The organism is Cupriavidus sp. 01L45 (assembly GCF_056399885.1).
Genome location: NZ_JBFTSG010000060.1, coordinates 1 through 55,096, shown reverse-complemented (window position 1 = coordinate 55,096; position 55,096 = coordinate 1). Strand labels below are relative to the sequence as shown.

At 65.1% G+C, this 55,096-nt stretch carries 57 protein-coding genes (1 of these 57 cut by a window edge); 35 read left to right on the top strand and 22 right to left on the bottom strand.

The window, feature by feature from the left end:
• Together AC1DT6_RS32645 and AC1DT6_RS32640 are read right to left on the bottom strand one after the other, a co-directional pair.
• Positions 1-152, bottom strand: partial view of a hypothetical protein gene (locus AC1DT6_RS32645; protein WP_441629388.1) — the 5' portion only. The gene continues 97 nt to the left of window position 1, outside the view; only the first 152 of its 249 coding nucleotides appear in the window; its start codon is at positions 150-152; its stop codon lies off the left edge, out of view.
• Positions 153-218: 66 nt separating this feature from the next.
• Positions 219-629 (bottom strand): hypothetical protein, encoded by a 411-nt coding sequence (locus AC1DT6_RS32640; RefSeq protein ID WP_441629387.1) that lies wholly within the window; start codon positions 627-629, stop codon positions 219-221.
• A 246-nt stretch (positions 630-875) separates the two neighbouring features.
• Between AC1DT6_RS32640 and AC1DT6_RS32635 the strand changes: the two genes are divergently transcribed.
• From AC1DT6_RS32635 to AC1DT6_RS32620, 4 genes are all read left to right on the top strand, one after another.
• Positions 876-1,040 carry an FmdB family zinc ribbon protein gene (locus AC1DT6_RS32635; protein ID WP_035810592.1) on the top strand — a complete coding sequence of 55 codons (165 nt, stop codon included), beginning with the start codon at positions 876-878 and terminating at the stop codon, positions 1,038-1,040.
• 298 nt (positions 1,041-1,338) lie between these two features.
• The gene (locus tag AC1DT6_RS32630; RefSeq protein WP_441629386.1) at positions 1,339-1,551 is read left to right on the top strand and encodes a DUF2905 family protein; all 213 of its coding nucleotides are present in this window, start codon (positions 1,339-1,341) and stop codon (positions 1,549-1,551) included.
• Positions 1,552-1,627: 76 nt separating this feature from the next.
• Positions 1,628-2,854, top strand: coding sequence for a polyhydroxyalkanoate depolymerase (gene phaZ, locus AC1DT6_RS32625; RefSeq protein ID WP_441629385.1), 1,227 nt, complete (start codon positions 1,628-1,630; stop codon positions 2,852-2,854).
• Positions 2,855-3,020: 166 nt separating this feature from the next.
• A complete protein-coding gene (locus AC1DT6_RS32620) occupies positions 3,021-3,674 on the top strand; it encodes a peroxiredoxin (RefSeq protein ID WP_035862536.1) in 654 nt (217 codons plus the stop codon).
• Positions 3,675-3,764: 90 nt separating this feature from the next.
• On the opposite strand, the gene AC1DT6_RS32615 is transcribed toward AC1DT6_RS32620, so the two are convergent.
• Entirely contained in the window at positions 3,765-4,982 is a 1,218-nt protein-coding gene (locus AC1DT6_RS32615) for a CaiB/BaiF CoA transferase family protein (RefSeq protein WP_441629384.1), read from the bottom strand.
• A gap of 81 nt (positions 4,983-5,063) precedes the next feature.
• Positions 5,064-6,020 carry a patatin-like phospholipase family protein gene (locus AC1DT6_RS32610; protein WP_441629383.1) on the bottom strand — a complete coding sequence of 319 codons (957 nt, stop codon included), beginning with the start codon at positions 6,018-6,020 and terminating at the stop codon, positions 5,064-5,066.
• A gap of 176 nt (positions 6,021-6,196) precedes the next feature.
• Between AC1DT6_RS32610 and poxR the strand changes: the two genes are divergently transcribed.
• The 15 genes from poxR (at position 6,197) to dmpG (ending at position 20,669) form a co-directional block, all read left to right on the top strand.
• The gene (gene poxR, locus AC1DT6_RS32605) at positions 6,197-7,909 is read left to right on the top strand and encodes a phenol degradation transcriptional regulator PoxR (protein WP_441629382.1); all 1,713 of its coding nucleotides are present in this window, start codon (positions 6,197-6,199) and stop codon (positions 7,907-7,909) included.
• 1,208 nt (positions 7,910-9,117) lie between these two features.
• On the top strand, positions 9,118-9,336 hold the full coding sequence (locus tag AC1DT6_RS32600) for a phenol hydroxylase subunit (protein WP_045239875.1): 219 nt from the start codon (positions 9,118-9,120) through the stop codon (positions 9,334-9,336).
• A gap of 66 nt (positions 9,337-9,402) precedes the next feature.
• A complete protein-coding gene (locus AC1DT6_RS32595; RefSeq protein ID WP_441629381.1) occupies positions 9,403-10,398 on the top strand; it encodes an aromatic/alkene monooxygenase hydroxylase subunit beta in 996 nt (331 codons plus the stop codon).
• Positions 10,399-10,408: 10 nt separating this feature from the next.
• Positions 10,409-10,681 (top strand): MmoB/DmpM family protein, encoded by a 273-nt coding sequence (locus tag AC1DT6_RS32590; RefSeq protein WP_035866715.1) that lies wholly within the window; start codon positions 10,409-10,411, stop codon positions 10,679-10,681.
• A gap of 41 nt (positions 10,682-10,722) precedes the next feature.
• A complete protein-coding gene (locus tag AC1DT6_RS32585) occupies positions 10,723-12,237 on the top strand; it encodes an aromatic/alkene/methane monooxygenase hydroxylase/oxygenase subunit alpha (protein WP_477115251.1) in 1,515 nt (504 codons plus the stop codon).
• 39 nt (positions 12,238-12,276) lie between these two features.
• A complete protein-coding gene (locus tag AC1DT6_RS32580) occupies positions 12,277-12,636 on the top strand; it encodes a phenol hydroxylase subunit P4 (protein WP_035866711.1) in 360 nt (119 codons plus the stop codon).
• A gap of 56 nt (positions 12,637-12,692) precedes the next feature.
• A complete protein-coding gene (locus AC1DT6_RS32575; protein ID WP_441629380.1) occupies positions 12,693-13,760 on the top strand; it encodes an NADH:ubiquinone reductase (Na(+)-transporting) subunit F in 1,068 nt (355 codons plus the stop codon).
• Positions 13,761-13,773: 13 nt separating this feature from the next.
• Positions 13,774-14,115 (top strand): 2Fe-2S iron-sulfur cluster binding domain-containing protein, encoded by a 342-nt coding sequence (locus AC1DT6_RS32570; protein ID WP_441629379.1) that lies wholly within the window; start codon positions 13,774-13,776, stop codon positions 14,113-14,115.
• A gap of 66 nt (positions 14,116-14,181) precedes the next feature.
• A complete protein-coding gene (locus AC1DT6_RS32565) occupies positions 14,182-15,114 on the top strand; it encodes a catechol 2,3-dioxygenase (protein WP_441629378.1) in 933 nt (310 codons plus the stop codon).
• 121 nt (positions 15,115-15,235) lie between these two features.
• Entirely contained in the window at positions 15,236-16,690 is a 1,455-nt protein-coding gene (locus AC1DT6_RS32560; protein WP_441629377.1) for a 2-hydroxymuconic semialdehyde dehydrogenase, read from the top strand.
• 8 nt (positions 16,691-16,698) lie between these two features.
• Entirely contained in the window at positions 16,699-17,481 is a 783-nt protein-coding gene (gene dmpE, locus AC1DT6_RS32555; protein WP_441629376.1) for a 2-oxopent-4-enoate hydratase, read from the top strand.
• A gap of 39 nt (positions 17,482-17,520) precedes the next feature.
• Positions 17,521-18,309 carry a 2-oxo-3-hexenedioate decarboxylase gene (gene dmpH / locus AC1DT6_RS32550; RefSeq protein ID WP_441629375.1) on the top strand — a complete coding sequence of 263 codons (789 nt, stop codon included), beginning with the start codon at positions 17,521-17,523 and terminating at the stop codon, positions 18,307-18,309.
• Positions 18,251-18,571: a 2-hydroxymuconate tautomerase gene (locus tag AC1DT6_RS32545; RefSeq protein ID WP_441629374.1), complete on the top strand. Its 321-nt coding sequence runs from the start codon at positions 18,251-18,253 to the stop codon at positions 18,569-18,571. The genes dmpH and AC1DT6_RS32545 overlap by 59 nt, the downstream gene beginning before the upstream one ends.
• Before the next feature lie 55 nt (positions 18,572-18,626).
• On the top strand, positions 18,627-19,592 hold the full coding sequence (locus tag AC1DT6_RS32540) for an acetaldehyde dehydrogenase (acetylating) (protein WP_441629373.1): 966 nt from the start codon (positions 18,627-18,629) through the stop codon (positions 19,590-19,592).
• Positions 19,593-19,616: 24 nt separating this feature from the next.
• Complete coding sequence (dmpG, locus tag AC1DT6_RS32535; protein ID WP_441629372.1) at positions 19,617-20,669, top strand: 4-hydroxy-2-oxovalerate aldolase; 1,053 nt, start codon at positions 19,617-19,619, stop codon at positions 20,667-20,669.
• Positions 20,670-20,706: 37 nt separating this feature from the next.
• On the opposite strand, the gene AC1DT6_RS32530 is transcribed toward dmpG, so the two are convergent.
• Entirely contained in the window at positions 20,707-21,660 is a 954-nt protein-coding gene (locus tag AC1DT6_RS32530; RefSeq protein ID WP_441629371.1) for a GlxA family transcriptional regulator, read from the bottom strand.
• A 120-nt stretch (positions 21,661-21,780) separates the two neighbouring features.
• On the opposite strand from AC1DT6_RS32530, the gene AC1DT6_RS32525 reads away from it, so the two are divergent.
• Entirely contained in the window at positions 21,781-22,638 is an 858-nt protein-coding gene (locus AC1DT6_RS32525; protein WP_441629370.1) for an SDR family NAD(P)-dependent oxidoreductase, read from the top strand.
• Between the two features lie 49 nt (positions 22,639-22,687).
• Here AC1DT6_RS32525 and AC1DT6_RS32520 read toward each other — a convergent pair whose 3' ends face one another.
• Positions 22,688-23,686 (bottom strand): aliphatic sulfonate ABC transporter substrate-binding protein, encoded by a 999-nt coding sequence (locus tag AC1DT6_RS32520; RefSeq protein WP_441629369.1) that lies wholly within the window; start codon positions 23,684-23,686, stop codon positions 22,688-22,690.
• Between the two features lie 258 nt (positions 23,687-23,944).
• Between AC1DT6_RS32520 and AC1DT6_RS32515 the strand changes: the two genes are divergently transcribed.
• Positions 23,945-24,361 (top strand): NUDIX hydrolase, encoded by a 417-nt coding sequence (locus AC1DT6_RS32515; protein ID WP_477115250.1) that lies wholly within the window; start codon positions 23,945-23,947, stop codon positions 24,359-24,361.
• Between the two features lie 130 nt (positions 24,362-24,491).
• Here the strand turns inward: AC1DT6_RS32515 and AC1DT6_RS32510 are convergent, their stop codons facing one another.
• The 3 genes from AC1DT6_RS32510 to AC1DT6_RS32500 form a co-directional block, all read right to left on the bottom strand.
• On the bottom strand, positions 24,492-25,304 hold the full coding sequence (locus AC1DT6_RS32510; protein WP_441629367.1) for a MetQ/NlpA family ABC transporter substrate-binding protein: 813 nt from the start codon (positions 25,302-25,304) through the stop codon (positions 24,492-24,494).
• Between the two features lie 505 nt (positions 25,305-25,809).
• Positions 25,810-27,084, bottom strand: a complete 1,275-nt coding sequence (locus AC1DT6_RS32505) for an O-acetylhomoserine aminocarboxypropyltransferase/cysteine synthase family protein (protein WP_276288202.1) — start codon at positions 27,082-27,084, stop codon at positions 25,810-25,812.
• 111 nt (positions 27,085-27,195) lie between these two features.
• A complete protein-coding gene (locus AC1DT6_RS32500) occupies positions 27,196-28,164 on the bottom strand; it encodes an aliphatic sulfonate ABC transporter substrate-binding protein (protein ID WP_441629366.1) in 969 nt (322 codons plus the stop codon).
• A 637-nt stretch (positions 28,165-28,801) separates the two neighbouring features.
• Here AC1DT6_RS32500 and cyoA point away from each other — a divergent pair.
• The 5 genes from cyoA (at position 28,802) to AC1DT6_RS32475 (ending at position 34,059) form a co-directional block, all read left to right on the top strand.
• The gene (cyoA, locus tag AC1DT6_RS32495) at positions 28,802-29,767 is read left to right on the top strand and encodes a ubiquinol oxidase subunit II (RefSeq protein WP_276288204.1); all 966 of its coding nucleotides are present in this window, start codon (positions 28,802-28,804) and stop codon (positions 29,765-29,767) included.
• Positions 29,768-29,775: 8 nt separating this feature from the next.
• Positions 29,776-31,752 carry a cytochrome o ubiquinol oxidase subunit I gene (cyoB, locus tag AC1DT6_RS32490; RefSeq protein ID WP_441629365.1) on the top strand — a complete coding sequence of 659 codons (1,977 nt, stop codon included), beginning with the start codon at positions 29,776-29,778 and terminating at the stop codon, positions 31,750-31,752.
• Between the two features lie 8 nt (positions 31,753-31,760).
• Positions 31,761-32,399: a cytochrome o ubiquinol oxidase subunit III gene (cyoC, locus tag AC1DT6_RS32485; RefSeq protein ID WP_035866678.1), complete on the top strand. Its 639-nt coding sequence runs from the start codon at positions 31,761-31,763 to the stop codon at positions 32,397-32,399.
• Complete coding sequence (locus AC1DT6_RS32480) at positions 32,399-32,764, top strand: cytochrome o ubiquinol oxidase subunit IV (RefSeq protein ID WP_035866677.1); 366 nt, start codon at positions 32,399-32,401, stop codon at positions 32,762-32,764. Before cyoC ends, AC1DT6_RS32480 begins: the two co-directional genes overlap by 1 nt.
• A 182-nt stretch (positions 32,765-32,946) precedes the next feature.
• The gene (locus AC1DT6_RS32475) at positions 32,947-34,059 is read left to right on the top strand and encodes a substrate-binding protein (protein WP_441629364.1); all 1,113 of its coding nucleotides are present in this window, start codon (positions 32,947-32,949) and stop codon (positions 34,057-34,059) included.
• A 55-nt stretch (positions 34,060-34,114) separates the two neighbouring features.
• On the opposite strand, the gene AC1DT6_RS32470 is transcribed toward AC1DT6_RS32475, so the two are convergent.
• From AC1DT6_RS32470 to AC1DT6_RS32450, 5 genes are all read right to left on the bottom strand, one after another.
• Positions 34,115-35,065, bottom strand: a complete 951-nt coding sequence (locus AC1DT6_RS32470; RefSeq protein WP_441629363.1) for a TauD/TfdA dioxygenase family protein — start codon at positions 35,063-35,065, stop codon at positions 34,115-34,117.
• Positions 35,066-35,126: 61 nt separating this feature from the next.
• A complete protein-coding gene (locus tag AC1DT6_RS32465; protein WP_441629362.1) occupies positions 35,127-35,969 on the bottom strand; it encodes an ABC transporter ATP-binding protein in 843 nt (280 codons plus the stop codon).
• Between the two features lie 40 nt (positions 35,970-36,009).
• Positions 36,010-36,831, bottom strand: coding sequence for an ABC transporter permease (locus tag AC1DT6_RS32460; RefSeq protein ID WP_441629361.1), 822 nt, complete (start codon positions 36,829-36,831; stop codon positions 36,010-36,012).
• Positions 36,832-36,855: 24 nt separating this feature from the next.
• A complete protein-coding gene (locus AC1DT6_RS32455) occupies positions 36,856-37,710 on the bottom strand; it encodes an ABC transporter permease (protein ID WP_441629360.1) in 855 nt (284 codons plus the stop codon).
• A gap of 4 nt (positions 37,711-37,714) precedes the next feature.
• The gene (locus tag AC1DT6_RS32450; RefSeq protein WP_441629359.1) at positions 37,715-38,812 is read right to left on the bottom strand and encodes an ABC transporter substrate-binding protein; all 1,098 of its coding nucleotides are present in this window, start codon (positions 38,810-38,812) and stop codon (positions 37,715-37,717) included.
• 235 nt (positions 38,813-39,047) lie between these two features.
• Between AC1DT6_RS32450 and soxC the strand changes: the two genes are divergently transcribed.
• The 6 genes from soxC (at position 39,048) to AC1DT6_RS32420 (ending at position 44,909) form a co-directional block, all read left to right on the top strand.
• The gene (gene soxC / locus AC1DT6_RS32445; RefSeq protein WP_477102190.1) at positions 39,048-40,328 is read left to right on the top strand and encodes a sulfite dehydrogenase; all 1,281 of its coding nucleotides are present in this window, start codon (positions 39,048-39,050) and stop codon (positions 40,326-40,328) included.
• Positions 40,315-40,911, top strand: coding sequence for a c-type cytochrome (locus AC1DT6_RS32440; protein WP_441629357.1), 597 nt, complete (start codon positions 40,315-40,317; stop codon positions 40,909-40,911). The genes soxC and AC1DT6_RS32440 overlap by 14 nt, the downstream gene beginning before the upstream one ends.
• A 209-nt stretch (positions 40,912-41,120) precedes the next feature.
• The gene (locus AC1DT6_RS32435) at positions 41,121-42,047 is read left to right on the top strand and encodes a TauD/TfdA dioxygenase family protein (RefSeq protein WP_441629356.1); all 927 of its coding nucleotides are present in this window, start codon (positions 41,121-41,123) and stop codon (positions 42,045-42,047) included.
• A 68-nt stretch (positions 42,048-42,115) separates the two neighbouring features.
• Entirely contained in the window at positions 42,116-43,150 is a 1,035-nt protein-coding gene (locus tag AC1DT6_RS32430; RefSeq protein WP_477115249.1) for an ABC transporter substrate-binding protein, read from the top strand.
• A gap of 1 nt (position 43,151) precedes the next feature.
• Complete coding sequence (locus AC1DT6_RS32425) at positions 43,152-44,003, top strand: ABC transporter ATP-binding protein (RefSeq protein WP_441629354.1); 852 nt, start codon at positions 43,152-43,154, stop codon at positions 44,001-44,003.
• Positions 44,004-44,021: 18 nt separating this feature from the next.
• A complete protein-coding gene (locus AC1DT6_RS32420; protein ID WP_441629353.1) occupies positions 44,022-44,909 on the top strand; it encodes an ABC transporter permease in 888 nt (295 codons plus the stop codon).
• Positions 44,910-44,967: 58 nt separating this feature from the next.
• On the opposite strand, the gene pdxR is transcribed toward AC1DT6_RS32420, so the two are convergent.
• A complete protein-coding gene (pdxR, locus tag AC1DT6_RS32415) occupies positions 44,968-46,461 on the bottom strand; it encodes a MocR-like pyridoxine biosynthesis transcription factor PdxR (protein ID WP_441629352.1) in 1,494 nt (497 codons plus the stop codon).
• Positions 46,462-46,593: 132 nt separating this feature from the next.
• Between pdxR and AC1DT6_RS32410 the strand changes: the two genes are divergently transcribed.
• Positions 46,594-47,817 (top strand): benzoate/H(+) symporter BenE family transporter, encoded by a 1,224-nt coding sequence (locus AC1DT6_RS32410; RefSeq protein WP_441629350.1) that lies wholly within the window; start codon positions 46,594-46,596, stop codon positions 47,815-47,817.
• A 48-nt stretch (positions 47,818-47,865) separates the two neighbouring features.
• Here the strand turns inward: AC1DT6_RS32410 and AC1DT6_RS32405 are convergent, their stop codons facing one another.
• The 3 genes from AC1DT6_RS32405 to AC1DT6_RS32395 all read right to left on the bottom strand — a co-directional run bounded on the left by AC1DT6_RS32405 (position 47,866) and on the right by AC1DT6_RS32395 (position 51,271).
• On the bottom strand, positions 47,866-48,414 hold the full coding sequence (locus AC1DT6_RS32405; RefSeq protein ID WP_441629348.1) for a shikimate kinase: 549 nt from the start codon (positions 48,412-48,414) through the stop codon (positions 47,866-47,868).
• Positions 48,415-48,532: 118 nt separating this feature from the next.
• Positions 48,533-49,354, bottom strand: a complete 822-nt coding sequence (locus AC1DT6_RS32400; RefSeq protein WP_441629346.1) for a 3-oxoadipate:acetyl-CoA acetyltransferase — start codon at positions 49,352-49,354, stop codon at positions 48,533-48,535.
• 33 nt (positions 49,355-49,387) lie between these two features.
• Positions 49,388-51,271, bottom strand: coding sequence for a bifunctional sugar phosphate isomerase/epimerase/4-hydroxyphenylpyruvate dioxygenase family protein (locus AC1DT6_RS32395; protein ID WP_441629344.1), 1,884 nt, complete (start codon positions 51,269-51,271; stop codon positions 49,388-49,390).
• 131 nt (positions 51,272-51,402) lie between these two features.
• Between AC1DT6_RS32395 and AC1DT6_RS32390 the strand changes: the two genes are divergently transcribed.
• Both AC1DT6_RS32390 and AC1DT6_RS32385 read left to right on the top strand, forming a co-directional pair.
• Positions 51,403-52,170, top strand: coding sequence for an IclR family transcriptional regulator domain-containing protein (locus AC1DT6_RS32390; protein WP_441629342.1), 768 nt, complete (start codon positions 51,403-51,405; stop codon positions 52,168-52,170).
• A 68-nt stretch (positions 52,171-52,238) separates the two neighbouring features.
• Positions 52,239-52,586, top strand: coding sequence for a HigA family addiction module antitoxin (locus AC1DT6_RS32385; RefSeq protein WP_441629340.1), 348 nt, complete (start codon positions 52,239-52,241; stop codon positions 52,584-52,586).
• A gap of 350 nt (positions 52,587-52,936) precedes the next feature.
• Here the strand turns inward: AC1DT6_RS32385 and AC1DT6_RS32380 are convergent, their stop codons facing one another.
• The 4 genes from AC1DT6_RS32380 to AC1DT6_RS32365 form a co-directional block, all read right to left on the bottom strand.
• Entirely contained in the window at positions 52,937-53,209 is a 273-nt protein-coding gene (locus AC1DT6_RS32380; protein WP_441629338.1) for a hypothetical protein, read from the bottom strand.
• A gap of 48 nt (positions 53,210-53,257) precedes the next feature.
• On the bottom strand, positions 53,258-53,536 hold the full coding sequence (locus AC1DT6_RS32375) for a PAAR domain-containing protein (RefSeq protein ID WP_441629336.1): 279 nt from the start codon (positions 53,534-53,536) through the stop codon (positions 53,258-53,260).
• A gap of 86 nt (positions 53,537-53,622) precedes the next feature.
• Positions 53,623-54,855 carry a type IVB secretion system protein IcmH/DotU gene (gene icmH, locus AC1DT6_RS32370; protein ID WP_441629334.1) on the bottom strand — a complete coding sequence of 411 codons (1,233 nt, stop codon included), beginning with the start codon at positions 54,853-54,855 and terminating at the stop codon, positions 53,623-53,625.
• 14 nt (positions 54,856-54,869) lie between these two features.
• On the bottom strand, positions 54,870-55,096 hold a 227-nt coding region (locus tag AC1DT6_RS32365; protein WP_477115248.1), incomplete at its 5' end, for a hypothetical protein.

The following is a 55,096-nucleotide window of genomic DNA, read 5'->3' as shown; positions in this document are numbered from 1 at the left end:
CGAACGATGGTGACATGGCCCTGCAGCGGATAGACCTCGTCAACGACATCCGACGTGCCGGCTTCCTGAAGCAGGAAGTCTGCTTCGTCAAGCCGGTGGCGGTGCAGGATGGCGACGAATTCCGCCTTTTCGTCCGGTGCGATTACTGACATCTTGCGTTCCTCCAATCATGAACGCAGCACTTTTCCAAGATAGCACAAGCGTCAACGCCGTGGCCCTCAGCGCTTGCGCGGCTTGCCGACGTGCGGCGCATCCTCGGCCGGATCGGGAATCAGGTCCTTGTCAAGCACGTCATCAATGCTGGGCGGCGCAGGCGGGTGCTCTTCGCGCTGCGCGCTATGGTCCGCGCGGTCCGCGGGGGTGTCCGCGGGAATACTCTCGGCGGCGCGAGTGATCTCGTCCATGCCTTCTTCCGGTGCGTCATCCTCGTCCGGTTCGTGGCCATGGCGGAAATCGATCGGTTCTGCCGTCTGCCCGGCGAATGCGTCAATGGTCTCGTCGATGTTCTCCCACAAGTCTTCGGCTCCGGCGGAATCCGGCATGCCGGGAAGACGGCGCTCCGGTCGCGGACGATCGGGGAATCCGGTTCGCCGCGTCTTGCCGGAATCGACCTTGTGTGGCTTTTTCATGGTCTGCTCCTGAGCGACGATCGAGCGACGATCGTGGTCATGCCGCAAGCAAGCATGCGCATGTTTCCATAATAAGCACGCAAGGAGCGCGATGTGAAGCCGGGGTGCCTGATGCGGTACCGGTCATGCGAAACGACAGGCCGTGTTTTGCCCAGCACGGTGTCCTAGAATGAAATCCCAGGTTGCCGGAAGTCGCTGGCAGACCAGCGGCAGCGAGTCCGGCACCATACAGGTTGGAGGCGCGTCATGCCCACCTATCAGTATCGTTGCGAGAAGTGCGGTCAGGTTTTCGACCACGCGGAACATCTCGCGGAACACGCGACGGCCCATCCGCCTTGCCCTAAGTGCGGCAGCGAAACGGTCCAGCACATGCCGACACCGTTCGTTGCGAAGACGGCGAGGAAGAGTTGAGGCCTGCCTGACCCTGATAGCGAGGAAGAGCGCGTGGCCCTGTCGGATGCCGGGCAGGACGCCGGGCGAATTGCGTCACCGTGTGCTGTTTGCTTCTCTGCGGCAGCCTCGTTGCCTCGGGCCGCCCCTTGCCCGCGGCGCAAGGATGACCGGCCGCACCGTCCTCTTCCCGGAACGGCCAGTGTTTCGCCTGCGGGTCCTTTGCCTGCCACCGCGCCTTCTCCTCCCATCAGCGGCACCGTCCCACGATACGCCAGCCAGCACCGATAGCGTGCACCAACCATTGCGGAGGCCAGTCATGCCGCGCAAGCTGATTCTCATCGTCCTGATCCTGTTGGCAGCCGGACTCCTCTGGCCACGGTTTTACGGGCTCGGGATCGGCCTTGGCCTCGGCCATTTGCCGGGGGATATCGTCATCCATCGTCATCACTTTCACCTTGTCCTTCCGATTGCGACGTCTCTGCTCGTCAGTGCCGCCGCATCATTCATCCTCTGGCTGATGGGCCGGTGAAGCGCGCGGTTGGTGTCCCGCGCCGGTCCGGCATATATTGAAAGCCTTTCCAGCGCATTCTTCCTGACAGCCCCCTATGCTGTACAAGTTCATCGAGTACCAGCGTTCGCTGATCGAGCCGTGGACAGCGTGGGCGGCGCAGGCCACGAACGCATTCACTGACCCCGGCAGCCCGTTCGCCCATGTCCCTGGGGCGTCTTGCTTTGCTGCGGGCTATGAGTATCTCTACCGGCTGGGCAAGACCTATGGGAAGCCCGCCTTCGGCGTCACCGCGTACGACGCGGATGGCCGCGTCGCGGCAGTGGACGAGCAGGTCGTGCTGGAACGGCCATTTTGCCGGCTGCTGCGTTTTGCCCACGAGGCAGCCGCCGCGCCGGAGCGCCGGCCGGCGGTGCTGGTGTGCGCGCCGCTGGCCGGCCATCACGCCGTGCTGCTGCGAGAAGTCGTTGAAATGCTGCTGCCCGCTCATGAAGTCTATGTGACGGACTGGCGCGATGCGCGTCACGTGCCCGCGGCCGAGGGGCCGTTCCGCCTGGACGACTGCGTCGGCGAGATACAGGCGTTCATCCGGCATATCGGCGGGCAGCGCCTGCACGTGCTTGCCGTCTGCCAGGCAACCGTGCCGGCACTGGCGGCGACATCGCTGCTGGCCAGCGCAGGCGAGCCGGTGCCAAGAAGCCTGGTGCTGATGGGCGGCCCGATCGACGCCCGCCGCAACCCGACCGCCGTGGACCGCCTGGCAGCCCGCCAGCCGCTGGCGTGGTTCGAGAGCAACCTGATCTGCACGGTGCCGGCCCGCTATGCTGGTGCGGGCCGCAAGGTGTACCCCAGCTTCCTGCAGCATGCCGGCCTGGTGATGGCACATCCGGCGCGCATGGTCGGTGCGCAATGGGACTACTACCTTGACCTGGTGCACCGCGATGCCGAGCACGCGCCGGCGCACCGGCGCATTTGCGATGAGTACAACTCGGTGCTCGACATAGCGGCGGAGTTCTACCTGGATACCATCCGCATCGTGTTCCAGGAGTTCCGGCTAGCCCGCGGCAACTGGAGCGTGCAGGGCCACGCCGTGCGTCCCCGGGACATGCGCGATATCGGCCTGCTCACCGTGGAGGGCGGGCGGGACGACATCTCCGGCCGCGGCCAGACCCACGCGGCGCAAGACTTGTGCAGCGGCATCGCGCCGCGCCACAGGCGGCAGCTCACGGCGGCGCAGTGCGGCCACTATGAGCTGTTCTCCGGGCAATTGTGGCGGACCGAGGTGTATCCCGTGGTCCGCGACCTGATCCGGGAGTACGCCTAGCGTCCTTGTGCCGGAGCAGCGTTTGCGCCGCTTGTTTCCATACTTGTTCTCGTCACGGCCCACTATACTGGGCTAGACGCCTGCAACGCTCAGCGTAGCGTCGGGATGCAGCCGCTATCGTCGGCCTTCCGCAGATTTGCACCCACCCATCACATGGAGACTGAATATGTCGATTCGCATCGGTGACGAAGCCCCCGATTTCACGGCAGATACCACGGAAGGCAAGATAAATTTCCACGAATGGATCGGGGACAAATGGGCAATCCTGTTCTCCCATCCCAAGGACTTTACGCCGGTCTGTACTACCGAACTGGGTTATATGGCCGGCCTCAAGCCGGAATTCGACCGGCGCAATACCAAGATCATCGGGCTCAGCGTGGACCCCGTCAGTGACCACCAGAACTGGGTCAAGGACATCGCGGAAACGCAGGGCCACGCTGTCAACTATCCCATGATCGGCGACGTCGACCTCACGGTCGCCAAGCTCTACGACATGATTCACCCGAACGCAAGTGGTGGCCCGCGCACTGCCGTGGACAACGCCACGGTGCGCTCGGTCTTCCTCATCGGGCCCGACAAGAAGGTCAAGGCAATGCTGGTTTACCCGATGAGCGCGGGCCGCAATTTCGACGAAGTGCTGCGCCTGCTGGATTCCCTGCAGCTCAACGCAAAACACACGGTAGCCACGCCGGTCAACTGGAAGCCGGGCGACGATGTGATCATCCCCACCTCCGTATCCGACGAAGACGCAAAGAAGAAGTACCCGCAAGGATTCAAGACGCTCAAACCGTACCTGCGGGTAGTGGCGCAGCCGAAGTAAGGCTAGGCACCCGCCACGTGGGCGGGTAGGCCCGCCAGGGCCTCCCCGCCCACGTGATGCGAAGCGGGCCGTCAGGGTGTACCAGTCTCTCTACAAAATCCCCCTTTCCCTCAACCCTCCCAACTCAGCCTCGCCGAGCCCCAACTCAGCGCGAAGGGCCCCCTCCGTATGTTCCCCCAGCATAGGCGGGCACCGCATTTCCACCGGCGTGGCCGAAAACCGCAGCGGACTGCGCAAGCTGGGCGCATCTACCCCCCGCCCATGCGGCAACCGCACCAGCAACCCGCGATGCCTGACCTGCGCATCTTCGAACACCTCGTCGAGCTCATTGATGGGCCCGCCAGGCACGCCGGCACGCTCGAGCGTATCCAGCAATTCAGCCGAACCCCGCCCGGCAACACGCGCGGCAATCGCTTCGCGCAAGGTCTCCCGGTTGGCGACCCGGTCGACGTTCTGCGCGAAGCGCGGATCGGCGGCGAGTTCCGGACAGCCAAGCAGCTTGCACAGCGCGGCAAACTGCCCGTTGTTGCCGGAGGCGATGATCAGGTGCCCGTCGCGGCACGCGAACACTTCGGAGGGCGCGGCCACCGGGTTGGTGTTGCCGGCGCGCCGGGGCAGCTTGCCGGTCATCTGGTAGCCCAGCGCCAGGTGGCCATTGACCGCCACCGAGGCATCGAGCATGGCGGCGTCAATGTACTGGCCTTCGCCGGTGGCCTGGCGGTGATAGAGCGCGCCCATCAGGGCGACGGTGGCGTAGAGGCCGGTGAGGATGTCGGTGATGGGGATGGCGGTGCGCATCGGCTCGCCGCCGGGGGTGCCGTCCGGCTGGCCGCAGGTGCTCATCAGTCCGGCCATGCCCTGCAGGATGAAGTCGTAGGCCGGGCGGGCGGCGTAGGGGCCGTCGGGGCCGAAGCCGGTGACTGAGCAATAGATCACATCGGGGCGCAGCGCGCGGATGGACTCATAGTCGAGCCCGTATTTCTTCAGGCTGCCGGCCTTGTAATTCTCCACCACCACATCGCAGCGCGCGGCCAGTTGCCGTACCAGTTCGGCGCCTTCGGGCCTGGAGATATCGATGGTGAGCGATTGCTTGCCGCGGTTGCAGGCGAGGTAGAAGGCGGAGTCGTTGGTGGCCGCGCCTTGCGCGTCGGTGAGGAACGGGCCCATCTTGCGGGTGTCGTCGCCGTCGCCGGGTTTCTCGATCTTGTAGACGGTGGCGCCCATGTCGGCCAGGTTCTGCGTGGCCCATGGGCCCGCCACCACGCGCGTCAGGTCGAGTACCTTGATGCCTTCGAGAATTGCGCTCATGTGCCTGCCATCCGGGAAGTAGAGATCCCGCATCATTCGCGGGATTTGCCGTGCACGCAATTTGCCAATGCGGAAGCCGGCTTACGGCGAGGCGGAAGCGTGGGTGTGGCCGGCGTGGGACTTGTGCTGGCCGTGCTCGTGCTGCGCCGCCTGGTTCGGATCGAAGTCGCAACTCGGGTTGGCTTCGTCGTGCGAATGCGGGTGCAGCGCGCCGGGGATATGCCGGCTGCTGAGCCCGTCGGCGTTGAGCCATGCCAGCGTGGCGGCGGCCGCGCGGTCGATGAGCGTGCCGCACTGCGTGTAGTCGTACGGAGAGACGTCGAGCGGGCACAAGGGCGGGACGACCGAGATATGCGCGTGGTCCGCCCAGCGCTCCAGGTCCTGTACCAGCTGGCGCGCGACCAGCAGCGACAGCGCATTGAAGGCATGGTCGATGGGGCCGCGCGGTTCGCGCCGCGCCGCGCAGGCAAAGCCCGCGGGCAGCACCACCACGCGCGTGGCGCCCAGGCGGATGGCGGTGGAGACCGGCGTGTTATTGGCCACGCCGCCGTCGATCAGTTGCCGCCCGCCCAGTGCCACCGGCGGGAACACCCCGGGGATGGCGGCGCTGGCCAGCACCGACTGGACCAGGCTGCCGGAGGACAGCACTACCTCCGCGCCGGTCTGCATGTCGGTGGCGACTACATATAGCGGCAGTTCGGCGCGCTCCAGCGGCATGTCGCCGAAATGGCGGGACAGCAGGCGCTTCAGGGCGGCGGAGTCGACCAGATGGGCGCGCTGCCCGCGCAACATGCCGAACAGGCTGCGCCACGACCACGGCATGACCTCGGCGCGGCGCAAGCCGCGCCAGAGCGTTTCCAGCTGGGTAGTGCCGGCCACGTGCGGGTTGCAGGCATAGTAGGCGCCGTTGATGGCGCCAGCGGAGGCACCGACGACGAAGTCGGGCTTGATGCCCCACGCCACCAGCTCGCGCAGCATGCCGGCCTCGACGGCGCCGAGGCTGCCGCCGCCGGCGAAGACAAATGCGGTTTTTTCCATGGTCTGTGGTGCAGTGCGAAAGCGCAGGGGAATCCTGTAAAGGAAGCATAGGCGACATTTCGCCTGCGCGACAGGCGTCTGCCGCGGGCGGAGGGCGCCGATGGCACATAATGTGCATACAGTGCCAGAAAAAGCACGCGCGCGCCAAGATTTCGAGGCCGCCAAGAGAGGAGACAATGAGCAGTTCAACCGACAAGTTTTCGGCCACCATGCGCGATGGCCTGGCCAATCTCGCGCGGCGCCTGCGCTTTGCCATGGAGGAGGGCTCCATCTGGCTGGACGAGCAGCGCATGATCCTGATCCACACCGGCGCGCTGGGCGCGTTGCGCAAGGAATTGGTGGATACCATGGGCATGGAGCGCGCGCGGGGCTTGTTCATGCGCATGGGCTTCCATTCCGGCATGCGCGACGCGGAACTGGCGAAGAAGCTGCGCCCCGGCGACAGCGACTTCGGCCTGCTGGAGATCGGGCCCTGCCTGCACACCATCGAAGGCGTGGTGCGCGTGACCCCGGTGAAGGTGGATATCGACATCGCCGCCGGCATCTACGACGGCGAATTCCTGTGGGAAGACTCCTTCGAAGGCGATGTCCACCGCCAGTTGTTCGGCATCGTCGATGAGCCGGCCTGCTGGATGCAGATCGGCTACGCCACGGGCTATACCTCGGCCCTGATGGGCCGCACCATCCTCTACCGCGAGGTGGAGTGCATCGCCTGCGGCCACGATCACTGCCGCATCGTCGGCAAGCCGCTGGAAGCGTGGGAGGACGGTGCCGAGGTGCTAAAGCTCTACCAGCCCGACCCGGTGATCGAGACCATCCTGGAGCTGCAAAGCGAGGTCGAGCACCTGCGCGCCCTGCAGCGCAACAACGGCAAGCCCGCCGATCTGGTGGGCAGCGCGCCCGGGTTCCGCGCTGCCTGGGGCCTGTTGCAGCGCGCCGCCGCAAGCCATGTCACGGTGCTGCTGCTGGGCGAGACCGGCGTCGGCAAAGAGCGCTTCGCGCAAGCGCTGCACGCGGTCAGCGCGCGGGCCGACAAGCCTTTCATCGCCGTCAATTGCGCGGCGATCCCCGATGAACTGATCGAAGCCGAGCTGTTCGGCGTGGAGAAGGGCGCCTTCACCGGCGCCCACCAGTCGCGCCCCGGCCGCTTCGAGCGGGCGCATGGCGGCACGCTGTTCCTGGACGAACTGGGCGAGTTGTCGGCGTCGGCGCAGTCCAAGCTGCTGCGGGTGCTGCAGGAAGGCGAGGTGGAGCGGGTGGGCGGCGCCGAGCCGCGCAAGGTGGACGTACGGCTGGTGGCCGCCACCAACGTAGACCTGGCCGAAGCCGTGAAGCAGGGGACTTTCCGCAAGGACCTGTACTACCGGCTCAACGTCTATCCCGTCACCATCCCGCCGCTGCGCGAGCGCCTCGACGATATCCGCCTGCTGGTAGAGCGCTTCATTGCCCGCTACGGCGCGCGCCACGGCAAGAAGATCGTCGGCATCACCGACCGCGCGTTGGCGGAACTCAGGCGCTACGACTGGCCGGGCAACGTCCGCGAACTGGAAAACGTGATCGAGCGCGGCGTGATCCTGGCCAGCAATGGCGGGCAGATTTCCGCGGACCACCTGTTCCTGCCCAGCAGCGCGCCGCAGGCGATGGACACCGCGCCGCGCCTGGGCGTCAGGGGCACGCTGCCGGAACTGCGCGAAGCGGCGGTGCACGGGCTGCTTGACCATATGGCCGAGCAGCAGCTCGCGCTGGGCGATGTCGAGACCGTGTTGATGGAAGCGGCGATGCAGCGCGCCAACGGTAATATGAGTCAGGCGGCGCGGTTGTTGGGGATTACGCGGCCGCAGTTGGCGTATCGGTGGAAGACGAGGGGGATTCGGGGGGAGGGGGGGTGATTTGGTTGGGTTGGTCGGTGTTTGTTTGAGCGGCGATGGCTATTGCACCCAAGTGCGTACGACATCCCCCTGCGGGGGACGCCGGTCACTCTTCTTTGCTTCGGCAAAGAAGACTAACGAGAAGAAAGCCGACCCTGCCGGGAGCAGAGCAATCGCGGGGGCGAGGGGCGCTGGTTTCGTCGTACGGCCGCAGTTTTGCTGGCATCTGCCGTTACCAGCTTGTAGGGCATCGCAATGGCATGATCCATGGGTTTCGTGGTGATGCCCTTGACCTCGTGTGTGGTGACCATTCCCACATCTGCCGTTACCGGCACGGACCACCACGACACACCACATGCCAATGGTTTCGTGGTGGGGCGGGCGCGGTGGTGAAGGCCTGGGGCATATCACCCGGTGCCACCGCGCCCACGACGGAACCGGACCGCCTGAAACTTCGTGGCCGGCCACTACGCGAGCGACAGACGGCTTGAAGCAAGTGATGTCTGCTACCGGGGGCCTCACCACGAATCCCGGAAGCTGGCAGGATCGTGGCCAGTCAAGCCGGTACCGGCAGAAGCCCGCCGGCACTCTGGGCTGTACGACGAAATCATCGATATTCGAGAGCCTGATGGCTCTGCCCCCGGCAGGGTCGGCTTTCTTCTCGTTAGTCTTCTTTGCCGAAGCAAAGAAGAGTGACCGGCGTCCCCCGCAGGGGGATGTCGTACGCACTTGGGTGCAATAACCATCGCCGCTCAAACAAACACCGACCACCCTCGCAGGGGGATGTCGTATAGCTGTTGGGTGCAAAAACCAACGCCGCTCAAACAAACCGCGCCACCCACCACCCAAAAGCCATTTAATCATTTGATGCAGTCAGCAATCCACACCCCAAGCAAGTGACCAATCCGGTTGTTGCGCCGCATGCGCCCGCAATCCCTTCCCCCTCCTACCTCTAACCTCCCCCCGCCCCCATCACTGTTGCAGCGCCGCAGCCTTACCGCGATTCCGCCGACTCCCCGCAAACCACCGCCCGGCGCGACATTTGATCAATTGATCAAATGTCGCCGCCATCTTCATCAATTGATAGAGCTATGGCGCGGGCATCGCTTCGGGTAAACGCGCAAGCCGGTCCGGCAAGATTCCCAGGATCCCTTGTGCCGTCGTGATTTGCATCCGCTGGCACGCTCTTCGCAATAGAGGCCATACAAGCCAAGCGAAGGAGCAGCGCCATGATCAACCAGTCGGTCCCCTTGTTTGAAGCCACGCCCCGCTACGTCCGCGTCGGCGGTCGCACGCCGGAAGGCTTCGTGCAGTTTGCCTTCAGCGTGTCCGACCCGGAGCTCAACGTCGAGCTGATCATGCCCGAGCCGATGTTCGAGGCTTTTTGCAGCGTCAACCACGTGCGCTTCCTGCCCCCGGAAACTCCGGTGGCCGGCCAGGACGACTGAGCACGCCAAGCCCCGCGCACCCGTTCCCCCCACATAAAAAACAGCAAGACCCAGGAGACCAAAGCGATGCAAGTCGACATTAAGACCCAGCAGATCCAGCCGCTGCGCCAGACCTACGGCCACGTGGCCCGCCGCTTCGGCGACAAGCCCGCCTCGCGCTACCAGGAGGCAACCTACGACGTGCAGTCGGAGGTCAATTTCCACTACCGCCCGACCTGGGATCCGCAGCACGAGATCTACGACAAGCGCCGCACCGCCATCGTGATGAAAGACTGGTACGCGCTCAAGGACCCGCGCCAGTACTTCTACGGCGCTTACGTGACGGCGCGCGGCCGCCAGCAGGACGCCACCGAGAAGAGCTTCGCCTTCGTGGAGAAGCGCGGCTTGCTGCAGGCGCTGCCCGCCGAATGGCAGGACCGCCTGGCCGACGGCCTGCTGCCGCTGCGCCATGTGGAGTGGGGCGCCAACATGAACAACTTCTATTGCGCCGACTACGGCTGGGGCACGGCCATCACGCAGGCCTGCACCTACTGCGCGATGGACCGTCTCGGCATTGCCCAGTACCTGACGCGCATCGGCATGCTGCTCGACGGCAATACCGGCGTGGCGCTGGAGCGCGCCAAGGTGGCCTGGATGGAGAGCGCCGCGTGGCAGCCGATGCGCCGGCTGGTCGAGCGCAGCTTCGTGATCGAGGACTGGTTCGAGACCTTCGTTACCCAGAACCTGGTGCTCGACGGCCTGCTTTACCCGATGGTGTACCAGCACGCCGACGCCGCCATCGTCCGCGGCTGCGGCACGGGGCTGGCGGTGCTGACCGAGTTCATGAACGACTGGCGTGAAGAGCATGCGCGCTGGGTCGACTCGGTGGTGCAAACCGCCGCTGCCGAATCCGACGCCAACCGCGTGCTGCTGTCCGGCTGGGCCCGCGCCGCGCGCACGCAGGTGGCCGAGGCGCTGGTGCCGGTGGCCGACACCTTGCTGGGCGAGGGTGGCGAGCAGGTGATCGCGCTGTGCCTGGAGCAGTTCGACGTACGCCTGAACAAGCTTGGCCTTGCCGCCTGAGGAGCCCGCCATGACCGCCAACGTCTATATCGCGCTGCAAAGCAACGACGACACCCGTCCCATCATCGAAGCCATCACCGAGGCCAACCCGCACGCCGTGGTGTCGCAGTTTCCCGCCATGGTGAAGATCGATGCGCCGGGCCACCTGACCATCGTGCGCGAACTGGTGTCGGAAAAGCTCGGCCGCGAGTGGGACCTGCAGGAGATCCACCTGAACCTGATTTCGCTGTCGGGAAACATCGACGAAGACGACGACGCCTTCACCCTGCACTGGAACGCCTGAGACGGCCCGCCCACCGCAAAGAAAAACGGAGACAGAACACCATGGACGCACGCAAGAAGCTGAACCTGCGGGAAAAATACGCGACGATGACCCGCGACCTCGGCTGGGAAACCACCTACGAGCCGATGGACAAGGTCTTTCCCTACGACAAGTACGAGGGCATCAAGATCCACGACTKGGACAAGTGGGAAGACCCGTTCCGCATGACCATGGACGCCTACTGGAAATACCAGTCGGAGAAGGAGCGCAAGCTGTACGCCATCATCGACTCCTTCGTGCAGAACAATGGCCACCTCAACGTCTCGGACCCGCGCTATCTGAATGCGCTGCGCCTGTTCCTGACCGGCGTGACCCCGCTGGAATACGCGGCGCACCGCGGCTACGCCCATCTCGGGCGGCACTTCCGCGGCGCCGGTGCGCGGGTCGCGGCGCAGATGCAGTCGATCGACGAGCTGCGCCATGCCCAGACCCAGATGCACACGCTGTCGGTCTACAACAAGTACTTCAACGGCTTCGGCGAGTGGCAGCACATGCACGACCGGGTCTGGTACCTGTCCGTGCCCAAGTCCTATTTCGAGGACGCCATGAGCGCGGGGCCGTTCGAGTTCATCACCGCGATCTCGTTCTCCTTCGAATATGTGCTGACCAACCTGCTGTTCATGCCCTTCATGTCGGGCGCGGCCTACAACGGCGATATGGCTACGGTGACGTTCGGCTTCTCCGCGCAGTCCGACGAATCGCGCCATATGACGCTGGGCCTTGAGGTGGTGAAGTTCCTGTGCCAGCAGGACCCGGACAATATCCCGATCCTGCAGAAGTGGCTGGACAAATGGTTCTGGCGCGGTTTCCGCCTGCTCACGCTGGTCGGCATGATGATGGACTACATGCTGCCCAAGCGCGTGATGTCGTGGGCCGAAGCCTGGGAGATGTACTTCGAGCAGGCCGGCGGCGCGCTGTTCAAGGACCTGGAGCGCTACGGCCTGCGCATGCCCAAGTACCACGAGGTGGCCACCAAGACCAAGGACCGCATCACCCACGAGGCCTGGGGCACCTTCTACAACTACGCCGCCGCGGCCGGCTTCCATACCTGGGTGCCCAAGCAGGACGAAATGGCCTGGCTGACGGAGAAGTATCCCGACACCTTCGCGCGCTACTACAAGCCGCGTCTCGACTACTGGCTGGAACGCCAGCAGGAAGGCGAGCGCTTCTATAACGGAACGCTGCCCATGCTGTGCCAGACCTGCCAGATCCCGATGGTGTTCTCGGAGCCTGACGATCCCACCCAGACCTGCTACCGCGAGAGCACCTACCACGGCATGCAGTTTCACTTCTGCTCGGACGGCTGCAAGGACATCTTCGACGGCGAGCCGCAGAAGTACGCCCAGGCCTGGCTGCCCGTGCACCAGATCTACCAGGGCAATTGCGGCGGCGCCTCGCTGGACGATGTGCTCAAGTGGTACCGCATCAACGTCGGCGCGGACAACCTCGATTTCGAAGGGTCGCAGGATCAGAAGAACTGGAACACCTGGAAGGGCGTGCCCGACACGGCGGCCTGAGCGCGCAACCGACAAGAGACAGAAGATAAGGAGACCACCATGTCCGTCGTATCCATTGGCCCCTACGAGTTCGAACCGGCCGATCGCGAGGCCGTGTTCCACGGCAACCGCCTGCTGTACATCGGCTGGGACCGCCACCTGCTGTTCTGCGCGCCGCATTGCCTGCCTTTTCCGCCGTCGATGCGTTTGCGCGATGTCGTGGAGAACGTGCTACCCGGCGTGTACGGCTACCACCCCGACTTTGCCCGCATCGACTGGAGCCGCGTGGAATGGCTGCGCGGCAACGCGCCCTGGCAGCCGGACCTGGACCGCACGCTGGAAGAGAACGGCCTGGGCCACAAGGCAGTAATCCGCTTCCGCACGCCGGGGCTGGACGGCATCGACGGCAGTTGCAGCTAAGCCGGCGCCGTGGCTGGAACGATCAGAAAGCCTAGTAGGCTAGTAGGAGACACAAGATGTATTCCCTGACCATTGAACCGATCGGGCAGACCATCCCGATCGCGCCCGGCCAGACCGTGCTGGATGCCTGCCTGCGCAACGGTGTGTGGCTGCCGCACGCCTGCTGCCACGGCCTGTGCGCCACCTGCAAGGTGCAGGTGGTGAAGGGCGAGTTCGAGCATGGCGAAGCGTCCAGCTTCGCCCTGATGGACTTCGAGCGCGACGGCGGCCAGTGCCTGGCTTGCTGCGCCACCGCGCAGTCCGACATGGTGATCGAGGCCGACATCGAGGAGGATGCCGACTCGCTCGGGCTGCCGCTGGCGGACTACCGCGCCGAAGTGGTGGAGACCCGCGCGCTGACGCCCACCATCCGCGGCATCTGGCTGCGCGTGAAGGACGGCAATGCCGCCGCCTTCCAGGCCGGCCAGTACCTCAACCTGCGGGTGCCCGGCTGCGAACAGCCGCGCGCCTTCTCGCTGGCCAACCGTCCGGGTGACGACCTGGTGGAACTGCATGTGCGTCGCGTGGAAGGCGGCCAGGCTACGGCCTACCTGCACGAGCAGCTCGCGGTTGGCGATGAGCTTGGTTTCTCGGCGCCCTACGGCCGTTTCTTCGTACGCAAGTCCGCGCAGGTGCCGATGCTGTTCCTGGCGGGCGGTTCCGGTCTGTCCAGCCCGCGCGCGATGATCCTGGACATGCTGGCTGCCGGCGAGACCTTGCCGATCACGCTGGTGCAAGGCGCGCGCAATCGCGCGGAGCTGTACTACGACGAGGCGTTCCGCGCACTGGCCGACGCGCATCCGAATTTCCGCTATGTGCCGGCGCTATCCGACGAACCGGCCGGCAGTGGCTGGGATGGCGCGCGCGGCTACGTGCATGAAGTTCTGCACGGGCTTTACGCCAATGGCGCCACCGCTGACTTCCGGGGGCACAAGGCCTACCTGTGCGGACCGCCACCGATGATCGAAGCCTGCATCCGCACGCTGATGCAGGGCCGGTTGTTCGAGGAGGACATCCACACCGAGAAGTTCATCTCCGCCGGCGATGCGCAGAACAGCGCGCGCAGCCCGCTGTTCAAGATCTGAAGGAGAGAGCGCCATGCATACCGTGGAGATCGCGGGAAGCGGCCAGCGCTATCCGTGCGCGCCGGAGCAGAACCTGTTGCGCGCGATGGAAGCGCTTGGCAAGCGCGGCATACCCGCCGGCTGCCGTGGCGGCGGCTGCGGGGTTTGCAAGGTGCGCATCGAGGCCGGCCGCTACCGCACCGGCAAGATGAGCCGGGCCTGCCTGTCGGCCGAGGAGGAGGGCAGTGGCCTGGTGCTGGCGTGCAAGGCCTATCCGGACAGCGATATCCGCCTGCGGCCGGTGGCGCTGCTGCAGCGCTGCCTGGACCGGCAGCGGGAGCGGTGGGATGAACAGGAAGCGAAGGGATCAACGTAGCAAGCTTGCAGCAAAACGTAGCAATAAAAAAGATGGACCGATAACCCCATCATCAAGGAGACCGTCATGGCATTGACAGGCGTATTGCGCCCCGGGCACGTGGCATTGCGCGTGCTGGAACTCGAACCGGCGCTGAAACACTACACCGAAGTACTCGGACTGATCGAAACCGCGCGCGACGACAAAGGGCGCGTCTACCTGAAGGCCTGGGACGAGCACGACCACCACAGCGTGGTGCTGCGCGAGGCCGACAGCCCGGGCATGGACTACATGGGTTTCCGCGTCGATAGCGGCCGCACGCTGGAACGGCTGGCGCGGGAGGTGGAGCAGTCCGGCCTCGCATCGGATTTCCGGTGGATTCCTGCCGGCGAGCATCCGCATACCGGCGTGCGCTTCCGTTTCACCATTCCCACCGGCCATCCGATCGAGCTCTTCGCCGACAAGGACAAGCTGGGCTGCCTGACCGGCGACAGCAACCCGGACCCGTGGCCGGACGACCTGCGCGGCATGGCGCCCAGCCGCTTCGATCATTGCTTGCTGTATGGCGACGATCTGGATGGCACCGTCAGGCTGTTCCGCGACGTGCTTGGCTTCACGCTGGCCGAGCAGGTGGTGGCCGGCCCGGACAAGATGATGATCGGCGCTTTCCTGACCTGTTCCAACAAGGCGCATGACATTGCGTTCATTCGTCATGCCGAGAAGAACAAGTTCCATCACGCGTCGTTCAACCTGGACAACTGGGGCGAGGTGCTGAAGGCCGCCGACATCATTTCCAAGAAGGATGTGTCGCTCGATATCGGGCCGACGCGGCATGGCATTACGCGCGGCGCCACCATCTACTTCTTTGACCCTTCTGGCAACCGGAATGAGGTCTTCTCCGGCGGGTATATCCACTATCCAGACAAGCCGACCATCACCTGGACCGACAACGAACTGGGCCGGGCGATCTTCTATCACGACCGGAAGCTGAACGATGCGTTCCTGAGTGTATTGACCTGATTCCCGGCGTAGCGTCACGGCCGATGCCAAGTGTTTTCTCCCCTTTCCCGCTTGCGGGAGAGGGGAGAAAGGCGAATCACCAGCAAGATGCGGCGCACGCTGCCGCAACCAGCGAGACAACATGAAAGAGTTCAAGAACTTCATCAACGGCGAATGGGTGGCCACCAACCGCCAGTTCGACGACCGCAACCCGGTCGACAACAGCCTGATCGCCCGTGTGCACGAAGCCGGGCAGGCCGAGGTCGATGCCGCGGTCGCAGCGGCAAGGCAAGCGCTGAAAGGCCCTTGGGGCAAGATGACCGTGGCACGGCGTGTCGAGATACTGCACGCCGTAGCGGACGGCATCAACCGCCGCTTCGACGATTTCCTGCAAGCCGAGATCGCCGACACGGGCAAGCCGCTGTCCCTCGCCAGCCATATCGATATCCCGCGCGGCGCGGCCAACTTCAAGGTCTTCGCCGACCTGATCAAGAATGTGCCGACCGAGAGCTTCGCCATGGCCACGCCGGACGGCGGCGAGGCCATCAACTACGCGGTGCGCTCGCCGCGCGGCGTGATCGGTGTGGTGTGCCCGTGGAACCTGCCGCTGCTGCTGATGACCTGGAAGGTCAGCCCGGCGCTGGCATGCGGCAATACAGTCGTGGTCAAGCCGTCCGAGGAAACCCCCGCCACCGCCACGCTGCTGGGCGAAGTGATGAACGAGGCCGGTGTGCCGCCGGGCGTCTATAACGTGGTCCACGGCTTCGGCCCGGATTCCGCCGGGGCCTTCCTGAGCGCGCACCCGGATGTGAACGGCATCACGTTTACCGGCGAGACCCGTACCGGCGAGGCCATCATGAGAGCCGCCGCCAATGGCGTGCGCCCCGTCTCGTTCGAACTGGGCGGCAAGAACGCCGGCATCGTGTTCGCCGACGCGGACTTCGACAAGGCAGTCGCCGGCATCACCCGCTCGGCCTTCGAGAACAGCGGCCAGGTTTGCCTGGGCACCGAGCGCGTCTACGTGCAGCGGCCCATCTTCGAGCGCTTCGTCGCGGCGCTCAAGGCCAGGGCCGAGGGCTTGCGCATTGGCCGACCGGGCGACGAGGGCGTGAACATGGGCCCGCTGGTGTCGCTGGAGCATCGCGCCAAGGTGCTGTCCTACTACAAGAAGGCGGCGGAGGCGGGCGCCACCGTGGTCACTGGCGGCGGCGTGCCCGAGATGCCCGGCGCGCTGGCCGAAGGCGCCTGGGTGCAGCCCACCATCTGGACCGGGCTGCCCGAGGATGCGGCCGTGATCCGCGAGGAGATCTTCGGCCCCTGCTGCCATATCGCGCCGTTCGATACCGAGGAAGAAGTGATCCACCTTGCCAACGACACGCCTTACGGCCTGGCCGCCACGGTGTGGACATCCAACTTGGGCACCGCCCACCGCATGGGTAGCGCCCTGGACGTCGGCATCTGTTGGATCAACGCCTGGTTCCTGCGCGACCTGCGCACCGCCTTTGGCGGCGCCAAGCAATCCGGCATCGGCCGCGAGGGCGGGGTGCATTCGCTGGAGTTCTATACCGAGCTGCGCAATGTGTGCGTGAAACTGTGAGCCAGTCCATGAAACCCGAACAAATCCTCGACATCGGCGCCAGCCTGCACCACGCGCTGTCCACGCGGCAGGCCGTCGCGCCGCTGACCGGGAGCTACCCCGAGCTGTCCATCGATGATGCCTACCGCATCCAGCTCGCCATGGTGCAGCACCGGCTGGACGCCGGCGAGCACGTGATCGGCAAGAAGATCGGCGTGACCAGCCGGGTAGTGATGGACATGCTCGATGTGCGCCAGCCGGACTTCGGGCACCTGCTCTCCGGCATGGTCTACGCCGATGGCGCGGCCATTGCCGCCGATACGCTGATCGCGCCCAAGGCCGAAGGCGAGATCGCCTTCGTGCTCAAGGAAGACCTGGAAGGCCCGGGCGTGACCAATGCCGATGTGCTGCGCGCCACCGCCTACGTGCTGCCGTGCTTCGAGATCGTCGACTCGCGCATCCGCGACTGGAAGATCCGCATCCAGGACACGGTGGCGGACAACGCGTCCTCGGGCGTATTCGTGCTGGGCGATGCGGCGGTGGACCCGCGCGGCCTCGATCTCGGCACGGTCGGCATGACGCTGGAGAAGAACGGCGAGATCGTCGCCACTGGCGCGGGCGCCGCCGCGCTCGGCCATCCGGCCAACGCCGTGGCGTGGCTGGCCAATACGCTGGGCCGCCTCGGCATCGGGCTGAAGAAGGGCGAGGTAATCCTGTCCGGCTCGCTCGCCGCGATGGTGCCGGTCAAGGCCGGCGACCAGCTTCGCATCAGCCTGGGCGGCATCGGCTCGGCCGGTGTGCGCTTCATTTGAACGGACCCCAGATCTGGATAAGCAGCCCGGGACATCGCCATGAAACTCACCCAAGACATCATCCAGCAGCTCGCCGAGCACCTGGAAAACGCCGAGCTCAATCGTGAGCCCGTGCGCAAGATCACCGACACCCATCCCGACATGGACTGGGATGACGCCTATGCCATCCAGGACGCGATCCGGGCACGCAAGGAAGCGCGCGGCACCCGCATCGCCGGCCTCAAGATGGGGCTGACCTCCTTCGCCAAGATGCGCCAGATGGGCGTGACCGAACCGGTCTACGGCTTCCTGACCGACTACGGCGCCTGCATGGACGGCGGCGCCATCGATACCGCATCGCTGATCCATCCCAAGGTGGAAGCCGAGATCGCCTTCGTCCTCAAGCATCCGCTCAAGGGGCCGGGTTGCCATATCGGCGACGTGCTCGCCGCCACCGATTTCGTGCTGCCCGCGGTGGAGGTGATCGACTCGCGCTACGAGAACTTCCGTTTCGACTTGAAGAGCGTGATCGCGGACAACACTTCGTCGGCCCGCTTCGTGGCGGGCGGCACGCATTGCAGCGCGCAAGGCATCGACCTGAAGAACCTCGGCGTGGTGCTGGAGAAGAACGGCGAAGTGGTCGCCACGGCGGCCGGCGCGGCGGTGCTGGGCCATCCGGCCAGCAGCGTGGCCATGCTGGCGAACATGCTCGGTGCGCGTGGGCGCGAGCTGCCGGCGGGCGTCTTCATCATGACCGGCGGCGTGACCGAGGCCATCGCGGTGGCGGCCGGTGACAACATCACGGTGCGCTACCAGCATCTCGGCGCTGTATCGATGCGCTTCGTCTGATGCGCCAGGCCAGCGTGATGGTGGCGCTGTACGATATTGCCCACTCAACCCACACAGCAGGAGAAGAGCCATGCCCATCATGCAAGTGTTTCTGATCGAAGGCCGGACCGAAGAACAAAAGGCCCGCCTGATCAGCGCGCTGACGGACGCCGCCGTGGAATCGATCGGTGCGCCGATCGAGAGCGTGCGCGTGATGATCACCGAGGTGCCCAAGACGCAGTTTGGCATCGCGGGCAAGACAGCGAAGGAACTCGGCCGCTGAGGGAGCGGCATACGGAATGCCTGGCGGCACTGGACTGCCCGGGCACGGAGACAACATGGACATGAAAGCAGGCGCCGGCGGCAGCCATCCGCCCGGCAAGCACAAGGTAGCCATCATCGGTTCGGGCAACATCGGCACGGACCTGATGATCAAGGTAATGCGCCACGGCCGGCATCTGGAGATGGGTGCCATGGTCGGCATCGACGCCGCGTCGGACGGCCTGGCCCGGGCCGCGCGGCTGGGCGTGCCCACCACGGCCGAGGGCATCGAAGGCCTGGTGAGGATGGACGGATTCGGCGAGATCCGCATCGCCTTCGATGCCACCTCTGCCGGCGCGCATTCGCACCACAACAAGATCCTGCAGCAGCACGGCATCCAGGTGATCGACCTGACCCCGGCCGCGATCGGGCCTTACGTTGTGCCGGTGGTCAACCTGGACCAGCAGCTCGGCGCCAGCAATATCAATATGGTCACCTGCGGCGGCCAGGCCACCATCCCGATGGTGGCGGCGGTATCGCGCGTGGCGAAGGTGCACTATGCCGAGATCGTCGCGTCCATCTCCAGCAGGTCGGCCGGGCCGGGCACGCGCGCCAATATCGATGAGTTCACCGAGACCACCAGCCAGGCGATCTGCTCGGTAGGCGGCGCGGCGCGCGGCAAGGCCATCATTGTGCTGAACCCGGCGGAGCCGCCGCTGATGATGCGCGACACGGTGTTTACGCTATCCGAGAACGCCGACGAAGCGGCGATGGAAGCCAGCGTGGAAGCCATGGCGAAGGCGGTGCAGGCCTATGTGCCCGGCTACCGGCTCAAGCAGCGCGTGCAGTTCGAGCGCATCGATCCGTCCGCGCCGTTGAACATCCCGGGGCTGGGGCCGATGAGCGGGCTAAAGACATCGATTTTCCTCGAAGTGGAAGGCGCCGCCCACTACCTGCCCGCTTATGCCGGCAACCTCGACATCATGACCAGCGCCGCGCTCGCCTGCGCCGAGCGCCTGGCGGAAACCCGGCTGGCCGCGTAAGCGGCGGGCGCACGGAGACAACACATGACCCAGCAAGCCACGCAGAAGAAACTCTATATCTCGGATGTCACGCTGCGCGACGGCAGCCACGCCATCCGCCACCAGTACAGCCTGGACGACGTGCGCCGCATCGCGGCGGCGCTGGACGCGGCCAGGGTGGATTCGATCGAAGTCGCGCACGGCGATGGCCTGGCCGGCTCCAGCTTCAACTACGGCTTCGGCGCGCATACCGATCTCGAATGGATCGCCGCCGCGGCCGAAACGGTACGCCATGCAAAGGTCGCCACCCTGCTGCTGCCCGGCGTGGGCACCGTGCACGACCTGCGCGCCGCGTACGACGCCGGCGCGCGCGTGGTGCGGGTTGCCACGCACTGTACCGAGGCCGATGTCTCGCGCCAGCATATCGAGTACGCGCGCGAACTCGGCATGGACACGGTGGGCTTCCTGATGATGAGCCACATGACCACGCCCGCCGCGCTGGCGCAGCAAGCCAGGTTGATGGAAAGCTATGGCGCGCAGACTGTCTATGTGGTGGATTCCGGCGGCGCGCTCAATATGAACGACGTGCGCGACCGCTTCCGCGCCTTCAAGGATGTGCTCAAGCCGGAAACCCAGACCGGCATGCACGCGCACCACAACCTGAGCCTGGGCGTGGCCAACTCCATCGTCGCCGTGGAGGAGGGGTGCGACCGCGTCGACGCCAGCCTGGCCGGCATGGGCGCGGGCGCCGGCAACGCGCCGCTGGAGGTATTCATCGCCGCGGCGAGCAGGCTGGGCTGGCACCATGGCTGCGACCTCTACACGCTGATGGATGCCGCCGACGAGATCGTGCGCCCGCTGCAGGACCGCCCGGTGCGGGTGGATCGCGAGACGCTGGCGCTGGGCTATGCCGGCGTCTATTCCAGCTTCCTGCGCCATGCCGAGGCCGCGGCCGCGCGTTATGCGCTGAAGACCGTCGACATCCTGGTGGAACTGGGCAAGCGCCGCATGGTGGGCGGCCAGGAAGACATGATCGTCGATGTGGCGCTGGATCTGGTGGCGCGGCGCGAGGCGGGAGCAACGCGGATCGCGGCGTAAGGCAGGGCGCCCGCGTCGGGCGCGGGCGCCGCTTCCCTCAAGCCTGCGCCGGTTCCTCCTCCACCCTCGTCATCCGCCGTATCGCCTGCGGCGGCTGCCCGAATGCCCGCAGGAACGCCCGCCGCATCCGCTCGCGATCGCCGAAACCGGTCTCGCGCGCCACCACGTCGACCGGGTGCCGGCCGGACTCCATCATCAGCCGCGCGGCTTCGATGCGCAGGTGTTCCACCGCCTTGGCCGGGGTTTGCCCGGTCTCCTCGCGGAAGGCGCGGCTGAACTGGCGGGGGCTGAGGTTCGCGGCGTTGGCCAGTTGCTCGACCGACAAGCCTTCATGCAGGTTTTGCCGGGCAAAGGCGAGGGCGGACTGGATGCGATCGGATTTGGGTTCGAGTTCCAGCAGCGCGGAGAACTGCGATTGCCCGCCGGCGCGGCGGTGATAGACCACGAGCTTGCGCGCCACCTGGCGCGCGATCACGGCGCCGGCATCCTTCTCGACCAGCGCGAGCGCCAGGTCGATGCAGGCGGTCATGCCTGCCGAGGTCCACACGGGCCCGTCGATGATGAAAATGCGGTCTTCCTCCACGCTGACCCCGGGATAGGCACGCCGCAACCGGGCCGCATAGAACCAGTGGGTGGTGGCGCGGCGGCCGTCGAGCAGGCCCGCTTCGGCAAGGTTGAACGCGCCGGTGCAGGTGGCGCAGACGCGCCGGGTGGAAGTTGCCGCTTGCCGGAGGAACGCCACCAGGCCCGGCGACGCGGGCTGGATATCGTTGTCGCCGACTACCAGCAGGGTATCGAACGCCTCATCGCCGAATGGCTCGGTAGTAACCGAAAAGCCGGCCGAGGTGGCTACCGGGCCGCCATGCTCGGACAGCAGGCGGACGTCGTAGAGGGCCTTGCCGGCGGTGCGGTTGGCGAACTCCAGGACCGTGGTGACGCCCAGGTTCATGACCTGGAACCCAGGATAAAGGACGATTCCGATACGTAGCATGGCGAATCCCGACGATGGCGGAAAAGGTGGCATCTATGACATTGATGCCACTGGATTATGCACCTAATCTTCGTTCCGTGAGGGCCGGCATGGGGCCGGCAGCAGCATCGGAGAACGAACATGGCAGCAACCACAGCAACCACAGCAACCACAGCAACCACAGCAACCACAGCAACCACGCTGCATCGCGGCACGGCCTTGATTACCGGGGCATCCTCGGGGATCGGCGCCGTCTACGCGGACCGGCTTGCCCGGCGCGGCTACGACCTGATCCTGGTCGCACGCAACCGCGAACGGCTCGCCAGGCTGGCCGGCCGCCTGACCAGCGAGACCGGGCGCTCCGTCGAGATCGTGACCGCGGACCTTGGCGCGGACGCCGACGTCGGCCGCCTTGAGACGCTGCTGCGCACCGACGCCAGCATCACATTGCTGGTCAACAATGCGGGCATCGGCGCCGCCGGTCCGTTGCTCGAGTCAGATGCCGCCAAGATGCAGGCGATGATTGCACTCAATGTCACGGCGCTGACCCGGCTGACCTACGCCGCCGCGCATGGACTCGTGGCCCGCGGCAGGGGGACGATCATCAACATTGCGTCGATCGTGGCGGTGGCGCCCGAGCTGCTCAACGGCGTGTACGGCGGATCAAAGGCCTTTGTGCTGGCCTTTACGCAGTCGCTCCAGCACGAGCTGGCGGACAAGGGGGTGCGGGTGCAGGCTGTGCTGCCCGGCGCGATCCGCACGGAGTTCTGGGATGTGGCCGGGAAGCCGGTGGAGAGCCTGCCGCAAGGGTGGGTGATGAGCGCGGACGACCTGGTCGACGCGGCCCTGTCCGGGCTGGACCAGGGCGAAGTGGTGACGCTGCCGTCTCTGCCGGACGCGGCCGACTGGGACGCCTTCGAGGCCGCCCGCGCGGCGCTGGGGCCGAACCTGTCGCGCAGCGTGCCGGCGGCGCGCTTCAAGGTGGCTGCGGCAAGCTGAGGCTGACGGTGGCCGGGACGCAAGCTTCAGTGGCTGGCGTCCCGAAAGCTCAGGCGCGCCGCCACACCGGGGACTCCGCCACCACCACCTTGCGCGGCAGGATCTTCTGGCTGGTGAAGGCATCCGCAATGCGCTGCTGCTCGTCGAGCGATGCCGCGTCCACGGTCTGCACCTGGTAGGTCCGGCGGCGGTTGGCGGCTTCCACGGTGGGTGCGTCCAGGCCAATCAGCGGTGCTTGCCATTGCGCGGCGACGGCGGGGTTTTGCTTGATCCATTCGCCGGCGCGGCGCAGCTCATCGTAGACCACCGCCAGCACGTCCGCATGCCGCTGCGCATAGGGCGTGGCGGCCAGGTAGAAGCGCCGGTAACTCGACAGGCCCTTGCCGTCGCGCAGGATGCGGGCGTTGGCCTGGCGTTGCACGGCTGCCAGGAAAGGGTCCCAGATCACCCAGGCCGCCACGCTCCCGCGCTCGAAGGCGGCGCGCGCGTCGGCCGGGCTCAGGTAGGCGGGCTCGATGTCGCGGATCGACAGGCCCGCGCTGGCCAGGGCTTCGAGCAGCAGGTAATGCGCGCCCGCCCCCTTGGCAAAAGCGATGCGCTGGCCCTTGAGCTGCGCGATTTCCCTGATCGGCGAATCCTGCCGCACCACGATCGCCTGCGCCTCGGGCGAGGGCGTCTCGATGGCGTAGTAGGTCAGGTTGGCGCCGGCAGCGAGCGCGAAGGGCGGCACCGCGTCGGCCACGTCGGCGCTCAGGTCGAGATTGCCGATATTGAGCGACTCCAGCAGCGGCAGCCCGGAGGTGAATTCATACCATTGCACCGACGCGCCCAGTGGCGCCAGTGCCTTCTCCAGCGTCTCGCGCGATTTCAGCAGGATCATCAGCGTGGACGATTTCTGGAAGCCGATGCGTAGCGTGTGTTTTTGCGCCTGCGCCTGCGCGCGCGCGGGCAAGGCCAGGCCGAATGTCGCTGCGGTGCCCGCGGTGGCCAGGCTGCCCACCACGATTTGCCGGCGCCGCCTGTCGAATGCCCTTGTCAACTTTGTCATTGTCGCTCTCCCCGTGTGTTCCGCCGACTCCATCATCAGCACAAGAGCGTAGGGCATGGCACGGGGGCGGGGAACGAAGAATGCCGCAGTTGCTTATGCGGGGAGGTGTGGATAAGCCGGCGCCGGTGCGTGCCGATGTGCATGATGGCGCGTCAAAGAAAGGTCCAATGAATATCGGCTGGGTCGAGTGCGTTAGACTTCATCAAGCTCGACGCTGTGATTCTGATATCTACTAGGTCCTTTCGCAGAGAATCCCATATGAAACCGACCAAAGCATGTCCTGTCGTGCTGAGAACAGCGCAGAACCGCCTTGAGATCCTGGCATTTGAGCACCCCCTGGCCGGTCTACAGATTATCAAGGGCACTATCGAGGCCGAAGAACATCCCGCGGATGCCGCCGTCCGCGAACTGTGCGAAGAGTCTGGTGTAAATGGAGTGGCTACGGTCGACTTGGGCTTATGGCAATCCGGTTACGRACACCAGATATGGTCTCTGCACATCTGTGAGGCGACCCGTTCGCTACCGAACAATTGGGTGCATCACGCAAAGGACGATGGCGGTCATGACTTCAGATTTTTTTGGCATCCGTTAGGTCACGCTCCATCGGATCGGTGGCATTGGCTGTTCAGAAATGCACTCTCGACCATTGAAATGCGACTCGCAGAGCTTGTATAGCATCGGACCAACTTCCGCTTAGCGTCGTTTTGAGACCCTCACCCCATCACGCAGATCGGCGAAGAGCCAAAAAAAAGAGCCCCGCATGGGGGCTCCCTGGCAGCGCCGCGCCATCGGTGCGCGGCCTGGCTTAGCGCTGGTACGCCGGAGGCAGGAAGCCGGCAAAACGCTGCTGCGTGGTGGCCTTGAACTCCGGCGACTGGTACGCGTCGCGGATGTCCTTGACGAACGGCTTGCCGGTGTCGGCGGTGCGCACGGCAACCAGGTTCATGTAGTAGTCGGGGATCTTCTCCAGGCTCAGCGCCTCGGTCAGCTTGAGGCCCGAGGACAACGCGAAGTTGCCGTTGACGAAGGCATAGTCCACGTCGTCGAGCGAGCGCGGCAGTTGCGCGGCTTCGAGCTGGATCAGCTTGAGCTTGTTCGGATTCCCTTCGATATCGCGCTCGCTGGCACGGATCGGGTCCGTGCCGGCCTTCAGCGTGATCCAGCCGATCTGCTGCAGCATGGCGATGGCGCGCGCCAGGTTGGACGGATCGTTGGGCAGCGACACCGAAGCGCCCGGCTTCACTTCCGTCAGCGACTTGTGCTTGCGGCTATAGATGCCGATCGGCGCGGTGGGCACCTGGATGACTTCGGACAGTTGCAGCTTGCGGTCGCCGGAGAACTTCTTCAGGTAGGCCACGTGCTGAAACGCGTTGGCGTCGATGGCGCCATCGGCCAGCGCCAGGTTGGGCTGCACGTAGTCGCTGAATTCAACGATGGTGACCTTGTAGCCCTTCTTTTCCAGCAGGGGCTTGATGCCGTAGCGGATCTGGTCGGAGTACGGACCGGCGGTGGCGCCGAAGCGGATTTCCTTCTTGTCCGGATCGGCCGCGCCGGCCGTCTGGATAACGCCAAGCGCGAGCACCGCGGCAATCAGTCGAATCCCGAAACCCATCTTCATCTAAAGCTCCCCTTATTGGATTATGTGCATCGTGGCGTGCCGGCGTGGCGCCAACAAGCAGGCCATTGTAGGGAAGTTGATACGTTCAAGGAACGAGTAAATGTGCATGGTCATATAACGCTGGTGCATAAGCAAGGATTGCGATTCCAGGCGCTTTGTACAGGCATCGGTTATTGCGCTGCGGAATATGCATATGGCAATTGCATCGTTGCGGGATAACCCGGATTGCGGCTAGTATTGAGACGTCTCCTCCGTTCCCCCCAAGGGAATTGGGTTTGCGCCCGCTTAACCAGCGGGCGTTTTTATTTGGGTCACTGCATGCACGGCGCCGGTTTTATTGAGGCGGCGGAAACGATGCTGCGCGACTGGGAGCAAGCGTCGTAGTCTCCGGAGTGACATCAGGACCAACGCGCGGAAACCGGACGGCAGAAAGCTAAAAGGCCGGTGGCACCATGCCACCGGCCTTTTTCGCCAGCGCCGCGCCGCGGCGCTACACACGCAGGACTCAGGCCGCAGCCAGCGCCCGCTCCAGGTCTTCCAGCAGATCGTCGATATGCTCGATGCCGATCGACAGCCGCACCATGTCTTCGCTGACACCGGCGGCCTTCAGTTCCGCCGCGTCGAGCTGACGGTGCGTGGTCGATGCCGGATGCGTTGCCAGCGACTTGGCGTCGCCGATGTTGACCAGGCGCGTGAACAGCTGCAACGCATCGAGGAAGCGTGCACCGGCTTCGCGGCCGCCGCTCTTCAGGCCAAACGACAAAATGCCCGGCCCGCGTCCGCCCAGGTAGCGTTGTACCAGCGCGTGGTCCGGGTGCTCGGGCAGGCCGGCGAAGTTGACCCATTCCACCTTCGGGCTGGCCTTCAGGTGACGCGCCACCGCCAGCGCGTTCTCGGTGATGCGGTCCAGCCGCAGCGCCAGCGTCTCGATGCCTTGCAGGATCAGGAAGGCATTGAACGGCGACAGCGCCGCGCCGGTATTGCGCAGCGGCACCACGCGCGCGCGGCCGATATAGGCGGCGGCGCCGAGCGCTTCGGTGTAGACCACGCCGTGGTAGGACACGTCGGGTTCGTTCAGGCGCTTGAAGCGTGCCTTGTGCTCGGCCCACGGGAACTTGCCGCTGTCGACGATGGCGCCGCCCACGCTGTTGCCATGGCCGCCCAGGTATTTGGTGAGCGAGTGCACGACGATGTCGGCGCCGTGTTCGAAGGGCCGGCACAGGTAGGGCGACGGCACGGTGTTGTCGACGATCAGCGGGATGCCGTGGTTGTGCGCCACCTTGGCAATGGCTTCGATGTCGACGATATTGCCCAGCGGATTTCCCACGGATTCGACGAAGATCGCCTTGGTGCGCGCGTCCACCAGGTCGCCGAAGGCGGCGGGATTGCGGCCGTCGGCAAAGCGGGTCTCGATGCCGGACAGCGGCAGCGTGTGGGCAAACAGGTTGTAGGTGCCGCCGTAGAGCTGGCTGGCCGAGATGATGTTGTCGCCGGCCTCGGCGATGGTCTGGATGGCGTAGGTGATGGCCGCCATGCCGGACGCCAGCGCCAGCGCGCCCACGCCGCCCTCGAGCGCGGCCAGGCGCTGCTCAAGCACGTCGTTGGTGGGATTCATGATGCGGCTGTAGATATTGCCGGGCACCTTGAGGTCGAACAGGTCGGCGCCGTGCTGCGCGTTGTCGAACGCATAGGCCACGGTCTGGTAGATGGGCACGGCCACCGCACGGGTGGTCGGGTCCGGGGAGTAGCCGCCGTGAACGGCAATCGTCTCGATTTTCATGATGTCGTTGTCTTCTTGTTGGAATGATGGCGCTCAGGAGCAGGCATGGTAGCAGTCGTGGCTCCCGCATGTCACCGTGGCGGACCGTGGCCGGGGCCGCCGCGGATCCGCTCAGTGGCTGGCCAGCGGGAAGCTTGCCTGCCAGACGTTGTCCTTCACCTTGACGGCGGTGGGGATCAGTTTTTGCTCATGGAACAGGTCGGCCACCTGCTGCTGGACGGCGACCACCTCCGGCGTTACCGGCGTGGCGCCGTACGGCACGCGCTTGAGCCAGGCTTCGACCACCTGTATGTCCAGGCCCACGGCGGGCGCCAGCAGGGCGGCGGTCTCGCCGGGGTTCTTCACCACCCACAGCCCGGTCGTGCGCAGTTGCTCCAGGATGGCGTTGACGATCTGCGGCTGCGCCTTGACGAAGCCGTTGGCGGCTTCATAGAAGTTGAAGGGCGAGGGCACGCCTTCGTAGTCGGCGATAGTGCGCACCTTCAGCGCCTTTTGCGCCAGCGCGTAGTACGGGTCCCAGACCACCCACGCGTCCACGTTGCCGCTCTCGAAGGCGGCGCGCGCATCGGCCGGCGGCAGGTAGATGGGCTGGATGTCTTGCAGGCTGAGGCCATGCTTCTTCAGCAACTGCACCAGCAGGTAGTTGGAGCTGGAGCCCTTCTGCAGGGCGATGCGCTTGCCCCTGAGATCGGCCACGGAGCGGATGGAGGATTTCTCCGGCACGAACAGCGCCTCGTTGGTCTTGCCACCGGGCTCGGCGCCGACGTAGACGAAGTTGGCGCGCGCGGCCTGGGCGAAGACAGCCGGCGGTGCGCCGGTGTAGCCAAAATCGATGCCGCCGGCGTTGAGCGCTTCGAGCAGTTGCGGGCCGGCGGGGAATTCCTTCCACTCCACCTTGAAGCCGAGCGGGGCGAGCTTTTTCTCCAGCGAGCCCTGGGCCTTTAGCACGGCAAGCAGGCCGGCCTTCTGGTAGCCCACGCGCACGGCCAGGTCGGCGGCATGGCCGGCGGCGGACCAGGACAGCGCGGCGATAGCCAGGGCGCGGCCCGCGAAGGGCAGCCAGCGGCGGAAAGGATGCATTGCGATTTCTCCGGGAAGGGTCTTGGTTTGTCTGCGGCCCTATGGTTGCGAAATCGCGCGGGGAGGGGAACGAAGCTTATTGCATTTGAATAGAACGGCGCCGGGTGATACCCATGAATGTGATCGATGTCACGCTCCGCGTGTGATGGCGCCCCTTCCTGGATTGGTGCAGCTGCTTTCAAGGGTGCGCACCCCTGCGACACCTTGCCGCAGGCAAAATTATCCTGAACTAGTGCGGAGTTGAACGTGGGATGGGCGGAGAAGTTGCATTGTCCGATTTGCTGAACAGTGTGTTCTAGCTCACGGGTTTACCCTCAATGCTGCGATGCGGTAGATTTCGCGCCACGATGTCAGACGTACCGCGACCCTCACCTGAATACCCTGTTTGCCCGCCGGGCGAACATACCGGGCGTCGCCGTGCCGACATCCTCCTGTGTGGACCACCGCAGTCCCACAATGATCCGTCCCACAAGGACCAAGCCAGCCTGCCCCTGATCGGTGCGTCGCCTGGCACACAGGGCGCTTGACCCGGATCTGACCCAGTTTCCCCCAGCCTTAAGCCTGCCGCTTGCTCCCGCATCCGGCAGCAAAACCGCGCCGCGCCGTCGCTGCCGTGGCCAACTCAACCAGTCGTGACATGAAGATACCCAAACTTCCGCGTTGGACGCGGTTACTGCCTTGCGCCGCCCTGCTGCTGGCCGGATGCAACATGACCGTGCTAGATCCGAAGGGCCAGATTGGCGCCGACGTCAAAAACATCATCCTGATCGCGACCTGGCTGATGCTGCTGGTCGTGATTCCGGTGATCGTCCTGGTCTTTACCTTCGCCTGGAAGTACCGCGCCAGCAATAAGTCGGCCCGCTACGAGCCGGACTGGTCGCACTCCACCGGTATCGAAGTGGTGGTGTGGCTGATTCCCTGCCTGATCATCCTGGTGCTGGGCATCATCACGTGGAAGTCCTCTCACGACCTGGACCCTTACAAGCCCATCGAATCCAACGTCAAGCCCGTCACCATCGAGGCCGTGGCGATGAACTGGAAGTGGCTGTTCATTTATCCGGAACTGGGTATCGCCACGGTCAACGAGATCGCGTTCCCGGTCAACACGCCGGTGAACTTCAAGATCACGTCCGATTCGATCATGAACTCCTTCTTCATCCCGCAACTGGGCAGCCAGGTGTACGCCATGGCGGGCATGGAGACCAAGCTGCACCTGATCGCCAACGAGAACGGCATCTTTGACGGCATGTCGGCCAACTACAGCGGCGGCGGCTTCTCCGGCATGAAGTTCAAGGCCAAGGCGGTCTCCAACTACGACTTCGAACAATGGGTCAAGCAGGTCCGCGCTTCGTCGAACCAGCTGACCCTGGCCGACTACAGCGAACTGGCCAAGCCCAGCGAGGCGAATCCCGTGGCGCTCTACGCCAAGGTCGATCCGCAGCTGTACCACGGCATCCTGCACAAGTACATGGACGGCGCAGGCGGCGCGATCGCCGGTAACGGCACGTCGTTCGGTCCTGTCTGCACCTCGCGCAACACCCTTGGCGTGAGCCAGGTGTCCATGGCCGCGCCCGCTACGCCGGCGCCGGGCTCGAATTCCTAGGAGTTAAGATGTTTGGCAAATTGAGTTTGGATGCCATCCCGTTCCACGAGCCCATCATCATGGGCACGTTGTCGATGGTGGCATTGGGTGGGGTGGCGCTATGCGCGCTGATCACCTATTTCGGCAAGTGGAAGTGGTTGTGGAACGACTGGTTCACCTCGGTCGACCATAAGAAGATCGGCATCATGTACACCGTGGTTGCGCTGATCATGCTGCTGCGCGGCTTTGCCGACGCCATCATGATGCGTACCCAGCTGGCCCTGTCCACCAACGGCGCCACCGGCATTTTGCCGCCCGAGCACTACGACCAGATCTTCACCGCCCACGGCGTGATCATGATCTTCTTCGTGGCGATGCCGCTGATGACGGGCCTGATGAACCTGGTGGTGCCGCTGCAGATCGGCGCGCGCGACGTGGCTTTCCCGTTCCTCAACACGCTGAGCTTCTGGCTGTTCGTGGCCGGCGCCATGCTGGTCAACGTCTCCCTGGGCGTTGGCGAGTTCGCGCGTACCGGCTGGCTGGCCTACCCGCCGCTGTCCGGGATTGCGTACAGCCCCGGGGTGGGGGTGGACTACTACCTCTGGAGCTTGCAGATCTCGGGTCTCGGCACCTTGCTGACCGGCGTCAACTTCCTGGTGACCATCCTCAAGATGCGCGCGCCGGGCATGACCCTGATGCGCATGCCGGTGTTCACCTGGACCGCCCTGTGCACCAACGTGCTGATCATCGCCGCTTTCCCGGTGCTGACCGTCACGCTGGGCCTGCTGGGCCTGGACCGCTATCTCGGTATGCACTTCTTTACCAATGAGATGGGCGGCAACGCCATGATGTACGTGAACCTGATCTGGATCTGGGGCCACCCCGAGGTGTACATCCTGATCCTGCCGGCGTTCGGCATCTTCTCGGAAATCATCTCGACGTTCTCGGGCAAGAAGCTGTTCGGCTACAAGGGCATGGTCTACGCGACCAGCGCCATCATGGTGCTGTCGTTCCTGGTCTGGCTGCACCACTTCTTCACGATGGGTTCGGGCGCCAACGTCAACGCGTTCTTCGGCATCACCACGATGATCATCTCCATCCCGACCGGGGTGAAGATCTTCAACTGGCTGTTCACCATGTACCGCGGCCGCGTGCAGATGACCACGCCCGTGCTGTGGACGCTGGGCTTCATGGTCACCTTCGTGATCGGCGGCATGACCGGCGTGCTGATGGCAGTGCCGGCGGCTGACTTCGTGCTGCACAACAGCCTGTTCCTGATCGCCCACTTCCACAACGTGATCATCGGCGGCGTGCTGTTCGGCTACCTGGCCGGCATTACCTACTGGTTCCCCAAGGCGTTCGGCTTCAAGCTTGACGAAGGCCTGGGCAAGTGCGCGTTCTGGTGCTGGATCATCGGCTTCTACCTGGCCTTCATGCCGCTGTACGCGCTGGGCTTCATGGGCATGACCCGCCGTCTGAACCATACCGACAACCCGGCGTGGAACCCGTACCTGTACGTGGCCGTGGTGGGTGCGCTGTTTGTCGGCCTCGGCATCGTGTTCCAGGTCCTGCAGATCGTTGTCAGCGTGCGCCGCCGCAACGAACTGCGCGACGTCACCGGCGATCCCTGGGGTGGCCGTACCCTGGAGTGGGCAACTTCGTCGCCGCCGCCGTTCTACAACTTCGCGCACACCCCGGTGGTGCGTGACCTCGACGCCTTCGCCGACATGAAGGCACGCGGCGAGCTGCCGCAGATGCAGGCGCACTACGAGCAGATCCACATGCCGAAGAACACCGGCGCTGGCTTCTACATCGGTGCCTTCAGCCTGGCGCTCGGCTTCGCCCTGACCTGGCATATCTGGTGGCTGGCGGCGGTTGGCCTGGTGGGCATGATCGTCAGCTTCATCTTCCGCAGCAACGACGACCATATCGACTACTACGTGCCCGCACGTGAAGTCGAGGCGGTTGAGTCGAGCCATTTCCAGCGCATCGCGTCACAGGCCTGAATCGAATCATGACGACTGAAGCTCTACATCGTTATCCCGCGCATGCCGCCGACGCGGCGCATGCCCACTCGCACGACCACGCCCATCACGACACCAGTGCCAACACGGTGTTCGGTTTCTGGGTGTACCTGATGAGCGACTGCATCATCTTCGCCGGACTGTTCGCCGCTTTCGCGGTGCTGCGCGGCGAAGTGGCGGGCGGCCCCTCGGGCAAGGAACTGTTCGAACTGAACTACGTCCTGGTCGAGACCTTCCTGCTGTTGTTCAGCAGCCTGACCTCCGGCATGGCGATGATCGCGCTGCACAACGGCCAGCGCGCCCGCCTGCAGTTCTGGCTCGGCGTGACCTTCCTGCTGGGCGTGGCGTTCATCGGCATGGAAATCAACGAGTTCCATCACATGATCGCCGAAGGCGCGGGTCCGGAACGCAGCGCGTTCCTGTCCTCCTTCTTCACGCTGGTGGGCACCCACGGCCTGCACGTGGCCAGCGGCCTGCTGTGGATGGCCGTGCTGATGTGGCAGATCTCCCGCAAGGGCCTGACCGCCACCATGACCAAGCGCCTGGCCTGCTTCGCGCTGTTCTGGCACTTTCTGGACATCGTCTGGATCGGCGTGTTCACCGTGGTCTACCTGATGGGAGCGATGTAATGGAACACAGCAACGTTTCTACCGCCGGCGCGCACGACGCGCATGGCACCACGTCGGCCGGCGCTAGCCACGGCAGCGTCAAGTCCTATGTGATCGGCTTCGTGCTGGCGGTGATCCTGACCGTCATCCCGTTCAAGCTGGTGATGGGCGGCACGCTGGAAGCCTCCACCACGCTGGCCGTGATCCTGGGCCTGGCCGTGGTGCAGATCGTTGTGCACCTGGTCTACTTCCTGCATCTGGACAGCTCCTCGGAGCAGCGCTGGAACGTGATGGCGCTGGCCTTCACCGCGCTGATCCTGCTGATCGTGGTGGCGGGCTCGCTGTGGATCATGCACAACATGAACAGCAATATGATGGTGCACTGAGCGATCTGTGCATCAGCGCTGACAAAGGCGGCCTCCGGGCCGCCTTTGTCGTTTTGCGCCCGGCATGGGCGCGATCCTGGCGGGACGGTCCTGAATTGACCTATGCTGGTTGAGTGCGAAGGACAGCAGCAAGAATTGGCGAGCGCCGTTACCGCCAGCATTCTTGAGAGGAGGGATGCGCCATGAAGGAATCATCCATCAAGGTGGGCGTCATCACGGACCAGACGGGGCCGCTCTCGTTCGCGGGAATCGCCAATGCAAACGTGGCCAGGATGGTGATCGATGACATCAACGCAACGGGTGGCTTGCTGGGGCGGCAAATAGATCTGTACCTTGAGGACAGCGCGACCACGGACAGCGTAGCGGAAGCCAAAGCTGCCAAGCTCATCCGGCAGGATCAGGTCGATGTGCTCTTCGGTGGCATTTACAGCTCCACGCGGCAGGCGATCAAGGGTCCTGCCGTAGTGAATGGCAAGAAGCTCTACATTTACCCGGAGCAATACGAGGGACAGGAATGTGACCCGCTGATCTTCTGCACAGGCCCGGTGCCAGCGCAGCAGGTTGAGCCTCTCATACCCTGGCTGATGCAGCAAACGGGGGCGAGGAAATTCTACCTGCCGTCAGCGGACTATATCTGGCCGCGCACGATGAACAAGAAGGTCCGTCAGGTTGTCACGGCCCACGGCGGCTCGATTGCCGGAGAGGAGTACTTTCCCCTCGATCACGCCGACTATGGCAAGACAATCGACCTGATCGCGTCCACTGGCGCAGAGGTGGTATTCAATACCATCGTCCCTCCCGGGCTCACGCCGTTCCTCGAGCAGCTCTACCGCTCCGGTTTCACGCAGCGAGGCGGATACATAGTCTGCACGTATTTCGACGAGAATTTCCTGAACCTGGTGCCGGCCGCGCATGTGGAGGGCCTGTACAGTTGCCTCGACTACTACCAGAACGTCAGCGATGCCTTCAGCAAGACACTGATCGATCAGTACGACAAGCGCTATCCGGGCACTGCCAGGTTCACTGCCGGCAGCGCGTGTTCGGGCATGTACCGGGGCCTGAGGCTCTGGGAGGCTGCGGTCAAGGAGGCGGGCTCGCTAAAGCAGGAGGATGTCATCAAGGCGCTAGACCACGCAAGGATTGCTGAAGGGCCCGGTGGTCCGGCTGAAATGGTGCCCGGTCAGCATCACGTTCGCATGAACATGTACATTGCACAGGCAAGCAACGGCAGCTTCAGGATTGTCAAAAGCCTGGGGGTTGTCGATCCGAAGGAGTGCATGCAAGGCATCAGCTAGGCAATGCAAAGTGGCCGGGCGCGAACCGCCCGGCGCGGACCCGCATGCCGTTGCCTTAGGCCGCCGCGCTTGCCGGGGCAGCGTGATTAGCCGGCTCGCCGTGCCTGGGCGCCCCCGACTTCACCGCCACGCTCCGCCTCCCATCCACGCTGACCGGTACATCGCCCGCTATGGTCACGCGGCGCACTACGCGGTGCGCGTCGCCGTAGTCGTTGATCGCATAGTGCTGCGTCGCGCGGTTATCCCAGATCGCCACGTCGTTCGCGCGCCAGCGCCAGCGCACGGTGTTTTCCAGGCGATGCACGTGATCCTGCAGCACGGAAACCAGATGCTGCGAATCGGACGACGAGTAGCCCAGCAGCTTCCTGACGAAATGCCCCAGCACCAGCGTGCGCTCGCCGGTCTCCGGATGCACGCGCACCACCGGGTGCTCGGTTTCGTAGATGGCGGAAGTGAACACTTCGCGATAGCGCTTGATGGCCTCGGTGCTGGCCGTATTGCGGGTGGCCGCGTAATCGTAGTCGTTGGTGTGGAGCGCCCAGAGCCGGTCGGCCAGTTCGCGCAATGCCTCCGGCAGATCCAGGTAGGCCGTCGCCGTATTGGCCCACACGGTGTCGCCGCCGGCCTCCGGAATGACCACGCCACGCAGCACGGAGACCTGCGGGTAGGCCAGGTCGAATGTCACATCGGTATGCCAGGAGTTGGCACGGCCGCCGTGCCCGGAATCGAGTTCGAGCAGGAACCGCGTGCCGTCGCGCGAGGGCACGGTAGGGTGGGGCACCGGTGTGCCGAACAGGCTGGCGAAGCCTTCCTGCGCGGCATCGTCGAGGTGGTCCTGGCCGCGGAAAAACAGCACCTTGTGGCGCAACAGCGCGGCGCGCACGGCGCCGAAGGTGGCGGCATCGAGGTCCGGCGCCAGCTTTAGCCCGCGGATCTCGGCGCCGATGCGCCCCGCTACCGGGTGGATGTCTAGCGTGACTTGGGCTGCGGTTTGCTGCTGGGTCATCTGGGATTCTCCTGTGGGTGGCAATAAAGGGCGCGATCAGGGGAGCAATATAGGGTGCGATTCAGATCGCGAACCGGATATGCGGCGGCAACCCGCCGCCGGCGTCGGGATCCGGCAGGCGCCGGATGGGCGCTTCGGCCAGGTCGGCCGGGCGCCCGGTGAATTCCTGCAGCACATCGTCCTTGACCCGCGCGAAGGACAGCGCCGCGCGGTCGCGCGGATGCGCCAGCGGCACCGGCAGGATGCGGCGGATGCGGCCGGGGCGCGGTTCCATCACCACCACGCGGTCGCCCAGGTAGATGGCTTCCTCCACATCGTGCGTGACCAGGATCATGGTGATGCCCTCGGCCTGCCAGATGCGGTGCAGCTCCTGTTGCAGGTAGGCGCGGGTCAGCGCATCGAGCGCGCCGAAGGGTTCGTCCAGCAGCAGGATCTCCGGGCGCGTGACCAGCGCGCGGGCGATGGCCACGCGCTGCGACATGCCGCCGGAGAGCTGGTGCGGAAACGCGGTCTCGAAGCCGGCCAGCCCGACCAGCCCGATATGCTCGCGCACGGTGCGGCGTTTCCCGGCCTCGGTCAGGTCGGCGTTGAGCAGCGCCATGCGGATGTTCTGCTCCACCGTCAGCCAGGGAAACAGCCGGTGCTCCTGGAACACGATGCCGCGGTCCAGGCTGGTGCCGGCCACGCGCTTGCCGTCGAGCAGGATCTCGCCTTTGTAGTCCTCCTCCAGCCCCACCACCAGCCGCAGCAGCGTGGATTTGCCGCAGCCGCTGGCGCCGACGATGCTGACGAACTCGCCGGGCGCGATCGAGAGGGTGATGTCTTCCAGTACGGGCAAGGGCTCGCCCTTGACTTCATATTGCTTGCGCAGGTGCTCGATGCTGAGCGTGCCGGCATGGGCCATGAGCGGGTTTCTCCAGTGAGTTGTTGGGAGAGCCGGCGATTCAGAACGCGGCGACGGAGCGGCCGCGCCATGCCAGCAGGCGGCTTTCGATACGGCTGGCGATCCAGTTCAGCGTGAAGCCGACCAGCCCGACCACGATCACGCCGAAGATCACCAGGTCCATCCAGAAATTCTCGCGGCCATCGGTCATGGTATTGCCGATGCCTTTGCCGGAGACCAGCATGTACTCGGCGCCGAGCGTGGCCAGCCATGCGTAGATCAGGGCCAGGTGGATGCCGGCAAAGATCGACGGCGAGGCCGACGGCAGCACCACGCGCAGCAGCACCTGCCAGCGCGAGTACTTCAGCACGCGGGCCACTTCCAGCAGGTCCGCGGGCACGCCGCGGATGCCTTCGAAGGTATTGAGCACCACGGGGAAGAACGCCGCCAGCGACAGGAACACCACCTTGGCGGTGTCGCCCAGGCCGAACCACACCGAGATCAGCGGAATCCACGCAAACAGCGAGATCTGCTTGATGGTGTGGAAGGTCGGGCCGAACAATTGCTCGAACAGCCGCGACAGCCCCAGCGCGGTGCCGAACACCAGGCCCACGCTGGCGCCGAGCGCGAAGCCCGCCAGGTCGCGCCACAGGCTGGCGGAGAGCGCCACGAAGAGGGCGCCGCTGCGCACCTGCTGCACCGCCGTGTCCCAGACCTTGGAAACCGGCACCAGCAGCGGCGAGGTGCTCCAGCCGAAACGCACCGCGGCCCACCAGAGGACGATCAGCGCGACCGGCAGGACCCAGCCGCGCAGCGCGCGAGGCATGCGCACGGCACGTGCGCTGGCGGATCGGGTGGTTGGCGTCGTGATTGCATTGGCCATCCTGGCCTCCTTGTATTGCAGCGATCAAAGGCCCGGCTTGCGCCAGCGCAGCACCGCGCGCTCGGCCAGCGCCAGCACCTTGTCCAGCGCGAACCCGACCGCGCCCACCACGATCACCGCGGCGATCACCATATCGAGCTGGAACAGTTGCCTGCCATAAACGATCATGTAGCCGAGCCCTTCGGATGATGCGAGCAGCTCCACCACCACCAGCGCCAGCCAGGCGTGCGTCAGCCCATAGCGGATGCCATTCCAGACCGGCGCGGCCGCGGCGGGAAACACCACCCGCGACAGCAGTTGCCAGCGCGTGAACTTCAGCACCCGCGCCACTTCGATATAGCGCGTGGGCACGTTCTGGATGCCCTTGTACGTATTGAGCGCGATCGGCACCAGCGAGGCCTTGGCGATCAGGATGATCTTGAGCGCTTCGTCGATGCCTACCAGCAGCATCAGCAGCGGCAGCCAGCCCAGCACGGGCACCTGGCTGAAGGCCTTGAAGGTGGGATAGACGTAATCGCGGAAGCCGGGCGACAGGCCCATCGCCACGCCCAGCGCCAGCCCGCCGGCCAGGCCCAGGGCAAAGCCGCCCGCCACCCGCAGCGCGCTGACGGCCAGGTTGGCCTGCAGCTCGCCGCTCTGGTACAGCTCGGCGAGCGTGTGCCAGACCGCGTCGGGCGCGGGCAGGACCTGCGGCGGGATCCATGCGAAGCGTGCCGCCACGTACCAGGCCAGCAGCAGCGCCAGCGGCACCGGCCAGGCCAGCAGCCAGGCGGCGTGATGCAGGCCGGGGCGCCAGTGGCGGTGCGCCTTGCCGCCGTGCTCGGGCGCTGGCCCGGCTGAAACAGGCCGGGCCAGCGCAAGGGAATCGTCGGCGGCCATCGCGTCAGGCTCCGAGAATCTTGCCGTTCGGCTGGTAGACCGGCCAGTAGCTCTGCAGGCTCAGGTCGTTCAGCGCGTTCTTGAGGAAGCTCGTATCGATCCACTGGTCGACATCGAACCTGGCGCGCGACAGGCGCAGGCGGTAGGCCTGCTCGGTGGCGTCCTTGTAGCGGCTGACCAGGAAGGGGTCGAAGTTCGGGTTCAGCCGCACGCGCAGCGGTTCGCCTTCATAGTCCTCCTTCCAGTGCTCGTAAGGCGTGCCGGCGCGCGCCCAGGTGCGCAGCACGTCTTCGCGGTTCTTCTCGTCGGAGGCCCAGCGCGCGGCCTGCACCGCCGCCTTGACGAGTTGCTGGGTGGCTTCCGGATACTTGCTGGCGAAGGCGTCGGTCACCAGCACATGGCTCTGGCGCGTGTAGATCGGCGACTGGCTCTTGCTGGAGTAAAGGATGCGCACCGCGCCCTTGTCGCGCAGGCGCAGGATGTCCATGGCGCCGATGGCGCCGTCGATATCGCGTGTTGTCAGCGCGGCCAGGTAGCCGGCGGTGTCCAGGTTCAGCAGCCGCAGGTCTTTTTCGGCGAGGCCATTGGCCTCAAGCAGGCGCAATGCCGGCAGATGCATATTGGTGCCCTTGAACAGCGACACGCGCTTGCCGCGCAGGTCCGACACCGTCTTGAGCGGGGAGTCGGGCGGCACGCCGATATAGATATTGGTGCGCACGCCCGTGGCCAGCACCAGCCGCGTCTTGAGGCCGGCGGCGCGCGCCACGATGGCGGGCAGGTCGCCCTGCATGGCGAAGTCGAGCTGGTTGGTGCTGATGGCCTCGTTCACCGCCGGGCCCGCGCCTTTGAAGAAGAACCATTCGATAGGCGTGCCCGAGGGCTTGAACGCTTCCTCCAGCCATCCGCGCGCATGGGCGATGGCCATCGAACTACCCGCGAAGCTCGGCGGCGTGCCGGTGGCCGGCTGCGCCACGCCAATGCGGATCACGTCGGGCCTGGCGGCGCCGCTGGCGCTGAATGCGCTCAGCGGGCTGGCGGAAGCGGCGGCACCCAGGCTGGATACGGCAAGGCGTTTGAGAAGGGTTCGTCGCGTGATTGCCATCTTGGCTGTATCCCTGTGCAAAGCGGTGAAGAGTGAATCGACGGCTCTCAAGATACGCGGTGCTGCCGGCGCGGCAGAAGGAATGTTTTTGGCTTTGGTTATGGGCTGCGCGCATATGCGCCGCAGGTGGCAATGTTTGCGCGGCCACGCATAAGGGCATGCGTTATCCTTCGTTCCGCGAAGCAGCGGGGTGGCATAGAGTGCGCCATTTTCGAACCGTGACCTTGGCGAGCCCATGACGAACAAGAACGAGAAGAACGCGCAGCCGCAATCCGGCCGGCGCCGTTTCCTGCGCCAGGGTGCAGGACTGGGCGGCGTGGCGCTTGGCGCCGGTGCCCTCGCGGCGGCTGCGCCAGCCACGGCGCGTGCCGAAGCGCTGACGGTGCCGCCGTGGACGCGCGCGCCCGGCGAGCCGGTGCTGTGGCGCGCCTACGGCCAGCCCGCTGAGTTCGAGAAGAACGTGATCCGGCGCAACCGGGGCGCCGCGCCGATGCCCGGCGCCAACTCATCGATGACGCCGCTGCAAGACCTGCACGGCATCATCACGCCCACGGGCCTGGTATTCGAGCGCCACCACGCCGGCATCCCGCTGATCGATCCTGCCCTGCACCGGCTGGCCGTGCATGGGCTGGTGGATCGTCCGCGCATCTTCACCATGGACGACCTGGTGCGGCTGCCATCGGTGTCGCGCATTCACTTTCTCGAATGCTCCGGCAATACCGGGCGCGAATGGCGCGCGCCGAGCGCCACTTCGGTACAGATCAGCCACGGCTTGCTGTCGTGCTGCGAGTGGACCGGCGTGCCGCTCTCCGTCGTGCTGGAAGAGGTGGGCGTGCAGCCGGAAGCGGCCTGGGTGCTGGCGGAGGGAGCCGATTCCGCGGCGATGACGCGCAGCGTGCCGATGGCCAAGGCGCTGGAGGATGCGCTGCTCGTCTACGCGCAGAACGGCGAGATGCTGCGGCCCGAGCACGGCTATCCGCTGCGGCTGTTCCTGCCGGGCTTTGAAGGCAATATGAGCATCAAGTGGCTGCGCCGCCTCAAGCTCGGGCGCGAGCCGTTCATGACGCGCGAGGAAACCGCGAAGTACACCGACTCGCTGCCCGACGGTAGCGCGCGCCAGTTCACCTTCCTGATGGACGTGAAATCGGTGATCACGTTTCCCGCGCCGGATCACGTGCTGCGCGACAGGGGCTTCCATGAAATCTCCGGGCTCGCGTGGTCCGGCCATGGCCGCATCCGGCGCGTGGACGTATCCGTGGACGGCGGCCGCAGCTGGCGCGAGGCAAAGCTGCAGGATCCCGTGCTCGACCGTGCGCTCACGCGCTTCCGGCTGTCGTGGCGCTGGGATGGCGGCCCCGCGGTGCTGCAAAGCCGCGCCATCGACGAGGCCGGCAATGTGCAGCCCTTGCCGGATCAACTGGTGGCCGCGCGCGGCTACGAGTCCACTTATCACTACAACGCCATCCAGGCATGGCGCGTGGGCGCCGACGGGAGGATTGCCAATGCGCGCGCCTGACACTCTCCGTAGATCCCTTGGTGCTGTCCTGCTGGCGATGGTCGCGGTGTGCCCGCGGGCACAGGCGCAGACCTATGGCCTGGGCCTGCTGGCCAGCGAGCGCGATCTCGCCGCATGGAATATCGACGTCACGCCCGATGGCGCCGGCCTGCCGCCGGGCAGTGGCAGCGTGGCGCGCGGCAAGCAGGTCTACGAAAACTTATGCGCCGCGTGCCACGGCATCAAGGGCGAAGGCAAACCGGCCGATGCGCTGGTGGGCGCGCAAGGGAGTCTGAAGAGCGCGCACGCGAATGGCAAGCCGCCGCTGAAGACCATCGGCAGTTTCTGGCCGTATGCGACCACGGTGTTCGATTTCATCAATCGCGCGATGCCTTACAACGCGCCGCAAAGCCTGAAAGCGGACGAGGTTTATGCGGTCACGGCCTACCTGCTGCATCTGAACGGCATTGTGCCCGCGGAGGCTGTGCTCGATGCGCGGACCCTACCGCAGGTGCGGATGCCGAACCGCGATGGCTTCGTTGCCGACGGCCGGCCCGATACCGCCAACGTGCCCTGCCGCAACGCCTGTGCGGCGCGACCCTGAGTCCAATGTAAAGACATGGATATGCGTTAAACGGATAAGCGGCAGCGATTTCATTCGTTTACCGCTGCAGGCCTGGAACTCTACAGTGCAAAGCTTGAGAACGAGCGGTGCAGGGCCCGGCTTTTGCCGGAAACGGCATCGCACCTGGATCCGATATCGGATCCGCACTTTAGGTCTTCCGTTTTAGGTCCCCCGCTTAAGAGCCTGTCATGACGATTGGAACCCACACGGCCTCATTCACGCTTGCTGCCGCCCCCGCCGTTTCAGCCGCTGCTTCCGGCAGCGCCGCTTTCGAGATCCGTCCGTTCGAGGCGCCGCTCGGCGCGGAGATCATCGGCCTGGACTTGTCCGAGCCGCTGTCCGCGGAAGACTTCGCGCGCATCCATCGCGCGCATCTCGACTATCACGTGGTGGTGTTCCGCGACCAGCGCATCACGCCGGAACAGCAGATCGCCTTCAGCCGCCGCTTCGGGCCGTTGCAGATCCATGTGCTGCATCAGTTCCAGCTCGCCGGTCATCCCGAGATACTGATCGTCTCCAATGTGCTCAAGGACGGCAAGCCGATCGGCCTGGGCGACGCCGGGCATTTCTGGCATTCCGATCTCTCGTACAAGGAAAAGCCCAGCCTGGGCTCGCTGCTGCATGCGCAGGAGCTTCCGGCCGAGGGCGGCGATACGCTGTTCGCCAACATGCACCTGGCCTGGGAGACGCTGCCCGCGCACCTGAAGAGCGCGGTGGAAGGGCGCAATGCCGAGCACACCTACCTGGCCAGGTACGCCGAGTTGCAGCAACGCAGCCCGTGGCGTCCCAACCTGACGCCCGAGCAGATCGCGCAGGTGGCGCCGGTGCTGCAGCCGGTGGTGCGCACGCATCCGGAGACCGGCCGCCGCGCGTTGTTCGTCAGCGAGCATTTCACCACGCGCATCGCCGGGCTGCCCGAGGATGAAAGCCGTGACCTGCTGGCGCAACTGTTCGCGCATAGCGTGAAGCCGGAACACGTCTATCGCCACGCATGGCAGGAGCACGACCTGGTGTTCTGGGACAACCGCTCGCTGCTGCACCTGGCCGCCGGCTGCCCGGAGTCGCTGCGCCGCGTGATGTATCGCACCACGATCGAGGGCGACCTGCCGGTCTGACCGGCACGCACGTCCGGATCATCCTGTCCCATACCGAATCCACCGAACCGAATCCACCGGAGTTCCGCATGTCCCTGCTTCGTTCCCGTCTCTTCTCCGCCCGCTGGCCGCGTGGCGCCGTCGCGCTCGCGCTGGCTGCCGGCATGGCGATGTCCGGCGCGGCCCGTGCGGAAGGGAAGATCCGCATCGCCGAGCAGTTCGGCGTAGTCTACCTGCTGCTCAACGTGGCGCGCGACCAGCAACTGATCGAGAAACACGGCAGGCAGCAGGGCGTCGATGTCAAGGTGGAGTGGACGCAGTTGTCCGGCGGCGCGGCCGTCAACGATGCGCTGCTGTCCGGCGCGATCGATATCGCCGGCGCCGGCGTGGGGCCCTTGCTGACGATGTGGGATCGCACGCACGGCAAGCAGAATGTGAAGGGCGTGGCGTCGCTGGGCAACTTCCCGTACTACCTGGTCAGCAACAATCCCAAGGTCAAGACCATTGCCGATTTCACCGACAAGGACCGCATCGCGCTGCCCGCGGTGTCGGTATCGGTGCAGTCGCGCGTGCTGCAGCTTGCCGCCGCCAGGCAATGGGGCGACAAGGAATTCAACCRCCTGGACAAGTGGACCGTGGCGGTGCCGCACCCCGATGCGGCCGCGGCCATCATCGCCGGCGGCACCGAGATCAGCGGCCACTTCGGCAACCCGCCGTTCCAGGAACAGGAACTGGCCGGCAACCCCAATGCGCGCATCGTGCTGAACTCGTATGACGTGCTGGGCGGCCCCAGCTCGGCCACGGTGCTGTACGCCACCGAGAAATTCCGCAATGACAATCCCAAGACCTATCGCGCCTTTGTCGATGCGCTGGCCGAGGCGGCACGGTTCGCCACTGCCAACCCGGAAGCTGCGGCCGACCTGTATATCCGCGTGAACAAGGCCCGGATCGACCGCGCGCTGCTGGTCAAGATCCTGAAGAACCCGCAGGTGCAGTTCAAGGTCACGCCGCAGAACACCTTCGCGCTGGCCGAGTTCATGCATCGGGTGGGCGCCATCCGCAACCAGCCGAAATCCTGGCAAGACTATTTCTTCCAGGACCCGGCCACTGCCCAGGGTAGCTGACATGGCCGTGCAGCCTTCCCCGCTACGCGTGGTTTCCGCGCGCCCCGCCGCAGCCACGCCGCTGTTGCAGGTCGACGGCGTCTCGCTGGAGTACCGCACCCGCGAGCGCGTGGTGCGGGCCACCCACCAGGTCAGCTTTGATGTCCATGCCGCCGATCGCTTTGTGCTGCTTGGCCCTTCGGGCTGCGGCAAGTCGACCCTGCTCAAGGCGGTGGCGGGCTTCGTGCCGCCGTGCGAGGGCGAGATCCGGCTGGAGGGCGTGCCCGTCAGCGCGCCCGGCCCCGACCGCATCGTGGTGTTCCAGGAGTTCGACCAGTTGCCGCCCTGGAAGACGGTGCGGCAGAACGTGATGTTCCCGCTGGTGCGCTCACGCGGCATGTCACGGCGCGAGGCCTCGGCATGCGCGCTGCATTTTCTCGACAAAGTCGGGCTGGCGAATTTCGCCGATGCCTATCCGCACACCCTGTCCGGCGGCATGAAGCAGCGCGTGGCGATTGCCCGCGCGCTGGCGATGCGGCCCAAGGTGCTGCTGATGGACGAGCCCTTTGCCGCGCTCGACGCGCTGACGCGCCGGCGCATGCAGGAGGAATTGCTGGCGCTGTGGAACGACGCCGCCTTCACGCTGCTGTTCGTCACGCATTCGATCGAGGAAGCGCTGGTGGTCGGCAGCCGCATCCTGCTGCTGTCGCCGCATCCGGGGCGCGTGCGCGCCGAACTCAACAGCCACCAGTACGACCTGGCCAGCCAGGGGGGCGCGGAGTTCCAGGCTACCGCGCAACGCATCCATCATCTGCTGTTCGACGAGCCGCCGCACGCCGCGCCGTCGACGGCACGCACCGCGCAGGCGCGCTGAGCCCCGCCAGGATCGACCATGAGCACAAGCACGTCATCTATTCCCGCCACCACGGTGGTCCGCGCCGAATATGAGCGCAAGCTCGAACCCTTCACCGCCTTGCCGGTGGCGCGCGCCTTGCCCTGGCCGCAACGCCTGTGGCAGCAAGGCTGGCTGCGCAAGGCGCTGATCCTGGCGGTGCTGGCCTGCCTGTGGGAAATCATCGCGCGCGTGCAGGACAACGACCTGCTGTTGCCGGGCTTTCTCGCCACCGCGCGCGCCTTTGCCGAAGGCATCGGCAATGGCGAGCTGCTGACCAAGGCGGGCATCTCCATGTCGGTGCTGCTGCAAGGCTACGCCGGCGGCATCGTGCTGGCCTTCGTGCTGACCACGCTGGCGGTCTCGACCGAGCTGGGGCGCGATGTGCTGGACACGCTGACCGCCATGTTCAACCCGCTGCCGGCCATCGCGCTGCTGCCGCTGGCGCTGTTGTGGTTCGGGCTGGGCAGCAAGAGCCTGGTGTTCGTGCTGGTGCATTCGGTGCTGTGGCCGCTGGCACTGAACACCTATGCGGGCTTTCGCGGGGTGCCCGACACCCTGCGCATGGCCGGGCGCAACTACGGGCTGCGCGGCTTGCGCTATGTGCTGCTGATCCTGGTGCCGGCCGCGCTGCCCGCCATCCTGTCCGGTCTGAAGATCGGCTGGGCCTTCGCCTGGCGCACGCTGATCGCGGCCGAGCTGGTGTTTGGCGCGTCGTCTGGCAAGGGCGGGCTGGGCTGGTACATCTTCCAGAACCGCAACGAGCTGTACACCGACCGCGTGTTCGCCGGCCTGGCCATGGTGATCCTGATCGGCCTGCTGGTGGAGAACCTGGTGTTCAAGACGCTGGAACGCGTGACAGTGCGCCGCTGGGGCATGCAGCACTAAGGCGGTATTGGCCCGCAACGGCGTGGAGCGGGCAGAGCGCCAGCGGCGACGACTGGCTTCAGCGCGAAGTGCGCTGTGTTTCGATCAGCCGGCACAGTGTCTGGATGGCGCCTGGCATGGATTCCGCGGGGGTATTGCCAAAACCCATCAGCAAGCCTTGCCGCGCGCTTGTGCACGGCGGCGCGAAGAATCCCGATAGCGGCGCGACGCCAATCTGTTGTGCCCGTGCGGCGGCTACCAGCGCCTGGTCGTCGCAATCATCGGGTAACTCCGCAAGGAGATGCAGTCCCGTGGTAGCGGTCAAGACGGACAGATCTCCACTGCCTGCGGCACTGATAGCCGACAGCAAGGCAGAGCGCCGTTGCGCGTAGAGCGATTTGGTTCTGCGAATATGCGTGCCGAGATGGCCGTTGCCGACAAATTCTGCGGCAGTGACCTGCAGCGACATCGGCACACGGTGGCCGCTGCCATTGCGCACTTTTTGCAGAATATCGATCAGATCGTCGGGCACGACCAGGAATCCCAGCCTCAGGCCTGGGGCCAGCAGCTTACTAAGTGTACCGATATAGATCACGCGTCCGTTGTCGCCATCAAGTGCTTTCAGGGCAGTCGTCGGCGCGCAATCGTAGTGGAACTCGCTATCGTAATCATCTTCAAGAATGAACGCATCGGCATCGTGGGCCCACTGCAAGAGTGCTAGGCGCCGTGCCAGGCTCATGGTGACGCCCAGCGGGTATTGGTGCGAGGGCGACACCACCGCAAGCTTTGCATCGGGCGCGCGCGAGCGCCCATCGAGCACATCCAGGCCTTCTGCATCCACGCGAATACCGACCGCGCTCACTCCGGATAGCAAAAGGCTGCGATAGGCGGCATCGTATCCGGGATTCTCCACCCAAACGCGATCCCCGCTATCCGTGAGCGCTAGCGTTGCGATCAGGATTGCCGCTTGCGCGCCGGGGGTAACGACGATGTTGTGCGAACGGCAGCTTACACCGCGCGCCGCGCCGAGATACTCCGCCAGCGCTTCTCGCAATGGCAGGAAACCTTGCGGGTCGCCATACGAAAAATCCGGCGGCGTGCGCCGGCGCCAGATGCGGCCCTCAAGGCGGCCCCATAGCGCGTAGGGGAATGCATCCAGGGCTGGCAGACCCGGGGTCAGTGGCCACGCCGCATGCGCGACCGACATTGAATCGGGACCGACCAGCAGTCGCGCGCGTGCCGACCCCATCGTTGCTTGCCGCGGGGCTACAGGCGTGCATAGCGATTGCGCCTTGTTGCCGATCCGGGCCGCCACATAGGTACCCGCGCCCTGACGCGCCTGCAGAAACCCCTCGGCGATCAGCTGCTCGTAGGCATCGGTGACAGTCATTCGCGACATGCCGAGTTCCAGCGCCAGTACCCGCGATGCCGGAAGCCGGATGCCTGCCTGCAAGGTGCCATCCGCGATGCCTCTGCGAAAAAAACGCACCAGTTGCTCGCGCAGGGATAGGGGATCGTCTTGTGACGGCAGGAAGCCGGTCCAGATCGGATAAGCAGTGGCGCGCGTCTTCACAAGGGCGATTTGGTCTGGTCTGTGTGTGCCTGGGCAAGCGCTGCAAAAGGCGCTTGGGTCACAAAGTGGTCTGATTAATTATATATAAGTGGATATTCAAAATAGACCATTTAGACCGCAAACTCGGGACCTATGCAACCAATCAAAGACTCAAGCACGGCCCCCTTGACGGCGACGGTCCGCCGATCAGACGACTTGCTGCATCCAATCGTTGCGGCGCTGATCTCGGTGATCGTCAACTACGGTGGGACCTTTATTCTGGTGCTCCAGGGCGCGAAGTCCGCTGGACTGAGCCCCCAGCTGACCGCTTCATGGATCTGGTCGATCTCGATCGGCGTCGGAGTGACCGGGGCCTGGCTGAGTTACCGTTATCGCGAGCCAATCATCACGGCATGGTCTACGCCAGGAGCTGCCTTTCTCATTTCAGTACTGCCGAATACGCCTTATCCGGAAGTCATCGGCGCCTATATGCTGTCCGCCCTTGGTTTTGTGGTGCTGGGGCTGTCGGGCTACTTCGAGCGGGTCGTGAAGATGATCCCATCAGGCATCGCGGCAGGCCTTCTGGCTGGCATTTTGCTGCGCTTTGGCATGGGTGCCTTTGGTGGCGCGGGCGTTGATCCGTTGTTGGTAGGCGCACTGATTCTCAGCTATGCAGTGCTGCGCCGCTTTACGGCGCGTTATGCGATCATTGGCGTACTGGTGATCGCCATCATGCTGTTGCTTGGGCTGGGGCAGGTCAGCTTCCAGAGTGTTGCGCTGAGTTTGGCTGCACCCGTGCTGACCACGCCAGCCTTCTCGCTCAACGCGGTGTTTAGCGTTGCGCTCCCACTGTTCCTGATCACGCTGACCGGCCAGTACATGCCGGGAATGCTGGTGCTGCGCAACGACGGCTTCAAGACCAGTGCCAATCCCATACTTACGGTGACCGGGCTTGGTTCCCTGCTGATGGCGCCTTTCGGCTCCCATGCATTCAATGTGGCAGCGATAACGGCGGCAATCTGCACGGGCAAGGAGGCGCACGAAAATCCAGCCAGGCGGTACATCGCCGGCCTTGCCTGCGGGGTGTTCTACACGCTCGTCGGTGTGTTCGGTACGACCCTGGTGACGTTGTTTGTGGTGCTCCCCGCGACTTTCATTACCACGCTGGCTGGCCTCGCCTTGCTGGGGGCAATTGGCGGCAGCCTCGCAACCGCGCTGGGCGATCCACGTGGACGTGAAACGGCCTTGATGACATTTCTGGCGACAGCGGCCGACGTCACGCTATTCGGGCTTGGCGGTGCATTCTGGGGATTGCTTGTCGGTCTGGTTGTGCATGGATTGATCCATGGCAGTTTCAGATGTTCCAGGTGCGGCTAATCCACTTTATACCCCGCCGCGACCGCTGCCACAGGCTGAGGAGTGGCCTTATCTATCGCCTTGCGGACGCAGCAGAGTCGAGTTTTCGAGCCCGAGCTTCGCAAGCACGCGTCCGGCGGCATTCGCCACGCTCTCGCCGTGCGGGGGCATGACCAGGTGCGCCGCCTCGCGATAGAGCGGATCGCGTACCCGGTAAAGGGCTTCCAGCGTGGCGCGCGGGTTGGGGCCTTGCAGCAGCGGGCGGTTGCGGCCGCGCCGGGTGCGCTGCCACAACTCCGCGGGTGAAGCGCTCAGGTAGATCACGTAGCCGCGCGAGCGCAGCATCTCGCGGTTTTCCGGGCGCAGCACGGCGCCGCCGCCGGTGGCCAGCACGATGCCTTTACGCTGTGTCAACTCGTCGAGCGTGCGGGTTTCGCGCTGGCGGAAGCCTTCCTCGCCTTCCAGCTCGAAGATAGTGGGAATGCGCACGCCGCAACGCGCCTCGATTTCGTGATCCGTATCGAAAAAAGGCAGCCCCAGCCGGCGCGCCACCGTCCGGCCAATGGTGGTCTTACCGGCGCCCATGAAGCCGATGAAGAAGAGGTTTTCGAAGTCCAAGTGTGGGGGGGAGCCAGCGGCAGGCTCCGGATTCGGTCTTCTCTACGTTAGCACGAGATGGGCGCCGCTCAAAACGGCACGGTGTTCCGTTGCTTCGGCGGCTTCGGTACAAGGGGCTTCACAGACCGAGCAGCTGCCGCGCTTGCGCGGGCGTGGCCACGGCGCGGCCATACTCCGCGCACAACTGCGCTACCCGGCCGACCAGTTGCGCATTGCTGGCGGCCAGCGTGTCCTTGTCCCAGCGCACGTTGTCTTCCAGGCCGGTGCGGCAGTGGCCGCCGAGTTGCAGCGTCCAGTGGTTGACTTCCAGCTGGTGCCGGCCGATCCCCGCCGCGGTCCAGGTCGCGCCAGGCAGCACCTTCTTCAGTTGCTCCACCTGGAACTCCAGGATCTCCTTGCGCGCCGGCAGCGCGTTCTTGATGCCGAACACGAACTGCACATGCACCGGGGGCAGCAGCAGCCCTTCCTTGACCAGGTCCGCCGTGTTGTAGAGCATCGCCAGATCGAAAATTTCGATCTCGGGCTTGATGTGGTAATCGCGCATGGCCTTGGCCAGCGCGCGCACGAAATCGGGCGGGTTTTCGTAGACCGTGGTGGGGAAGTTGACCGAGCCGGTGGCCAGCGAGGCCATGTCGGGGCGCAGGTCGAGCATGGCGCCGCGCTGCTCCATGGCGCGTCCGCGTCCGCCGGTGGAGAACTGCACGATCATGCCGGGGCAGTGCTTGCGGATGCCGTCCTGCAATTGCGCGAAACGCGCGGGGTCCGAACTGGAGTTCCCGGCTTCGTCGCGCACGTGCAGGTGGACCAGCGTGGCGCCCGCCTCGAAGCTCTCGTGCGTGCTCTCGATCTGCTCCGCGACGGAGATGGGGATGGCGGGGTTGTCCGTCTTGCGGGGGACCGAGCCGGTGATGGCCACCGAGATGATGCAGGGTTCTTGCATTTGAAACTCCGGGGAACGATTGTGGTGCCCGCCTCAGGCGGGCCGGGCCTTGTGGTTGCGGCTGGCCAGGGCTTGGGCCGCCATGCGCAGCGAGGCGTTGGCCGCGCCGAAGCCGAGGTAGCCGTCGCGCTGCACCAGCTCGAAGAAGAAGCGGTCGTGGAAGGGCTCGGTGTAGGCGTGCAGGAATTCGCCGCCGGCATCCTTGTCGTAGAGCAGTTGCTGCCGGCGCAGGCGCTCCAGCAGCGCGTCGTCCAGTCCGAGCCGCGCGCCGACATCGTCGTAGTAGTTGTCGGGCACGTGGAGCATGGCGGCCTCGGCGGGAACGATGCGCTCCAGCGTGGCGCTCAGGCCGGGCGTACGGAAGGCAATGTGGTGGATGCCCGAGCCGGCATAGGCCGTGACGAACCTGCCGGTGGCGGTGCGGCTGCTTTCCGAGACGTTGAGCGGAATCCGGATGTTCTGCTCCGGGCTGACCATGGCGCGGCTTTTCACCAGTCCGTACGGGTCGGCGATCTCGTGCAGCGCCTCGGCCTGCAGGCCGAACACCGTCTTGTAGAACAATACGAAGCTGTCGAGCCGGTGCGGTGGCAAGGCCTGGGCGATATGGTCGATGGCCGTGAGGCCCGCGCCTGTGTCGTCGGCGCAGCCGGGTTCCAGCACGAAGTCGCTCTCGTAGATGCTGCGGTCCGAGTCCTTCTCGTCGATCAGGTAGAACAGCATGCCGTCCGGCGCGCGCACCGCGGGAATGCTGCGCTCGTCCGGGCCGATGGGCTCGCGCCATTCCTTGCACAGCAAGGCCCGCGCACGCGAGACGGCGCGCTGGGCGTCGTCCACCTTCAGCCCGAGCGCGCAGACGGAAGGCCCGTGAAGCTGGAAGTGCTCCGCGGCGGCGCTGTCCTGCTCGGCGTTGAGGATGATATTGACGCCGCCCTGGCGGTACAGGTCCACCGCCTTGGAGCGGTGGCGGCCGGCGTGGCTGAAGCCCAGCGAACGCAGCCGCGTGCCCAGTTCCCGTCCGGCTACATAGTCCACCGCGAATTCCAGGAAGTCGACGCCGCCGAAATGCGGCGCGGCTGGCAGGGCGGGGCCCCCGGCTTCGGATTCGAGCCAGATCAGCGAGCGCAGGCCATCCTGCGCGGTCAGGCGCGCGGGCGCCGCGCGGAATTCGTCGTTGAAGATCTCCAGCGACAGTGGTCCGCGATAGCCCGCGCCGATGGCCGCGCGTGCAAACTCGGTCACGGCGAGATCGCCCTGGCCGGGAAAGTTGCGGTAGTGCCGGCTCCACGACAACACGTCCATGCTCATGCGGGGCGCATCGGCCAGTTGCACGAAGAACAGCTTCTCCGCCGGCACTTCGTCGATGCCTTCCAGCGTGTCGCCCAGCGAGAGCGTGTGGAAGCTGTCCAGGATCAGGCCCAGCGCGGGGTGGTCGGCCCGCCGCACGATATCCCATGCCTGCCGCCACAGCCTGGTGTGCCGGGCCCAGGCCAGCGCCTCGAAGCCCACCAGGAGCCCGCGCTTCGCCGCGGCTTCGGCCATGGCGCGCAGGTCGGCGGCGGCGCGCGCGGGATCGTCGATGGCGATGCCCTGCACATTGCTGCAGACCAGCACCATGCGCGCGCCCAGTTCCTCCATCACGTCGAACTTGCGTTCAGCGCGCGCCATGTTGCGGGCGCGGAATTCGTCGGGCATCGCCTCGAAATCGCGGAAGGGCTGGTACAGCGGGATATCCAGGCCGAGATCGGCCGCGATGCGGCGCACATCGGCAGGGGAGCCATCGAAATTCAACAGGTCGTTCTCGAAGATTTCGACGCCATTGAAACCGGCCGCGGCGGCCGCTTCCAGTTTTTCCGGCAAGGTGCCGGACAGCGATACGGTGGCGATCGATTTCGGATGGCGCCAGGCTGCGGTTTGCATGTCAGATCCTGCGTGCTTCGTGTAGGGGAAGGTTAGGACCGATCTGACGCAGCAACAAGCGCAATCCGCGCGCATACGTGCGATAATCGCGCCATTGAGAGCGACTGGCGCTCGGAACTAGGGTTATCGCTATGGATAAAGAACCGCTGAACCGGCGCGACTGGATTGCCGGACTGGAAAAGGGCCTGGCCATCCTGGAGGCCTTCGATAACGATCATCCGCGCCTGACGCCGACGCAGGCGGCCCAGCTGACGGGCCTCACACGTACCGCGGCACGACGTTATCTGCTCACCCTGGAGCATCTGGGCTATACCACCAGCGACGGCACGCTGTTCAGCCTGACCCCCCGCGTGCTCAAGGTGGGCTGGTCCTACTTCGACTCGGCGCGCCTGCCGCGCACGGTGCAGCCTTTCCTGCAGCAGATCACGGCGGCGGTCGGCGAGCCGGCGTACCTGAGCGTGCTGGATGCATGGGAACTGGTGTTTATCTGCCGTACGGGTACGAGCCGGGTGATGAATACGGGTTTTGTGCTGGGTGCGCGCGTGCCGGCGCCGCTGGCTTCCGCCGGCGTGATGATGCTGGCCTCGGAGCCTGAGGACAGGGTCAAGGCGTGGCTGGAAGACGTCGTGCTGACGCCGTACACGCCGTACACGATCATGCAGCAGGACCGGCTGCTGGCCGAGATCAGGAAGGCGGGCGCGCAGGGTTATGCGCTGGTCGAGCAGCAGTTGCAGATCGGCGTGCGGGGGGTGGCGGTGCCGCTGCGGGATCGCCATGGGAAAGTGATCGCCGCGCTGAGCGTGAATATGCAGATCGGGGAGGAGAGCGCGGAGCAGGCGCTGGAGCGGGTGTTGCAGGTTTTGCAGGATACGGCGATATCGATCATGCGGGTGTTGTGAGCAACCAGGCGCGCCGCAAGAGTGTGTGTTTGCCGGCCAACTGACTATCACTGACCACCGAGGCCACCATGACAATCAAACGTGCGGACCTTAACAAGGTCGACCTCTCGGATGTCGCAACCGGTGAAACGATCGAGCCGGCACACCCGGGAGAAATCCTGCGCGAGGACTTCCTCGTTCCACTCAATATGTCCGCGAATGCGCTCGCGGTGGCCCTGCACGTGCCGGCACCGCGCATCAACGACATCGTGCGCTGCCGCCGCACCATTTCGCCGAATACTGCGCTGCGCCTGACGCGGCACTTTGGCACCACGCCTGAATTCTGGACGAATCTGCAAGCGACCTATGACTTGCGCGTTGCGCAAGCGGCCGCCGGCGAAGCGATAGCTCGCGAGATTGCGCCGCTGGCGGCGTGATGGATCCACTCACTCCCCACCATCCCCCAACGCCRTCGCCAGCACATGCGGCCCTTCGGTAAGCTGCGCTTTCAAAAAATCGATGCACACCCGCATCTTGGCCGACCCCGAAGCCCGCGCGGTCGTCACCGCCCACACATCGGCTGGTTGCCGGTCAGCCGGCAGCACCCGCACCAGCGCATCGTTTCCTGCGGCAGATCACAGCGGCGGCCAGCTCGGCAGCGCAACTTCTTATCGCCTGACAGGCCCACGGTCAGTGCCGCGCTTTCCCATGGCTCGGATTTCACCCGCCGACGAACCGTCCGCTCGTTGGGCCAACTGGTTGATCCCGGGCGAGCCAGTCCTGCACTTCACTGTCCAAGGCCGGCAGTTGGCGAATGCCGCATCACGCATGTCCCTAGCGACTCACCGGTCTGCAGGCAGTCCCACAAGGGTTGCAGGAGCGAGCCCACTAGGAAGCCGAACAACAGGGCGGCGATGACATAGGCACCAACACGGTCGCGGGGCGGATCGGCGCGATTGAACCAGGCGCCGATCCGGCGCAGCCCATAACCGGCCAGATAGATCGCCGGAAACAGGAGGGCGGAGAACACGGATATGATGCCGAATGCGAAATACTGCATGCTTGTTTCCTTGAGTTTGGGAAGGTGCGTAGAGCGTATCGAGCCAAGTCAGCCTGCCATGGCGTCCGAACTGCCGATCAGCACGCAGCCGCATTCGGTGCCATCGCCTTCGCAGGCAGCGGGACGCTCGCCAATCATCAGGCCGGAGGTCGCTTCGATGATCTTGTTGATGCCGTGCGGCCGCCCGTCCGGGTAGTGCTGGGGGCAGTCCACCAGATCGCCCAGGCGGGCCATCGGCTGGCCGTCCAGCAGGTCCACCTCGGACCCGGTAGCGACCACGCCGTCGTGGCTGGTCTTGTCGCCCTTCTTGATGAGTCTGCGTTGCATCCTGTGTTCTCCTGAACTGGCTTATTGGGTGACGACCACTTCGACGCGGCGGTTGGTGGCGCGTGCGGTTGCGGTGGCGTTGTCCGTCAACGGCTCGCTATCCCCCTTGCCGACGGCTTCCAGCCGCTCCTTGGCGACGCCCTGCTGGCGAGGTATTCGCTGACCACGGTGGCGCGCTCCTCGGACAGTGCCTGATTCGATGGGTAGCGGGCGCTCTTGATCGGCTGGTTGTCACTATGGCCGATGATCTGCACCGTGCCCTCCACCTTGTTGAACTCGGCGGCCAGCTTATCGAGCGCTGGTAATAGTTTCCTGCGTACCTCGGCCTGGCCTGCGCCAAACATATCGTCGCCCCGAAACACCACGGTGCTGCGGCGGTAATCGTCCTTGACGGCCACCACACCGCGCGCAATCTCGTCCTTCAAGCGCTCTGTGAGCCGTAGTGGCATGGGCGGGGGCGGTGGCTTCATGTTGCCGATGTCCGTGAGTATTTGCAGCACTTCGCGCTGTTTGACCAACAGCTGATATTTGAACGAGATGAACATTCCGAGGAGGATCACCGAGGATAGCGCTACGGTGATCCAGACAGGTATGACGCGCAGCGGGGGGAAGCGGCCAGGCGGTGCGGGCTTCCAGTGGGGCGACAGTGCTTTCGGTACGGGGCCGCGATGCTGTAGCAGCAGGTCGTACAGCCGCCGGCGAATGGCATTGATACGCTGTGTTCCATCTGGCATCTTGCAATAGCGGCCTTGGAATCCCAGTGACAGCAGGATGTACATCACCTCGATGACGTCGATGTTCTCCGTCGGGTTTTTCAGCAGCCGGGCCAGCAGCTGAAAGAAGCGCTCGCCGCCCCGGTTGTCCTGATGGTGCAGGACCAGCAAGCTGTTCGTCGTCCACCAGCCTTGCCCCCAATCGTGCCGCTGAACGCCTTCATCGATGGCGCTGCAGAGGCAATAGTGCGCAGCGACAATATGTTCGTGCTTGATGTTCGCCCGTTCGGCCAGTTCCTGGAAATCCTTCAACTCCGCTGTCACGATGTCATGGAGATGCGGAACCATCTCCCGATCCTTCACCGGCGGCATCTCCGCAACAGCGAGAGCGAGTGGCCAGGCGGCTTCCATCAGTGGATTCGGCGCCGACAGCATCGTCTTCAAGCGCTGTTCCATGGTGGGTGGCGGCCGAATCACGCGCCTCTTCGGCCTGGGTTCTTCCGAATTGATAGCGGCTGGTTTGCCGTCATTACTCAGTGCTTGTGCCATGCCACTGGCTGAGGGCGGCGTGTCCGTCGCGGGTTCGGGCTTCTTCTGCGCGTCCATGGTCAACGTCTCCCTCAATCCGCCGGCGTAACCGGGTATGGCGCATCCGTCACGGTGTAGCCAAGATCGCGCAGCTTCTGCTTGACGAGTTCACGCTGTTCCTTGGTGTAGGTGACGTGTTCCTCGATCTTGAACGGCAGGTCCAGTTTCAGTGTCTTGGCGATGATGTTCAGCGCGTAGTCGCGTGCGCGGCAATAGCGCTGTTCTTCGGGTGTCATGGCCTGCTCGACGCCTGCTCGAC

What these genes read in the sequence shown, in the direction of transcription:
- AC1DT6_RS32640 (WP_441629387.1), bottom strand. Translation starts at nt 629, where the DNA reads ATGAAAAAGCCACACAAGGTCGATTCCGGCAAGACGCGGCGAACCGGA.
- AC1DT6_RS32635 (WP_035810592.1), top strand. Translation starts at nt 876, where the DNA reads ATGCCCACCTATCAGTATCGTTGCGAGAAGTGCGGTCAGGTTTTCGAC.
- AC1DT6_RS32630 (WP_441629386.1), top strand. Translation starts at nt 1,339, where the DNA reads ATGCCGCGCAAGCTGATTCTCATCGTCCTGATCCTGTTGGCAGCCGGA.
- phaZ (WP_441629385.1), top strand. Translation starts at nt 1,628, where the DNA reads ATGCTGTACAAGTTCATCGAGTACCAGCGTTCGCTGATCGAGCCGTGG.
- AC1DT6_RS32620 (WP_035862536.1), top strand. Translation starts at nt 3,021, where the DNA reads ATGTCGATTCGCATCGGTGACGAAGCCCCCGATTTCACGGCAGATACC.
- AC1DT6_RS32615 (WP_441629384.1), bottom strand. Translation starts at nt 4,982, where the DNA reads ATGAGCGCAATTCTCGAAGGCATCAAGGTACTCGACCTGACGCGCGTG.
- AC1DT6_RS32610 (WP_441629383.1), bottom strand. Translation starts at nt 6,020, where the DNA reads ATGGAAAAAACCGCATTTGTCTTCGCCGGCGGCGGCAGCCTCGGCGCC.
- poxR (WP_441629382.1), top strand. Translation starts at nt 6,197, where the DNA reads ATGAGCAGTTCAACCGACAAGTTTTCGGCCACCATGCGCGATGGCCTG.
- AC1DT6_RS32600 (WP_045239875.1), top strand. Translation starts at nt 9,118, where the DNA reads ATGATCAACCAGTCGGTCCCCTTGTTTGAAGCCACGCCCCGCTACGTC.
- AC1DT6_RS32595 (WP_441629381.1), top strand. Translation starts at nt 9,403, where the DNA reads ATGCAAGTCGACATTAAGACCCAGCAGATCCAGCCGCTGCGCCAGACC.
- AC1DT6_RS32590 (WP_035866715.1), top strand. Translation starts at nt 10,409, where the DNA reads ATGACCGCCAACGTCTATATCGCGCTGCAAAGCAACGACGACACCCGT.
- AC1DT6_RS32580 (WP_035866711.1), top strand. Translation starts at nt 12,277, where the DNA reads ATGTCCGTCGTATCCATTGGCCCCTACGAGTTCGAACCGGCCGATCGC.
- AC1DT6_RS32575 (WP_441629380.1), top strand. Translation starts at nt 12,693, where the DNA reads ATGTATTCCCTGACCATTGAACCGATCGGGCAGACCATCCCGATCGCG.
- AC1DT6_RS32570 (WP_441629379.1), top strand. Translation starts at nt 13,774, where the DNA reads ATGCATACCGTGGAGATCGCGGGAAGCGGCCAGCGCTATCCGTGCGCG.
- AC1DT6_RS32565 (WP_441629378.1), top strand. Translation starts at nt 14,182, where the DNA reads ATGGCATTGACAGGCGTATTGCGCCCCGGGCACGTGGCATTGCGCGTG.
- AC1DT6_RS32560 (WP_441629377.1), top strand. Translation starts at nt 15,236, where the DNA reads ATGAAAGAGTTCAAGAACTTCATCAACGGCGAATGGGTGGCCACCAAC.
- dmpE (WP_441629376.1), top strand. Translation starts at nt 16,699, where the DNA reads ATGAAACCCGAACAAATCCTCGACATCGGCGCCAGCCTGCACCACGCG.
- dmpH (WP_441629375.1), top strand. Translation starts at nt 17,521, where the DNA reads ATGAAACTCACCCAAGACATCATCCAGCAGCTCGCCGAGCACCTGGAA.
- AC1DT6_RS32540 (WP_441629373.1), top strand. Translation starts at nt 18,627, where the DNA reads ATGGACATGAAAGCAGGCGCCGGCGGCAGCCATCCGCCCGGCAAGCAC.
- dmpG (WP_441629372.1), top strand. Translation starts at nt 19,617, where the DNA reads ATGACCCAGCAAGCCACGCAGAAGAAACTCTATATCTCGGATGTCACG.
- AC1DT6_RS32530 (WP_441629371.1), bottom strand. Translation starts at nt 21,660, where the DNA reads ATGCTACGTATCGGAATCGTCCTTTATCCTGGGTTCCAGGTCATGAAC.
- AC1DT6_RS32525 (WP_441629370.1), top strand. Translation starts at nt 21,781, where the DNA reads ATGGCAGCAACCACAGCAACCACAGCAACCACAGCAACCACAGCAACC.
- AC1DT6_RS32520 (WP_441629369.1), bottom strand. Translation starts at nt 23,686, where the DNA reads ATGACAAAGTTGACAAGGGCATTCGACAGGCGGCGCCGGCAAATCGTG.
- AC1DT6_RS32510 (WP_441629367.1), bottom strand. Translation starts at nt 25,304, where the DNA reads ATGAAGATGGGTTTCGGGATTCGACTGATTGCCGCGGTGCTCGCGCTT.
- AC1DT6_RS32505 (WP_276288202.1), bottom strand. Translation starts at nt 27,084, where the DNA reads ATGAAAATCGAGACGATTGCCGTTCACGGCGGCTACTCCCCGGACCCG.
- AC1DT6_RS32500 (WP_441629366.1), bottom strand. Translation starts at nt 28,164, where the DNA reads ATGCATCCTTTCCGCCGCTGGCTGCCCTTCGCGGGCCGCGCCCTGGCT.
- cyoA (WP_276288204.1), top strand. Translation starts at nt 28,802, where the DNA reads ATGAAGATACCCAAACTTCCGCGTTGGACGCGGTTACTGCCTTGCGCC.
- cyoB (WP_441629365.1), top strand. Translation starts at nt 29,776, where the DNA reads ATGTTTGGCAAATTGAGTTTGGATGCCATCCCGTTCCACGAGCCCATC.
- cyoC (WP_035866678.1), top strand. Translation starts at nt 31,761, where the DNA reads ATGACGACTGAAGCTCTACATCGTTATCCCGCGCATGCCGCCGACGCG.
- AC1DT6_RS32480 (WP_035866677.1), top strand. Translation starts at nt 32,399, where the DNA reads ATGGAACACAGCAACGTTTCTACCGCCGGCGCGCACGACGCGCATGGC.
- AC1DT6_RS32475 (WP_441629364.1), top strand. Translation starts at nt 32,947, where the DNA reads ATGAAGGAATCATCCATCAAGGTGGGCGTCATCACGGACCAGACGGGG.
- AC1DT6_RS32470 (WP_441629363.1), bottom strand. Translation starts at nt 35,065, where the DNA reads ATGACCCAGCAGCAAACCGCAGCCCAAGTCACGCTAGACATCCACCCG.
- AC1DT6_RS32465 (WP_441629362.1), bottom strand. Translation starts at nt 35,969, where the DNA reads ATGGCCCATGCCGGCACGCTCAGCATCGAGCACCTGCGCAAGCAATAT.
- AC1DT6_RS32460 (WP_441629361.1), bottom strand. Translation starts at nt 36,831, where the DNA reads ATGGCCAATGCAATCACGACGCCAACCACCCGATCCGCCAGCGCACGT.
- AC1DT6_RS32455 (WP_441629360.1), bottom strand. Translation starts at nt 37,710, where the DNA reads ATGGCCGCCGACGATTCCCTTGCGCTGGCCCGGCCTGTTTCAGCCGGG.
- AC1DT6_RS32450 (WP_441629359.1), bottom strand. Translation starts at nt 38,812, where the DNA reads ATGGCAATCACGCGACGAACCCTTCTCAAACGCCTTGCCGTATCCAGC.
- soxC (WP_477102190.1), top strand. Translation starts at nt 39,048, where the DNA reads ATGACGAACAAGAACGAGAAGAACGCGCAGCCGCAATCCGGCCGGCGC.
- AC1DT6_RS32440 (WP_441629357.1), top strand. Translation starts at nt 40,315, where the DNA reads ATGCGCGCGCCTGACACTCTCCGTAGATCCCTTGGTGCTGTCCTGCTG.
- AC1DT6_RS32435 (WP_441629356.1), top strand. Translation starts at nt 41,121, where the DNA reads ATGACGATTGGAACCCACACGGCCTCATTCACGCTTGCTGCCGCCCCC.
- AC1DT6_RS32425 (WP_441629354.1), top strand. Translation starts at nt 43,152, where the DNA reads ATGGCCGTGCAGCCTTCCCCGCTACGCGTGGTTTCCGCGCGCCCCGCC.
- AC1DT6_RS32420 (WP_441629353.1), top strand. Translation starts at nt 44,022, where the DNA reads ATGAGCACAAGCACGTCATCTATTCCCGCCACCACGGTGGTCCGCGCC.
- AC1DT6_RS32410 (WP_441629350.1), top strand. Translation starts at nt 46,594, where the DNA reads ATGCAACCAATCAAAGACTCAAGCACGGCCCCCTTGACGGCGACGGTC.
- AC1DT6_RS32400 (WP_441629346.1), bottom strand. Translation starts at nt 49,354, where the DNA reads ATGCAAGAACCCTGCATCATCTCGGTGGCCATCACCGGCTCGGTCCCC.
- AC1DT6_RS32395 (WP_441629344.1), bottom strand. Translation starts at nt 51,271, where the DNA reads ATGCAAACCGCAGCCTGGCGCCATCCGAAATCGATCGCCACCGTATCG.
- AC1DT6_RS32390 (WP_441629342.1), top strand. Translation starts at nt 51,403, where the DNA reads ATGGATAAAGAACCGCTGAACCGGCGCGACTGGATTGCCGGACTGGAA.
- AC1DT6_RS32385 (WP_441629340.1), top strand. Translation starts at nt 52,239, where the DNA reads ATGACAATCAAACGTGCGGACCTTAACAAGGTCGACCTCTCGGATGTC.
- AC1DT6_RS32380 (WP_441629338.1), bottom strand. Translation starts at nt 53,209, where the DNA reads ATGCAGTATTTCGCATTCGGCATCATATCCGTGTTCTCCGCCCTCCTG.
- AC1DT6_RS32375 (WP_441629336.1), bottom strand. Translation starts at nt 53,536, where the DNA reads ATGCAACGCAGACTCATCAAGAAGGGCGACAAGACCAGCCACGACGGC.
- icmH (WP_441629334.1), bottom strand. Translation starts at nt 54,855, where the DNA reads ATGGACGCGCAGAAGAAGCCCGAACCCGCGACGGACACGCCGCCCTCA.